This window comes from Mycobacterium sp. TKK-01-0059, assembly GCF_000709305.1.
Classification (GTDB): domain Bacteria; phylum Actinomycetota; class Actinomycetes; order Mycobacteriales; family Mycobacteriaceae; genus Mycobacterium; species Mycobacterium intracellulare.
Genome location: NZ_KL446993.1, coordinates 1,235,954 through 1,291,625 on the forward strand (window position 1 = coordinate 1,235,954; position 55,672 = coordinate 1,291,625).

Annotated in this window: 55 protein-coding genes, 1 pseudogene and 2 riboswitches (1 of these 58 only partly in view); of the genes and pseudogenes, 29 read left to right on the plus strand and 27 right to left on the minus strand. The window is 68.6% G+C overall.

Annotated features, from left to right (window positions below):
* The first annotated feature begins 17 nt into the window (after positions 1-17).
* Complete coding sequence (locus tag K883_RS06150) at positions 18-938, plus strand: SDR family NAD(P)-dependent oxidoreductase (protein ID WP_014943007.1); 921 nt, start codon at positions 18-20, stop codon at positions 936-938.
* Positions 939-943: 5 nt separating this feature from the next.
* On the opposite strand, the gene K883_RS06155 is transcribed toward K883_RS06150, so the two are convergent.
* From K883_RS06155 to K883_RS06185, 7 genes are read right to left on the minus strand one after another with little or no spacing between them, the layout of a single operon-like run.
* Complete coding sequence (locus K883_RS06155) at positions 944-1,762, minus strand: enoyl-CoA hydratase-related protein (RefSeq protein ID WP_036454038.1); 819 nt, start codon at positions 1,760-1,762, stop codon at positions 944-946.
* Positions 1,759-2,781: a TIGR03617 family F420-dependent LLM class oxidoreductase gene (locus tag K883_RS06160; protein ID WP_008261357.1), complete on the minus strand. Its 1,023-nt coding sequence runs from the start codon at positions 2,779-2,781 to the stop codon at positions 1,759-1,761. The genes K883_RS06155 and K883_RS06160 overlap by 4 nt, the downstream gene beginning before the upstream one ends.
* A gap of 22 nt (positions 2,782-2,803) precedes the next feature.
* Complete coding sequence (locus K883_RS06165) at positions 2,804-3,442, minus strand: LON peptidase substrate-binding domain-containing protein (RefSeq protein ID WP_008261358.1); 639 nt, start codon at positions 3,440-3,442, stop codon at positions 2,804-2,806.
* Complete coding sequence (locus tag K883_RS06170) at positions 3,442-4,572, minus strand: glutamate--cysteine ligase (protein ID WP_008261359.1); 1,131 nt, start codon at positions 4,570-4,572, stop codon at positions 3,442-3,444. Before K883_RS06170 ends, K883_RS06165 begins: the two co-directional genes overlap by 1 nt.
* On the minus strand, positions 4,562-5,245 hold the full coding sequence (locus K883_RS06175; RefSeq protein ID WP_008261360.1) for a superoxide dismutase[Cu-Zn]: 684 nt from the start codon (positions 5,243-5,245) through the stop codon (positions 4,562-4,564). The genes K883_RS06170 and K883_RS06175 overlap by 11 nt, the downstream gene beginning before the upstream one ends.
* A 21-nt stretch (positions 5,246-5,266) precedes the next feature.
* Positions 5,267-5,740, minus strand: coding sequence for a LytR C-terminal domain-containing protein (locus tag K883_RS06180; protein ID WP_050989397.1), 474 nt, complete (start codon positions 5,738-5,740; stop codon positions 5,267-5,269).
* A 19-nt stretch (positions 5,741-5,759) separates the two neighbouring features.
* On the minus strand, positions 5,760-6,068 hold the full coding sequence (locus K883_RS06185) for a DUF3263 domain-containing protein (RefSeq protein ID WP_008261362.1): 309 nt from the start codon (positions 6,066-6,068) through the stop codon (positions 5,760-5,762).
* 202 nt (positions 6,069-6,270) lie between these two features.
* Between K883_RS06185 and K883_RS06190 the strand changes: the two genes are divergently transcribed.
* From K883_RS06190 to K883_RS06210, 5 genes are all read left to right on the plus strand, one after another.
* The gene (locus tag K883_RS06190) at positions 6,271-6,864 is read left to right on the plus strand and encodes a peptide deformylase (protein ID WP_008261364.1); all 594 of its coding nucleotides are present in this window, start codon (positions 6,271-6,273) and stop codon (positions 6,862-6,864) included.
* Positions 6,864-7,757 (plus strand): N-acetylglutamate synthase, CG3035 family, encoded by an 894-nt coding sequence (locus tag K883_RS06195; protein WP_008261366.1) that lies wholly within the window; start codon positions 6,864-6,866, stop codon positions 7,755-7,757. Before K883_RS06190 ends, K883_RS06195 begins: the two co-directional genes overlap by 1 nt.
* Before the next feature lies 1 nt (position 7,758).
* Positions 7,759-8,565 (plus strand): exodeoxyribonuclease III, encoded by an 807-nt coding sequence (locus tag K883_RS06200; protein ID WP_008261368.1) that lies wholly within the window; start codon positions 7,759-7,761, stop codon positions 8,563-8,565.
* Between the two features lie 127 nt (positions 8,566-8,692).
* On the plus strand, positions 8,693-9,166 hold the full coding sequence (locus K883_RS06205) for a hypothetical protein (protein WP_008261371.1): 474 nt from the start codon (positions 8,693-8,695) through the stop codon (positions 9,164-9,166).
* 21 nt (positions 9,167-9,187) lie between these two features.
* A complete protein-coding gene (locus K883_RS06210; RefSeq protein WP_008261375.1) occupies positions 9,188-13,624 on the plus strand; it encodes a cation-translocating P-type ATPase in 4,437 nt (1,478 codons plus the stop codon).
* On the opposite strand, the pseudogene K883_RS28525 reads toward K883_RS06210, so the two are convergent.
* Positions 13,605-13,682: pseudogene (locus K883_RS28525) on the minus strand (hypothetical protein); the annotation flags it as partial. The gene K883_RS06210 and the pseudogene K883_RS28525 sit on opposite strands and share 20 nt — an antisense overlap.
* 63 nt (positions 13,683-13,745) lie before the next feature.
* Here K883_RS28525 and K883_RS06215 point away from each other — a divergent pair.
* Complete coding sequence (locus tag K883_RS06215; protein WP_008261377.1) at positions 13,746-14,021, plus strand: hypothetical protein; 276 nt, start codon at positions 13,746-13,748, stop codon at positions 14,019-14,021.
* 53 nt (positions 14,022-14,074) lie between these two features.
* Here K883_RS06215 and K883_RS06220 read toward each other — a convergent pair whose 3' ends face one another.
* Positions 14,075-14,758, minus strand: coding sequence for a PAS and ANTAR domain-containing protein (locus K883_RS06220; protein WP_008261379.1), 684 nt, complete (start codon positions 14,756-14,758; stop codon positions 14,075-14,077).
* Positions 14,759-14,862: 104 nt separating this feature from the next.
* Positions 14,863-14,973, plus strand: a riboswitch (TPP riboswitch).
* Between K883_RS06220 and thiC the strand changes: the two genes are divergently transcribed.
* The 5 genes from thiC to K883_RS06245 all read left to right on the plus strand — a co-directional run bounded on the left by thiC (position 14,965) and on the right by K883_RS06245 (position 19,480).
* Positions 14,965-16,605: a phosphomethylpyrimidine synthase ThiC gene (gene thiC / locus K883_RS06225; RefSeq protein ID WP_008261381.1), complete on the plus strand. Its 1,641-nt coding sequence runs from the start codon at positions 14,965-14,967 to the stop codon at positions 16,603-16,605. Its footprint overlaps the riboswitch before it by 9 nt.
* Before the next feature lie 37 nt (positions 16,606-16,642).
* Positions 16,643-17,470: a bifunctional hydroxymethylpyrimidine kinase/phosphomethylpyrimidine kinase gene (gene thiD, locus K883_RS06230; protein ID WP_008261386.1), complete on the plus strand. Its 828-nt coding sequence runs from the start codon at positions 16,643-16,645 to the stop codon at positions 17,468-17,470.
* Positions 17,470-18,105, plus strand: coding sequence for an alpha/beta hydrolase family protein (locus tag K883_RS06235; RefSeq protein WP_008261389.1), 636 nt, complete (start codon positions 17,470-17,472; stop codon positions 18,103-18,105). Before thiD ends, K883_RS06235 begins: the two co-directional genes overlap by 1 nt.
* Positions 18,106-18,151: 46 nt before the next feature.
* Positions 18,152-18,586 carry a MarR family winged helix-turn-helix transcriptional regulator gene (locus K883_RS06240; protein ID WP_008261391.1) on the plus strand — a complete coding sequence of 145 codons (435 nt, stop codon included), beginning with the start codon at positions 18,152-18,154 and terminating at the stop codon, positions 18,584-18,586.
* Positions 18,587-18,604: 18 nt separating this feature from the next.
* Entirely contained in the window at positions 18,605-19,480 is an 876-nt protein-coding gene (locus tag K883_RS06245; RefSeq protein ID WP_008261393.1) for an LLM class F420-dependent oxidoreductase, read from the plus strand.
* A gap of 16 nt (positions 19,481-19,496) precedes the next feature.
* On the opposite strand, the gene K883_RS06250 is transcribed toward K883_RS06245, so the two are convergent.
* Positions 19,497-20,945, minus strand: coding sequence for a neutral zinc metallopeptidase (locus K883_RS06250; protein ID WP_008261395.1), 1,449 nt, complete (start codon positions 20,943-20,945; stop codon positions 19,497-19,499).
* A gap of 263 nt (positions 20,946-21,208) precedes the next feature.
* On the opposite strand from K883_RS06250, the gene K883_RS06255 reads away from it, so the two are divergent.
* The 5 genes from K883_RS06255 (at position 21,209) to K883_RS06275 (ending at position 27,489) form a co-directional block, all read left to right on the plus strand.
* Entirely contained in the window at positions 21,209-22,651 is a 1,443-nt protein-coding gene (locus tag K883_RS06255; protein ID WP_231504905.1) for a serine hydrolase domain-containing protein, read from the plus strand.
* A 29-nt stretch (positions 22,652-22,680) separates the two neighbouring features.
* Positions 22,681-23,580 carry a class I SAM-dependent methyltransferase gene (locus K883_RS06260; RefSeq protein WP_036454040.1) on the plus strand — a complete coding sequence of 300 codons (900 nt, stop codon included), beginning with the start codon at positions 22,681-22,683 and terminating at the stop codon, positions 23,578-23,580.
* 62 nt (positions 23,581-23,642) lie between these two features.
* Positions 23,643-24,899, plus strand: a complete 1,257-nt coding sequence (locus tag K883_RS06265; RefSeq protein ID WP_036455286.1) for an HNH endonuclease signature motif containing protein — start codon at positions 23,643-23,645, stop codon at positions 24,897-24,899.
* Between the two features lie 420 nt (positions 24,900-25,319).
* Positions 25,320-26,243: a class I SAM-dependent methyltransferase gene (locus tag K883_RS06270; RefSeq protein ID WP_036455289.1), complete on the plus strand. Its 924-nt coding sequence runs from the start codon at positions 25,320-25,322 to the stop codon at positions 26,241-26,243.
* Positions 26,244-26,268: 25 nt separating this feature from the next.
* The gene (locus K883_RS06275; protein ID WP_036454042.1) at positions 26,269-27,489 is read left to right on the plus strand and encodes a peptidoglycan DD-metalloendopeptidase family protein; all 1,221 of its coding nucleotides are present in this window, start codon (positions 26,269-26,271) and stop codon (positions 27,487-27,489) included.
* On the opposite strand, the gene K883_RS06280 is transcribed toward K883_RS06275, so the two are convergent.
* From K883_RS06280 to K883_RS06305, 6 genes are all read right to left on the minus strand, one after another.
* Positions 27,473-28,507 carry a hypothetical protein gene (locus tag K883_RS06280; protein WP_231504906.1) on the minus strand — a complete coding sequence of 345 codons (1,035 nt, stop codon included), beginning with the start codon at positions 28,505-28,507 and terminating at the stop codon, positions 27,473-27,475. The two genes, K883_RS06275 and K883_RS06280, sit on opposite strands and share 17 nt — an antisense overlap.
* 145 nt (positions 28,508-28,652) lie before the next feature.
* Positions 28,653-29,636, minus strand: coding sequence for an NAD-dependent epimerase/dehydratase family protein (locus K883_RS06285; protein WP_008261409.1), 984 nt, complete (start codon positions 29,634-29,636; stop codon positions 28,653-28,655).
* Positions 29,637-29,848: 212 nt separating this feature from the next.
* Complete coding sequence (locus K883_RS06290; protein WP_008261415.1) at positions 29,849-31,321, minus strand: M28 family peptidase; 1,473 nt, start codon at positions 31,319-31,321, stop codon at positions 29,849-29,851.
* Positions 31,318-32,802 carry a M28 family metallopeptidase gene (locus tag K883_RS06295; protein ID WP_008261417.1) on the minus strand — a complete coding sequence of 495 codons (1,485 nt, stop codon included), beginning with the start codon at positions 32,800-32,802 and terminating at the stop codon, positions 31,318-31,320. Before K883_RS06295 ends, K883_RS06290 begins: the two co-directional genes overlap by 4 nt.
* Before the next feature lie 52 nt (positions 32,803-32,854).
* Positions 32,855-33,280, minus strand: coding sequence for a DUF2752 domain-containing protein (locus tag K883_RS06300; RefSeq protein WP_036429628.1), 426 nt, complete (start codon positions 33,278-33,280; stop codon positions 32,855-32,857).
* A gap of 15 nt (positions 33,281-33,295) precedes the next feature.
* The gene (locus tag K883_RS06305; RefSeq protein WP_008261422.1) at positions 33,296-33,628 is read right to left on the minus strand and encodes a CD225/dispanin family protein; all 333 of its coding nucleotides are present in this window, start codon (positions 33,626-33,628) and stop codon (positions 33,296-33,298) included.
* A gap of 336 nt (positions 33,629-33,964) precedes the next feature.
* On the opposite strand from K883_RS06305, the gene K883_RS06310 reads away from it, so the two are divergent.
* A complete protein-coding gene (locus tag K883_RS06310) occupies positions 33,965-34,495 on the plus strand; it encodes a hypothetical protein (protein ID WP_008261424.1) in 531 nt (176 codons plus the stop codon).
* Between the two features lie 60 nt (positions 34,496-34,555).
* Entirely contained in the window at positions 34,556-35,077 is a 522-nt protein-coding gene (locus K883_RS06315) for a hypothetical protein (RefSeq protein WP_008261427.1), read from the plus strand.
* 3 nt (positions 35,078-35,080) lie between these two features.
* Here the strand turns inward: K883_RS06315 and K883_RS06320 are convergent, their stop codons facing one another.
* Genes K883_RS06320 through thiO form a run of 4 tightly spaced genes read right to left on the minus strand, consistent with a single transcriptional unit; the run spans position 35,081 to position 37,883 of the window.
* Positions 35,081-35,848 (minus strand): SGNH/GDSL hydrolase family protein, encoded by a 768-nt coding sequence (locus K883_RS06320; RefSeq protein ID WP_008261430.1) that lies wholly within the window; start codon positions 35,846-35,848, stop codon positions 35,081-35,083.
* Positions 35,849-35,852: 4 nt separating this feature from the next.
* Positions 35,853-36,662, minus strand: a complete 810-nt coding sequence (locus tag K883_RS06325) for a thiazole synthase (RefSeq protein WP_008261431.1) — start codon at positions 36,660-36,662, stop codon at positions 35,853-35,855.
* The gene (gene thiS / locus K883_RS06330) at positions 36,655-36,864 is read right to left on the minus strand and encodes a sulfur carrier protein ThiS (RefSeq protein ID WP_008261432.1); all 210 of its coding nucleotides are present in this window, start codon (positions 36,862-36,864) and stop codon (positions 36,655-36,657) included. Before thiS ends, K883_RS06325 begins: the two co-directional genes overlap by 8 nt.
* The gene (thiO, locus tag K883_RS06335; RefSeq protein WP_008261433.1) at positions 36,861-37,883 is read right to left on the minus strand and encodes a glycine oxidase ThiO; all 1,023 of its coding nucleotides are present in this window, start codon (positions 37,881-37,883) and stop codon (positions 36,861-36,863) included. The genes thiS and thiO overlap by 4 nt, the downstream gene beginning before the upstream one ends.
* A gap of 1 nt (position 37,884) precedes the next feature.
* Positions 37,885-38,003, minus strand: a riboswitch (TPP riboswitch).
* A gap of 36 nt (positions 38,004-38,039) precedes the next feature.
* Here thiO and thiE point away from each other — a divergent pair.
* Complete coding sequence (gene thiE / locus K883_RS06340; protein WP_008261435.1) at positions 38,040-38,723, plus strand: thiamine phosphate synthase; 684 nt, start codon at positions 38,040-38,042, stop codon at positions 38,721-38,723.
* Here thiE and K883_RS06345 read toward each other — a convergent pair.
* Positions 38,695-39,327 carry an NUDIX hydrolase gene (locus K883_RS06345; protein WP_008261437.1) on the minus strand — a complete coding sequence of 211 codons (633 nt, stop codon included), beginning with the start codon at positions 39,325-39,327 and terminating at the stop codon, positions 38,695-38,697. The two genes, thiE and K883_RS06345, sit on opposite strands and share 29 nt — an antisense overlap.
* A gap of 153 nt (positions 39,328-39,480) precedes the next feature.
* Here K883_RS06345 and glnX point away from each other — a divergent pair, with 153 nt between their 5' ends.
* The 4 genes from glnX (at position 39,481) to K883_RS06365 (ending at position 45,284) form a co-directional block, all read left to right on the plus strand.
* Positions 39,481-40,800 (plus strand): protein kinase G-activating protein GlnX, encoded by a 1,320-nt coding sequence (gene glnX, locus K883_RS06350; protein WP_008261439.1) that lies wholly within the window; start codon positions 39,481-39,483, stop codon positions 40,798-40,800.
* A complete protein-coding gene (locus tag K883_RS06355) occupies positions 40,800-41,777 on the plus strand; it encodes a glutamate ABC transporter substrate-binding protein (RefSeq protein ID WP_008261441.1) in 978 nt (325 codons plus the stop codon). Before glnX ends, K883_RS06355 begins: the two co-directional genes overlap by 1 nt.
* On the plus strand, positions 41,777-44,065 hold the full coding sequence (locus K883_RS06360; protein ID WP_036454043.1) for a serine/threonine-protein kinase PknG: 2,289 nt from the start codon (positions 41,777-41,779) through the stop codon (positions 44,063-44,065). Before K883_RS06355 ends, K883_RS06360 begins: the two co-directional genes overlap by 1 nt.
* A gap of 355 nt (positions 44,066-44,420) precedes the next feature.
* Entirely contained in the window at positions 44,421-45,284 is an 864-nt protein-coding gene (locus K883_RS06365) for an endonuclease domain-containing protein (RefSeq protein WP_036389707.1), read from the plus strand.
* A gap of 75 nt (positions 45,285-45,359) precedes the next feature.
* On the opposite strand, the gene K883_RS06370 is transcribed toward K883_RS06365, so the two are convergent.
* The 3 genes from K883_RS06370 to fgd are packed head-to-tail and all read right to left on the minus strand — an operon-like array spanning position 45,360 to position 49,694.
* Complete coding sequence (locus tag K883_RS06370; protein ID WP_014383396.1) at positions 45,360-46,523, minus strand: acetate kinase; 1,164 nt, start codon at positions 46,521-46,523, stop codon at positions 45,360-45,362.
* Positions 46,513-48,672, minus strand: a complete 2,160-nt coding sequence (gene pta / locus K883_RS06375; RefSeq protein WP_008261450.1) for a phosphate acetyltransferase — start codon at positions 48,670-48,672, stop codon at positions 46,513-46,515. Before pta ends, K883_RS06370 begins: the two co-directional genes overlap by 11 nt.
* An 11-nt stretch (positions 48,673-48,683) precedes the next feature.
* A complete protein-coding gene (gene fgd / locus K883_RS06380) occupies positions 48,684-49,694 on the minus strand; it encodes a glucose-6-phosphate dehydrogenase (coenzyme-F420) (protein ID WP_008261452.1) in 1,011 nt (336 codons plus the stop codon).
* A gap of 133 nt (positions 49,695-49,827) precedes the next feature.
* Between fgd and K883_RS06385 the strand changes: the two genes are divergently transcribed.
* On the plus strand, positions 49,828-50,580 hold the full coding sequence (locus K883_RS06385; RefSeq protein ID WP_020823668.1) for an MBL fold metallo-hydrolase: 753 nt from the start codon (positions 49,828-49,830) through the stop codon (positions 50,578-50,580).
* A gap of 35 nt (positions 50,581-50,615) precedes the next feature.
* Here the strand turns inward: K883_RS06385 and K883_RS06390 are convergent, their stop codons facing one another.
* From K883_RS06390 to K883_RS06400, 3 genes are read right to left on the minus strand one after another with little or no spacing between them, the layout of a single operon-like run.
* Positions 50,616-51,119, minus strand: a complete 504-nt coding sequence (locus K883_RS06390) for a GNAT family N-acetyltransferase (protein WP_014712475.1) — start codon at positions 51,117-51,119, stop codon at positions 50,616-50,618.
* Positions 51,120-51,126: 7 nt separating this feature from the next.
* Positions 51,127-52,008, minus strand: coding sequence for an SAM-dependent methyltransferase (locus K883_RS06395; RefSeq protein WP_014712476.1), 882 nt, complete (start codon positions 52,006-52,008; stop codon positions 51,127-51,129).
* A 7-nt stretch (positions 52,009-52,015) separates the two neighbouring features.
* A complete protein-coding gene (locus K883_RS06400) occupies positions 52,016-52,387 on the minus strand; it encodes a DUF3054 domain-containing protein (RefSeq protein WP_008261460.1) in 372 nt (123 codons plus the stop codon).
* 70 nt (positions 52,388-52,457) lie between these two features.
* Here K883_RS06400 and K883_RS06405 point away from each other — a divergent pair, with 70 nt between their 5' ends.
* The 4 genes in view from K883_RS06405 to K883_RS06420 are tightly spaced (at most 16 nt apart) and all read left to right on the plus strand, a layout consistent with a single transcriptional unit that may run on beyond the window.
* Positions 52,458-53,204 carry an SDR family NAD(P)-dependent oxidoreductase gene (locus tag K883_RS06405; RefSeq protein ID WP_014383402.1) on the plus strand — a complete coding sequence of 249 codons (747 nt, stop codon included), beginning with the start codon at positions 52,458-52,460 and terminating at the stop codon, positions 53,202-53,204.
* A 16-nt stretch (positions 53,205-53,220) separates the two neighbouring features.
* Positions 53,221-54,405: an acyl-CoA dehydrogenase gene (locus tag K883_RS06410; RefSeq protein ID WP_036454046.1), complete on the plus strand. Its 1,185-nt coding sequence runs from the start codon at positions 53,221-53,223 to the stop codon at positions 54,403-54,405.
* Entirely contained in the window at positions 54,405-55,550 is a 1,146-nt protein-coding gene (locus K883_RS06415; RefSeq protein ID WP_020823673.1) for an acyl-CoA dehydrogenase family protein, read from the plus strand. Before K883_RS06410 ends, K883_RS06415 begins: the two co-directional genes overlap by 1 nt.
* Before the next feature lie 9 nt (positions 55,551-55,559).
* Positions 55,560-55,672 carry the beginning of a TetR/AcrR family transcriptional regulator gene (locus tag K883_RS06420; RefSeq protein ID WP_036454047.1) on the plus strand. Its footprint extends 559 nt past the window's final position, so only the first 113 of its 672 coding nucleotides appear in the window; its start codon is at positions 55,560-55,562; its stop codon lies beyond the right edge, outside the window.

Consider the following 55,672-nt stretch of genomic DNA (forward strand, 5'->3'; position numbering starts at 1 on the left):
TCGATAGGTTGGACCGCATGACCGAGCATCCAACGGCACTTCAGATCGTCGAGGGAATCGATTTGTCCGGCAAGACATGTGTGATCACCGGCGCGTCGTCGGGACTGGGCCGCGAGTCGGCCCGGGCGCTGGCCGCCGGGGGCGCGCACGTCATCCTGGCCGCACGCAACCCCGAAGCGCTGGCGGAGACGGCCCGGTGGATCGCGTCCGAGGTTCCGGCTGCCCGGACGTCGACGGTATCGCTCGACCTCACCGACCTGTCCAGCGTGCGCGCGGCGGCGAGCGCGGTCGCCGGCATCACGCCGGTCGTCGACGTGTTGATGAACAACGCCGGCGTGATGTTCACACCCTTTGGCCGGACCCGGGACGGCTTCGAACTGCAAATCGGGACAAACCATTTCGGGCATTTCGAGCTCACCCGGCTGCTGATCCCCCAGCTCACCGCCGCCGGCGCCGCCCGGGTGGTGATCCTGTCGTCCGGTGGCCACGTGATGGGTGACGTCGACGTCGACGACCCCAACTGGGAGCGTCGCGAATACGACAAGTTCGCCGCCTACGGCGCCTCCAAGACGGCGAACGTCCTGCATGCGATCGAAGCCGACCGGCGCCTGCGCGACGCGGGAATTCGCGCCTACGCCGTGCATCCGGGCACCGTGGCGACCGCGCTCGCGCGGTACATGTCGCGCTCGGACTTCTCCGCGCTGCGCAGCCTCGTCGCCGAAAACAGCCGCGAGCCCTCCGACGGCTTCCTCGATTTCGTCATGCCCGAACACGGTGCGGCAACGCAGGTATGGGCCGCGGTAAGCCCCGACCTCGCCGGCCGCGGCGGCCTCTACCTGCAGGACTGCGGGATCGGTGAGGCAGCGCCGCACGCTCGCGACGAGCGGCGCGCGGCGCAACTGTGGGAGCTCTCCGAAAGGCTTTGCGCCGCGCACTGATTCGGTCACGGCTCGGGAAGCGGTGTCCAATCTTGCGACAGCCGCGCGGTGAAATTCGGCGGGCGGCGGTCCAGGAAGGCGGCGACGCCCTCAGCGGCGTCGGCGCCGCCCATCACCCGCTCGTGCAACCGGGTCTCCAGCGCGGCGACCTGCCGTGGCGTGTAGTGATGGATCGCGCTGTCCCACAGCAGGCGTTTACACAGCGCGGCCGACATCGGCGCCACGTTGAGCGCGATGTCGCGGGCCACCGTCAGCGCGTCGTCGAGGACCCGCTCGCCGGGCAGGGCCCGGTTGGCGATCCCGAGCGTCACGGCCTCGGCCCCGCCGAACGTCCGGCCGGTGAGCAGGATGTCGGCGGCCACCCCCAGGGTGGTCAACTGGGCCAGCGTCCAATGCGCCATGCAGTCGGGGATCACGCCCCGCCGTACCTGCACCACACCGTATTTGGCGTCCTCGGCCAGGATCCGGATGTCTGCCTGTAACGCGATCGTGAGGCCGATTCCGATGGCGTGGCCGTTGACCGCGGCAATCACCGGTTTGCGCAATTCGAAGGCCGCCGGGGTGATCGGCGACGCCGAGAACGTGCCGTCAGCGGCGGGCGCATCGAAAGGGCTTGCGTCACCGGAGAAGTCGGCGCCGGCGCAAAAGGCGCGCCCCGCCCCGGTCACCACGATGGCCCGCACGTCGTCGTCCTCGTCGCACTCCCGGTACGCGCGGCTCAGCAGGGCGCCCATCTCGGCGGTGTAGGCGTTGAGCTGTTCGGGGCGGTTGAGCGTGAGTACCGCGACGCCCGAGTCGATTTCGACCGTCAGGTCATCGCTCATGGCAGGGCCGGCGCCCGGTGCAGGGCCCCGATCAGGTCGGCGATGTCGGCGTCGCGCGGCGTGTAGCCGGGGAAGTAACAGCACACCTCCCCCGCGTGCTCGCCGAACCGGCCGGCGATCTGCCGCGCGCATTCCTCGGGCGTTCCGACGATCCCGATCCGGGCCACCATCTCGTCGCTGACCAGCCGGCGCATCTCGGCGAAGCGGCCCTGCTTGGACAGGGCGTTGAGCTCGGGCTGGACATCGTCCCAGCCCTCGACCTGCAGCACCGGCAGGTAGGCCGGCGTCGAGCCGTAAAACGCGATGAGGGACGCCACCCCGTTGACCGCGGCCGCCAGATCCGCCTCGTCGCGGCCGACGGCAACCATGGCCTGGGCGATGACGGTGAACTCACCGAACGCCCGGCCCGAACGGCGCAGCCCCTCGGCAATCGCGGGCACGGTGCGTTCGGCGAAATGGCGGGCGCTGTTGAACGGCATCACCAACAATCCGTCGGCGACCTCGGCGGCGGTGCGGGTCATCACCGGGCCCAGCGCGCCCAGCAGCACCGGCGGCGGGCCGAACGGGTTGGGCCCGGGGTTGAAGTTGGGCGCCATCACGGTGTGCGTGTAGAACTCGCCGCGAAAGTCCAAGCGGCCCTGGTTTTCCCACGCGGCGAAGATCGCCTTGATCGCGGCGATGGCCTCGGCCATACGGGCCGCGGGCTTGTCCCATTTACTGCCATAACGCTTTTCGATGTGCACCTTGATCTGGGAGCCGAGGCCGAGGCGGAACCGCCCGCCGCTATAGCACTGCAGGTCGTAGGCCGAGTGCGCCAGGTGCAACGGGCTGCGCGGCGGCGCGATCGCCACGTTGGTCATGAGGTCCAGGCCGGTCGTGCCGGCGGCGAGGAGCAGCGGGAAGAAGACGTCGTGCTGGCCTTCGAACGTGAACAGGCCATCCGCGCCCGTCGCGGCTATGTCGGCGGCGCTGGCCGCCGCACCCGCCGGTGAACCGTCCACCTGCAGGTGAACCTTCATCGTAAGCTCCTGTCGCGCAGTTCTATTCGGAGAGCTGAAACTCGACCACCTCGGCGACCGCGTCCACGGCTTCGCTCAGCGCGGCGAGGCGCTCGGCGGCCGTTGGGGCCGCCAGCACCGTGTAGCGGTCGGCCGTGCCGATCGGGATGCGCGAGGCCAACGCGAACAGGCGCTCCCCCGCCGGGGCCTGGGGGTCGTGGCCCAACAGCACCTCGCGGCCGGGCAGGGTGATCCCGCGCGCCTGCGCGATCCGCTCGAACAGGGCCACCGCGCGGTCTTCGACGTCGAGCAACTGGGCCGGCGAGACCTCGGGTCCCGGCTCGTCGGGCCATAGCGTGATCCGCGCCCGCGGATAGGGATCGTCGGGCAGCCATTCGCGCACCCGGATCCGTTCGCCGGTCCGGCAGCGCAGCGCGTACAGGCCGGCGCCCTGGTCGACGCATTCGGTGATCCGCGACAGCACGCCGACGTCGCAACGCTCATCACCGCCGCCCACCTCGCGCCCCCGCGCGATCAGCACCACCCCGAACGGGTCGCCCGCGTCCACGCAATGCCGCACCAGCGCCCCGTAACGGGGCTCGAAGATCCGCAGCGGCAGGTCCTGGTCGGGCAGCAGCGCCGACTCGAGCGGAAACATCGCCAGCTCAAGGGATTCCATCATCAGATTTCCAGCTCGGACACCAGGGCGTCGACGACCGCGCGCAGGTCGCCGTCATGTTCCTCGGCCACCCGGCGCTGGCGCTGGTAGGAGGCGCCCTGCCGGGGTATCTCGGCCACCGCGGCGAGCTCGTCGACGCAGTTCAACTTCTTCGCGACCGGCTCCAGCCGGTTCAGCACGTCGTCGAGATCCTCGGTGACCAATCGCTCGTTGCTGTCGGCGTCCAGGATGATCACCGCGTCCAGGCCGTAGCGCGCCGCGCGCCATTTGTTCTCCTGGTTGTGCCACGGCGGCATGCTGGGCAACGACTCGTCGGCTTCGAGCCTGCGGTCCAAATCGACCACCAGGCAATGCGTGAGAGCGACCAGCGCGCCCAGCTCCCGCAGGTTGGACACGCCGTCGCAGATCCGCATCTCGAGCGTGCCCAGGTGCGGGGAAGGCCTGATGTCCCAACGGACTTCGTCGACGTGGTCGATGATGCCGGTCTTCTTCTGGTCGTAGACGAATCCCTCGAACTCCGACCAGGTCTGGAACTGAAACGGCAGCCCGGCGGTGGGCAGCTGCTGAAACATCATCGCCCGGTTGCTGGCGTACCCGGTGTCCACGCCGGTCCACCACGGTGAGGACGCCGACAGCGCCAACAGGTGCGGGTAGTAGTTCAGCAGCGACGTCATGATCGGCATCACCTTGTTCGGCGAGGAGATCCCGACGTGCACGTGCACACCCCAGATCAGCATCTGCCGTCCCCACCACTGGGTGCGCTTGATCAGCTCGGCGTAGCGCGCGCCGGCGGTGAGCTTCTGGGTGGTCCACTGCGCGAACGGATGTGCGCCGGCGCAGAAGAGCTCCATGCCCCGATCCCGCACGATGCGTCGCGCCGGGCCCAGGGTCTGCCGCAGGTCCTCCATCGCTTCGCCCGCGGTTTGGCAGATGCCGGTGACGACCTCGACGGTGTTGCGCAGCAATTCCTTGTGCACACGCGGGTTTTCGCCGATCTCGGCGATCACCGCGGTGGCTTCGTTGCTCAGGTCGCGGGTCTGCGCGTCGACGAGCGCGAACTCCCACTCCACCCCGATGGTCGGCCGTGACGAACGGGCGAAATCGATGCGCGCGTCACGCCTTTTAGCCGGCACCGATGACACCGCATGCCACCCGCTTGCCGGCGTCACCGGTGCTCTTCGTCGTCTCGTCGGGGCCCGGCGTGCCGTTGGTCTGGTTGTAGCGCTCGGCGGGGATGTTGGCGAAGTTGTCCGCGTCGGCGTGAATGATGATCGCGGTCTTCTGCCCGGTGAGCAGGTCCTCCATGGCGAAGGCATCGGTGGTGGTCACCAACGTCCCGGAACCGTCTTTGCGCACCTGCAGGGAGGTCAGGTCCCCGCTGGCGGGTTCGGTGGCGTGTCCGGGCACCTGGAAGTGCCCACCGGCGGACAGGAAGTCGCCGGGCGCACCGCCGTTCGGGGCGACCGAGTTGGGCTCGCACTTGCCCACCTTGTGGATGTGGACGCCGTGAAAGCCGGGCGCGAGTACGCCGTTGGCGGTCGTCTCGATGGTGACCGTCGCGTAGCCGTTGTTGAATTCGAACTTGGCGATCGCGACCTGGGTGCCGTCCGGTGCCTTCAGGTGCGTGGTGACGGTGGGCACCTCCGCCGGCCCCGCCTCTGCGGCCTTGGCGCCCGACGGCGACGGCGATCCCGTCCAGATCGCGGGCGTGGTGCCCGGGACGGACGACGCGTACTGCGGCGTCGAGCAGGCGCCCAGCAGCGCGGCGCAACCGGCCAGAACCAGGGAGGGGGGCAGCTTAGGCATAGCCAGCAGCCTATCGCTTATCTAGCCCGCGACGAGGACGATGACACCCGGCGGCTCCCCGCTCAGCGCGGGAATGCGCGGTTCGACGGGGGCGCCCAGCTTCTTGCCGATCGCGTCGGCGGTGGCGTGTTCGTCGTCGGCGTCGGTGTAGTAGACCGTGGTGGCCGAGACGTCGGGCACGGTCATGTTGTCGACCTTGGTGACCTTGAAGCCGGCGGACGTCAGCTGGTCTCCGGTGCGCGCGGCGACGCCCTCTTTGGTGGAGATGTTGTACACCTGCACCTCGGCCTGGGTGGCGGCCGGCTTGTTGCTCGTCGACGTGGCCGACGCGGTGGCGGTCGCGCTCGGTACCGGCGACGCCGAATCGTCGTCAGAGCTCCCGGAGGTGCCCAGCGCCTGCCAGCCGAGCAGCAGGAAGATGACGCCGAGGAACAACAGCACCATCACCATGGCCCGCAAGGGCAGCCCAGTGGAGTCGGGAACTCGTTCTTTCATCGAGCCCTACTGTAACGAGTCAGGTCACCTCGAAGCCGAGACGCCGCGCCGCCCGTGCCTTCTGCCTGCTGGCGCGCAGCCGGCGCAGCCGTTTCACCAGCATCGGATCGGCCGCCAGCGCCTCAGGCCGGTCAACGAGCGCGTTGAGCACCTGGTAGTACCGCGTCGCCGACATCGAGAACAACTCCTTGATGGCGTCTTCCTTCACACCGGCGAACTTCCACCACTGGCGTTCGAAGGCCAGGATGTCGTGTTCGCGGCGGGTAAGGCCATCGGCGACCTCAGAATCGTCCCCCGATCGATTTGCCCGCGCCATGGCGCTGTCCATATTGCTTCCCCTGGACCCTTTCGGCGAATTCCGAACTGCTCGAATGACTTGACTTAGCTAAGGGCGTGTTTCGGCGAATATTGAAACACGCCCCAAACCCTCAAGCCGTCATCCAGACCCGCGAGTCGGCCGATTGGCCTAATTGCCCACCCCGAAGATCGGCGGCTGAGCAGCCCACGGGCGTGCGGTAGCTTAGCCGACCATGGCAGTCGTTCCGATCCGCATTGTGGGAGATCCCGTCCTGCATACCCCGACGAAACCGGTGCCCGTCGCTGCCGACGGTTCGCTGCCCGCCGAGCTGCCGGCGTTGATCGCCGACCTGTACGACACCATGGACGCCGCGCACGGGGTCGGCCTGGCGGCCAACCAGATCGGGGTCGGCTTGCGGGTCTTCGTCTACGACTGCGCCGACGAACGCGGGCGCACCGAGCGCCGGCGCGGCGTCGTCGTCAATCCGGTCCTGGAAACCTCCGAGGTACCCGAGACCATGCCCGACCCGGACAACGACGACGAGGGCTGCCTGTCCGTCCCCGGCGAGTCGTTCCCCACCGGCCGGGCGAAGTGGGCGCGGGTCACCGGGCTGGACGCCGACGGCAACCCGGTCACCCTCGAGGGCAACGACCTGTTCGCCCGCATGCTGCAGCACGAGACCGGACACCTCGACGGCTTCCTGTATCTGGATCGCCTCGTCGGCCGGCATGCCCGCAGCGCGAAACGCGCCGTCAAATCCCACAACTGGGGCGTCCCCGGCCTCTCCTGGATGCCCGGCGAGGGACCGGACCCGTTCGGTCACTGATGATCTCGTGGCCGGCCCTGGGAACGCGGGTGATGGTTCGTTACCGGCTCGCCGAAGGATCGGTACCGCCGTTGACCGACGCGGTGGGACACCTGCTGGCGGTCGACCCGGTAGTGCGGCTGCAGACCAAAACGGGCGCGGTCGTCGAATGTTCGCCCGCCGATGTGGTGATGCTGCGGGTGCTGACCTTCGCCCCGGTGCGCACCTCCGACATCCGCGCGCTCGAGCACGCGGCGGCGATGGCCTGGCCCGGCGTCGAACACGCCTGGCTTGAGGGCTGGCTGCTGCGGGCCGGCTCCCCAACCGGCAAGGGCACCGAGCTGCCCGCGAATTCGGCGGTGCCGCTGGATCTTTCGGCTCGCCTGGGTACCGTACCGGCGATCGTGGACTGGTACGAGCGCCGCGGCCTGACACCGCGGCTGGCGATACCCGATCGGTTGTTGTCGGTGCCGACCGGTTCGACGGGCGAACAGCCCGAAAGCGTGCTGGTGCGCGACGTGTCGGAAACGGCCGCGCGCGAACCCGACCCGTCCGCCGGCCTCTCGGCGCGCCCCGACGATGCCTGGCTGTCGATTTTCGGGCCCGAGGTCGACGTCGACGTGCTCACCGCGGTGGGCAACGGCGAGCTCATGTTCGGGACACTGGGCGGCGCGGCGGTCGCGCGTGCCGCGGTGACCGACGCCCCCGACGGCGCGCGCTGGGTCGGGCTGTCGGCGATCCGCGGCGACGACCGGGCCGCGACGGCCTTGTGCGAAGCGTTGTTGGCGTGGGGCGCCGGTCGCGGCGCGGCGCGCGGCTACGTCGCCGTCCCCGACGCCGAGGCCGACACCGGGTGGCTGGGCTTCCGGCTGCACCACCACCGCCGCTACTTCCCGGTCCGGCAGGGCGCCTGAAATGCGGCTCGCCACCTGGAACGTCAATTCGATCCGCTCCCGGCTGCCGCGCGTCCTCGACTGGCTGGCCCGCACGGACGTCGACGTGCTGGCCATGCAGGAGACCAAGTGTTCCGACAGCCAGTTCCCGACCCTGCCGTTCTTCGAACTCGGCTACGAGGTCGCCCACGTCGGTTTCAACCAGTGGAACGGCGTGGCGATCGCGTCCCGCGTCGGCCTCGAGGACGTGCAGATCGGATTCGACGGCCAGCCGACCTGGAGCGGCAAGCCGGAGGTCGCCGCCGTCGCGGAGGCCCGCGCACTGGCCGCCACCTGCGGCGGCGTGCGGTTGTGGAGCCTCTACGTTCCCAACGGCCGCGCGCTGGGCGACCCGCACTACGCGTACAAGCTCGATTGGCTTGCCGCGCTGCGTGATTCGGCGGAAGGATGGTTGCGCGACGACCCCGGCGCCGCGATCGCGCTGGCCGGCGACTGGAATATCGCTCCGCAGGACGACGACGTGTGGAGCATGGAGTTCTATGCCGGCGCCACGCACGTCTCCGCACCGGAGCGCCGCGCGTTCAACGCGATCGTCGAGGCGCAATTCACCGACCTGGTACGGCCTTTCGCGCCGGGGCCCGGCGTCTACACGTACTGGGACTACACCCGGCTGCGGTTCCCGAAGCGGCAGGGCATGCGCATCGACTTCATCCTGGGCTCACCGGCATTGGCGAGTCGCGTGACCGACGCGCGGATCGACCGCGAGGAACGCAAAGGCAAGGCCGCCAGCGATCACGCGCCCGTGCTCGTCGATCTGCGCGTCGACTGACGCCGCGACCCGGCGTAGGCTAACTGGCAGCGCAATTCCGTAGATCCCCTCAACTGTGCGATCCACGGTATACATGAAAACAGCGAACGCGAATTGCATGAATACGAAATTGGGCCAGGGAGTCAACATGGGTGTCGTCGACGGAGCGGTTCGCAGCGTGGGGCGAACACTGAATCGTGCGGCATCGGTCACCACCTCCACTGCCGGCGCGGTCGGCGGAGCGGCGGTGAACGGTGTCGTCGGCGGCATCAAGGGCGCCGCGGACGGCATTCAGCAGGGCATCAGCAAGGGCAGCAAATCGACGACGGCCGCCGCGGTGGGCCTGGGAGCGCTCGGCGCCATCGGCCTGATCGAGTGGCCGGTGCTGCTCGCGGTCGGCGGCGGGGCGCTGGTGTTGCAGCGGATCGCCCGCCAGCAGAAGGAGTCGGCCCCGCCGTCCAGGGCAAAGCTGACGACGGTGCCGACCAAGCCCGAACCCGAGCCCCAGACGCGCAAATCGCCGCCGCAAAAGGCCCCCACCAAGCGGGCGGCCGCCAGTAAACCGGCCAAGAAGGCCACCGGCCGCCGCGCCGGCAGCGCCGCGCTGCGCAGCACCAACTGACACGGAATCCTTACTGAACCCTTGAGTATCACAACGTCTCTGCGACGGTCGCTGCCGTCGCGACTGATTTCTGCGGGCCTACAGGCGACAACCGAGCTGGCGCGAGCCGGGATCGAAACCGGTATCGACGTCGCGACGATCCCCCTGCGCGAGGGGGCCAAGGCGCTGTCCGGCGAACTCTCCCGCGCCACGTTGCGCCGGCATTGCTGGCGTGGCAACGGCCGCGCGTGGATCGAGGTACGCGGGCTGGCGGACGCGGCCGACGGCCCACTCGGTCCGACCGTGCTCGAGGCGATCCTGGCCCATCCCGGCGTGGCGTCAGCAAAGCTGAATCGTCCCCTGTCCCGGGTGGTCGTGGACCTCGACGACCCGGACACCTCGCTGAGCGACCTCTGCCGCGTCGTCGAGGAAGCCGAAAACCGTTGCCCGACAACGCAAGATGCCGGCCAGGCGTCGGCGAGCCTGCCGGGCGACGGCCTGGTGCTGGCGACCAGGGCGGTCACCGTGGCCGCCAATGCGGCCGGGCTGGGTGTCGCGCTCTTCGGCCGGGCCACGCGGCTACCCCGGCTGCCGGTCACCATCGCCGCGGGCATCACGTTCTTCGACTACCAGCCCTGGCTGCGCCGTCGGCTCGAAGACCGCATCGGCGGCCCCGCCACCGACACCGTGATGACGCTGGTGCAGGCGACCAGCCAGACGCTCTCCCAGTCGCCGACGTCGCTGTCGCTGGGGCTGACGATGCAGTCGCTGAAGGTCGCCGAGTGCCGCGCCGAGGCACGAGCCTGGGAACAGCATGAGCCCGAGCTGGCGCGCCACGCCGACCAACCGCTGTCCCCCCGCTCGCCGCGGCCGCAGCCGTCGAGGGGCATGGAGCGCGCGCCCGGTCGCTTCGCCCTCCTTCAGGCGCTCAGCGCCGGCGCGATCGGCGCCGGCACCCGCAACCTGAACATGGCCGCCACCGCGGTGCAGGTGACCACCCCCAAGGCCAACCGGACCACCCCCGAGGCGTTCGCCGCGACGCTGGGCCGCGGCCTGGCCGAGCGACATTCGGTGTTGCCGTTGCGGCCCGAAAGCCTGCGCCGGCTGAACAAGGTCGACACCATCGTCATCGACCCCCGCGTGTTGTGTACCGACACGTTGCGGGTGTCCCGCATCCGCGGCGCGGACGACAGCGAGCTACCCGCGGCCTGGAATCGCGCCCAGCTCATGCTGGAGAACAGCGGCCTGCGCGCCGGCTGGCGCAAGGTGCCCGGCATATCGAGCGGCCGGTCCGGTGCACAGGTCAAGGCGCTGTTCCTGCCGGCCCACGATCCGCTGGCCTCCGCCGTCGTCGGCGAGGCCAACCGCGCCGGGGCGCAACTGGTGACGGTCGACCACGAGTCGCTCGACGAGTTGCGGCCGGCGTTCGACGAGGTCCGGCCGCTGAAGAGCGGGACCGACAAGTCCATCGACGACGCGCTGGCCGCCGCGGTGGACGACCTGCAGGAGGCCGGCCGCACCGTGGCCGTGCTGTCGTCGACTGCCGCACAAGCCATTTCGTCGGCGCATCTGGCGCTCGGCGTGTTGCCGCAGGACGGCGTGGGTGCCCCGCTGTGGAACGCTGACCTGCTGTTGCCGGACCTTCAGGCCGCCTGGCGGGTGCTGCACGCGCTGCCCGCGGCCGCCGCGGCGACCCAGCGCGGCATCGGGATTTCGGCCGGTGCCACCGCGATGGGGTCGCTGTTCATGATCCCGGGCGTGCGGGGCAACCTCGGATCCGAAACGGTGAACGTCGGCGCGGCGGCCGGTCTGCTCTCGGGATACCTGCTCGCCCGCGGGGTCCTGGGCGCGGACACCCCACGCCCGGCGGCCACGCACGAATGGCACGCGATGTCGGTCGAGCAGGTCCGTAAGGCGTTGCCCGAGCAGGATTCCGCGGCGCCCGTCCCGACGGAGCGAGGCACCCCCGCGGCCCTGCGGCTGGCGGAGACGCCCGCGCAGGCGGTGTGGCAGCTCGCCAAGGCGGTGCGCGCCGAATTGTCCGACCCGCTGACCCCGGTGATGGCGCTCGGCTCGGCCGCCAGCGCCGTGCTCGGTTCGCCCGTCGACGCGATGTTGGTCGGCACCGTGCTCACCGGCAACTCGATCCTGGCCGCCGCGCAGCGGCTGCGCGCCGAGAAGCGGTTGAGTTATCTACTGGCCCAACAGACTCCGCCCGCCCGGAAGGTCATCGGCGGCCCGGACGGCGCGCGCACGTACACGCTCGTCGACGCCGCGCAACTGCGGCCGGGCGACGTCATCGAGGTGCGCACGCACGAGGTGGTGCCCGCCGACGCCCGCGTCATCGAAGAGGTCGACGTCGAGGTCGACGAATCGGCGCTCACGGGCGAATCGCTGTCGGTCGAGAAGCAGGTCGAGGCGACGCCCGGCGCGCCGCTCGCCGAGCGTCGCTGCATGGTGTTCGCCGGGACCACCGTGGTGGCCGGTACCGCCCTGGCCCTGGTGACCGCGGTCGGGCCCGACACCCAGCAGCGCCGCGCCGCCGACCTCATCTCCGGCGAGCTGTCCTCCGACATCGGTCTGCAGCACCAGCTCGGCCAGCTGACCACCAAGGCGCTTCCGGTGAGCATCACCGGCGGCGCGCTGGTCGGCGCGCTCGGGCTGTTGCGCCGCCTCCCCCTGCAGCACGCGGTCGGCAGCGCCATCGCCATCGCGGTCGCCGCCGTCCCCGAGGGAATGCCGCTGGTGGCCACGCTGGCCCAGGCGTCGTCGGCGCGACGGCTCACGAAGTTCGGTGCGCTGGTGCGGGTTCCGCGCTCGGTGGAGGCGCTCGGCCGCATCGAGGTGGTGTGCTTCGACAAGACCGGGACGCTCAGCGAAAACCGCCTGCGCGTCTCGCAGGTCCATCCCGCGCCCGGGTACTCGCGCGAGGAGGTGCTGCGCTGCGCCGTGCACGCCGCGCCGGTGACCAACGGCGGCACCCAGGTGCACGCCACCGATGTCGCCATCGTCGAGGCCGGTTCGGCCGTTGACGGCTCGGCGTCCGCACCGCCGACCGCGCACCTGCCGTTCCGCTCCGGCAGGTCCTTCTCCGCCTCGGTGACCGGCACCGAGCTGACCGTCAAGGGCGCGCCCGAAGTGGTCCTGGCCGCCAGCGGGGACACCGGCGCGATGGAAGGCACGGTCGCCGAACTCGCCGCCGGCGGCCTGCGCGTCATCGCGGTGGCGCGCCGCGAGCTGACCGCCCAACAGGCCCGGGCGATAGCGGAAAACCCCGATGACATCGCCGAGTACTGCACCAGCGGGTTGACGTTGACCGGCTTCCTCGGCCTGTCCGACACCCCGCGCGCCGAGGCCGCGAAATTGCTCGCCGACCTCGGCGGCCTCGGGGTGGGCGTGAAGCTGATCACCGGTGACCATCCGATCACCGCCAAGGCCATCGCCGCCGAGCTGGGGCTCAACGTGACCGCCGATCAGGTGATCAGCGGCGCCGAATGGGAGGCCTTGTCGCGCAAGGACCAGGAGCGCGTCGCGGCGGAGCGGGTGATCTTCGCCCGCATGACACCGGAGAACAAGGTCCAGGTTGTCCAGGCGCTGGAGAACGCGGACGTGCGGACGGCGATGGTGGGCGACGGCGCCAACGACGCCGCCGCCATCCGGTCCGCCACGGTCGGCATCGGCGTGGTCGCCCATGGCAGCGACCCGGCGCACCTGGTGGCCGACGTGGTGCTGGTCGACGGCAGGATCGACGCGCTCATGGAGGCCATCCGGGAAGGACACCAGCTGTGGCGGCGGGTGCAGTCGGCGGTGTCGGTGCTGCTCGGCGGCAACGCCGGCGAGGTGATCTTCGCGATCATCGGCAGCGCGATCACCGGCACGTCGCCCCTGAACACGCGCCAGCTGCTGCTGGTCAACACGATGACCGACGCCCTGCCGGCCGCCGCGCTCGCGGTCAGCAAGCCCAGCGGCCCGATCGACCCGCGGCTGCGCGGCGCGGATCAGGCCGCGCTGTGGCAGGCGGTCACCATCCGCGGCGTCACCACGGCGGCGGCGACGACGGCGGCGTGGGCGATGGCGGGCCTGTCCGGCCCGCTGAGTAGTCCGCAACGCGCCTCGACCGTCGCGCTGGTCGCGCTGGTGGGGACCGAACTGGGCCAGACGCTGGTGGAGTCTCAGGCCCCGCTGGTGGTGCTCACCGCGCTGGGTTCACTCGGCCTGGTGGGGGTCCTGATCAGCACGCCAGGCGTCAGCCAGCTGCTCGGCTGTACGCCACTCGGACCGTTCGGCTGGGCCCAGGGCCTGGGCGCCGCCGCGGCGGCGACGGTCGCGACCGGCGTGCTGTCACGTGCGCTGACGGGTCGGGACAAATCAAACCCGGAGCCGCCGCCGGATCCCGCCGAGCCTCCCGCTCCGAGTTCCGAATCTCGACCACCCCGGCGCGCCACAACAGCGCATAGAGTTCCAGTAACGGCACCCTGAGCACCGAAGCAATCGACGAAACTAGCGGATCGCCCCCGGTGCCTGTCATCGTCGACATAGGTCCGACGTTGTACGCGTGACCCAGCGAGGCGGGAAACCCTTCGTTACCGAAAGGCAAATGATGGCGGAAAAGAAGTCGCGGCGCCAGACGTCCCAGCGCGATGCGGTGGAGAAGATCCGCGAGGGCGAAACGTTTGTGGTGAACCTGCCGGCGATCGGCCAGGTGCAGATTCCCCGGCCCGAGCAGTTGGCCTACTTCGGGGGGTTGGCCGCCCTGGCGGCGTTCGAACTCATCGACTGGCCGGTGGCCGTCGTGATCGCCGCCGGACACCTGCTGGCGAGCAACCACCACAACAAGCTTCTCGAGGAACTCGGCGAGGCGATGGAGGAGGTCTGACCTCGTAACGCGCCGGCAGCGTCGGACCTGTCGCCACAGCCGACGTCGAGATCCTAGTCGGCGGGCCTGGGCGAAATCCGTTCGTGCACGGTCAGCAGCAAATGGTCGAACTGGCTTTGCACGGCGGTCGACGGCGCCGGCAGGCCGGCCATTTCGTCGAGCAGCTGCTTGGCCAGCGCACGCAGTTTCACGTTGGTCTCCTGCGAGCGCCACTGCAGCACGCGGAAGGCCTGTTGTGCGCTGACCCGGTAGACGGACATCAGCACGCCCTTGGCCTGTTCGATGGCCGCGCGGCTCTCGACGAGATCCGGCAGCGCCTCGTCGAGCACCTCCTGGCGGGTCTCGTCCAGGGTGTCGGTGAGGTCGATGTAATAGCCCTCGGTGCCCAGCACGGCGCCCGACTCGTCCAGCATGCGGTCAGCGACGACGATCGCGTCGTGCACCGTGCCCGCGGTGTCGAGGAATCGGTGCCGGCTCGAGAACGAGCCCTCCGACTGCAGCGCGTAGTCCAGCAACTCCTGGACGTGCGCGCGGTCGTCGGGATGCTTGTGCGACAACAGCAGTTGGGTCGTCGGCTCCACGTCGTTGGGTTCGTAGCCGTGCATCCTGGCGACCTCGTCGGACCATTCCCAGCGTTGTCCCCCGAACCAGAAGCGGAAGGTGCCGATGTTCAGGTATTCGGACGGCCCACGGGATCGCGCGTCATCGCCGTTCGTGGATGGGTCGCCAGCTTGCACGTTTGCATCTTTCCACTCGGGGGACGTCCTCGGCTACCGCCCCGGAAGATGGGCCGTCGCCCTGCCATGTGTTCCGGGGTGGGGGTAACGTCGCGTGCGGACCCATCCATCAACGCGGGAGCGCATGCCGAGTGCGCTGAGAGGACGGCTCGGGGCCGTCGACCGTACGAACCTGACCGGGTAATGCCGGCGTAGGGAGATGAAAAATGACCGAGACCCTATCGGGAACCGCTGCACCCTCCGTGACCACCGGCCCGATTGCGGGCAGCCACAAGATCTATCGCGATGTCGCCGGCGGGCGGGTTCCGTTCCGCCGGGTGGACCTGTCCAATGGCGATCACTTCGATCTCTATGACACTTCGGGCCCCTACACCGATCCGGACGCGACGATCGACCTGGCGGCCGGGCTGCCGGCGCGGCCGGGTGTGGTTCGCGACCGCGGCACTCAGTTGCAGCGCGCCCGCGCGGGCGAGATCACCGCGGAGATGGCGTTCATCGCCGCGCGCGAGGGCATGCCCGCCGAGCTGGTGCGCGACGAGGTCGCCCGGGGGCGCGCGGTGATCCCGGCCAATCACAACCACCCCGAGATCGAGCCGATGATCATCGGCAAGGCGTTTGCGACCAAGGTCAACGCGAACATCGGCAACTCGGCGGTGACGTCCTCGATCGCCGAGGAGGTCGACAAGATGGTGTGGGCCACCCGGTGGGGCGCGGACACCATCATGGACTTGTCCACCGGCAAGAACATCCACGAAACCCGCGAGTGGATCATGCGCAACTCGCCGGTGCCGGTGGGGACCGTGCCGATCTACCAGGCGCTGGAAAAGGTCAAGGGGGATCCGACCGAGCTGACGTGGGAGATCTACCGCGACACCGTGATCGAGCAGTGCGAGCAGGGCGTGGACTACATGACGGTGCACGCCGGTGTGCTGCTGCGCTACGTGCCGCTGACCGCCAAGCGCGTCACCGGCATCGTGTCGCGCGGTGGCTCGATCATGGCCGCCTGGTGCCTGGCGCATCACCGGGAGTCGTTCCTGTACACCAACTTCGAGGAATTGTGCGAGATCTTCGCCCGCTACGACGTCACCTTCTCCCTCGGTGACGGGCTGCGGCCGGGCTCGATCGCCGACGCCAACGACGCCGCGCAGTTCGCCGAGCTGCGCACCCTCGGTGAGCTGACCAAGATCGCGAAATCCCATGGCGTGCAGGTGATGATCGAGGGCCCGGGCCACGTCCCGATGCACAAGATCGTCGAGAACGTGCGGCTGGAAGAGGAGTGGTGCGAGGAGGCCCCGTTCTACACGCTGGGCCCGCTGGCCACCGATATCGCCCCGGCGTATGACCACATCACCTCGGCGATCGGCGCGGCGATCATCGCCCAGGCCGGCACCGCGATGCTGTGCTATGTGACGCCCAAGGAGCACCTGGGGCTGCCGGACCGCAAGGACGTCAAGGATGGGGTGATTGCCTACAAGATCGCCGCCCACGCCGGCGACCTGGCCAAGGGGCATCCGCACGCCCAGGAGCGCGACAACGCATTGAGCCAGGCGCGCTTCGAGTTTCGCTGGAACGACCAGTTCGCCCTGTCGCTGGATCCCGACACCGCGCGGGAGTACCACGACGAGACGCTGCCCGCCGAACCCGCCAAGACCGCGCACTTCTGCTCGATGTGCGGGCCGAAGTTCTGCTCGATGCGCATCACCGCAGATGTGCGGGCGTACGCGGCGGAACACGGCCTGGACAGCGAGGAAGCGATCGAGGCGGTCATGTCCGAGGGCATGGCGGAGAAGTCTCGCGAGTTCGCCGAGCACGGCAACCGGGTGTATCTGCCGCTGGCACAGCAGTGACCGCAAGGGCGGCCGCGGCGCGCCACCATCTGGCGCAGTGACGTTCCTTCCGGTTCCGCCGCCGGGCACGACGCCCCTGCGGGTGTTGTCGATCGCCGGGTCGGACTCCGGGGGCGGCGCGGGCATCCAAGCCGATATGCGCACCATGGCGCTGTTGGGTGTGCATGCTTGCGTCGCCGTGACCGCGGTGACCGTGCAGAACACCGTGGGAGTCAAGAGCTTTCACGAGATTCCCGACGACGTCGTCGCCGGCCAGATCGAGGCCGTGGTCGGCGACATCGGCATCCAGGCCGCCAAGACCGGGATGCTCGCGTCGCCACGCATCATCGACACCGTCGCCACCACGTGGCGCCGGCTCGGACTGACCGTCCCGCTCGTCGTCGACCCGGTGGCGGCCTCCATGCACGGCGACGCGCTCATGGCGCCGGCGGCCCTGGATTCGCTTCGGAATCAATTGTTTCCGTTGGCCACGCTGGTGACGCCGAACCTTGACGAAGTAAGGCTACTGGTGGACATCGACGTCGTGGACCCGGCGTCGCAGCGGGCGGCGGCCAAGGCCCTGCATGCGCTCGGCCCGCAGTGGGTGTTGGTCAAGGGCGGCCACCTGCGCTCGTCGGACCACAGCTGTGACCTGCTCTATGACGGCACCTCCTACCACGAGTTCGACGCGGAGCGGATCGCGACCGGCAACGACCACGGCGGCGGGGACACCCTCGCCAGCGCGGCGGCTTGCGCACTCGCGCACGGCCTCACCGTGCCGGAAGCGGTCGGTTTCGGGAAGCGGTGGGTCACTGAATCTCTGCGTGCCTCCTATCCCCTGGGCCACGGCCACGGCCCCGTCTCGCCGCTGTTTAGGCTGTCATGATGGCTCGCCCCCTCGATCAGATCGCGGGCATCGTGCACGAACCGGACGATGCAAGTCGCCCAGAAGGGGTCGTGGTTCTGACCCACGGCGCCGGTGGCAATCGGGATTCTCCACTGCTGCAACAGGTTTGCGACGAATGGGCCCAACGGGGCTGGCTGGCGGTGCGCTATAACCTGCCCTACCGCCGCCGGCGCCCCACCGGGCCGCCATCCGGGTCGGCCGCCACCGATCGCGCCGGCATCGTCGAGGCGATCACGGTGTGCCGCGACCTCGCCCCCGGGCCGCTGATCGCCGGCGGGCATTCCTACGGCGGCCGGCAGACATCCATGGTGGTTGCCGCCGGCGAGGCCCCGGTGGACGTGCTGACGCTGTTCTCCTACCCGCTGCACCCGCCGGGCAAGCCGGAGCGCCTGCGCACCGAGCATCTGCCCGACATCACGGTGCCGACGGTGTTCACCCACGGAACCTCGGATCCCTTCGGCACGCCCGACGAGCTGCGCACCGCGGCCGCGCTGATCGGCGGAACGACCGCCGTCGTCGAGATCGCCAGCGCCCGACACGATCTGCGGTCCAAGACGCTGAACGTCCCGGCCCTGGCCGTGGATGCCGCGCTACAGCTGCTCGGACGGGAATAGACAGTCCGAACTGGACAGTTTTGGCTGTCTAATTTAGAGTGGTGCCGTGGATGGCATCAGCGACTCCGCGGCAGCGGCGGCACGCGATATCCGGGTGGTGTTCAGCAGGCTGCGGCGCCGGTTGAAGGACATCGCGGTCGACGGTTTGACACCGTCGCAGACGGCGGTGCTCACGCGGCTTTGGAAGGAGGGGCCGTCGTCGGCCAGCGCATTGGCCGGCGCGGAACAGGTGCGTCCCCAGTCGATGGCCACCATCCTGGCCGGATTGGGGCAGCGGGGGCTCATCGAACGCTCCCCGGACCCGAATGATGGTCGGCGACAGGTGGTCTCGCTGACCCCGGCGGGGAGAAAGCGCGCCGAGAGCGACCGTCGGGCCCGGGAGGAATGGCTGGCCCGGACCATCCAGGAGCGCTACACCGAGGCGGAGCGGCGCGTCATCGTCGACGCGCTGTCGCTACTCGAGCGCTTGACCGAACACTGAGAAAGGGGCGTCATCGCAATGGAATTGGGATTGCATTTCATCGACTTTCTACCCGGAGACCCGGCGCGACTGGGCCCGACGCTGGCCGACGCGGCCAAGGCCGCCGAGCAGGGCGGCGCCACGTTGTTCACCCTGGCCGATCACTTCTTCCAGATGGAAGAGCTTGGCCCAGCGCAGGACCCGTTCCTCGAGGGCTACACGTCGCTGGGGTTCTTGGCCGCCCAGACCGCCACGATCGACCTGACCCTGCTGGTCACCGGGGTCACCTACCGCCACCCGGGCGTGTTGGCCAAAACGGTCACCACCCTGGACGTGTTGTCGCAGGGCCGATCGATGCTGGGGCTGGGTGCGGCCTGGTACGAGCGCGAGCACACCGCGCTGGGCATTCCGTATCCGCCGCTGAGCGCGCGCTTCGAAATGCTCGAGGAGACGTTGCAGATCTGCCGGCAGATGTGGAGTGACGACGACGGCCCGTATGAAGGCGCGCACTATCGGCTGGCCGAGACGATCTGTGTGCCGCAACCGATTCGGCGTCCCCCGATCCTGATCGGCGGGGATGGCGAGAAGAAGACGCTGCGCCTGGTCGCGCAGTATGCCAACATCTGGAACAGCATGTCGAATGACGTCGAGGAGCTCGAGCACAAAATCGACGTGTTGCACCGGCACTGCGACGCGGTGGGCAGGAACCCCGCCGACATTCGTAAGACGTCCGGCGGTCTCGCGACGACGGACCCGTTCGAGAACATCGACGAGTACCTGAAGACCGTGGAACGCTACGCCAGGCTCGGTGTGGACATGATCAATGTCGGCCCGCTGCCGGGCAACCCGGACCCGGTCGGGTTCGTCCGCCGCCTGGGTGACGAGGTGATTCCCCGGCTGGCCGAAATAGGCTGATCCGCGGGGTCTTTCGTTATCCCGGATAACGGGAATAACACGCGTCCGCGTTGCCGGTCACGCCGCCACGGAACGCGGCGATGCGGGTGAAGCCGGCGGGGACGCTGGTGCCGTCCGCGTCGCTGGCCACCAGGTGATTGGTGAGCAGCCCGGCGACCGCTTCGTCGAGATCGCCGGCGGTGAGCTGCAATTGGTTGTGCGAGGGCAGCTCGATGGGTTCGGCCATCTTGCGGTGCACCACGCCGGTCAGGCATGCGGTGCGCAGCGCGGTCCACGGGCTCTGCATCGGCAGGCCGCGTTCATGCTGCACCGCCAGTGCGTATCTCGACATCACGAGGGACAGGGCCGTGTCGTCGCCTTGCGGCAGGGACTGTTCGCTCTCGTCGGCGACCCTGCCCATGACGGCAAGCTTGGGCAGGTCGACCGCGATGGTGTTGGTGCCCGGACAGTAGGACGCCGGTGGGGTGGGTTTGGCGTCCGGGCAATTGGCGGGCTGGTAGGACAGCACCGGCGGATTGGCCGGGGCGAAGATCTTGCCCAGCAGTTCCATCAGGGTCGACAGGGTGTCCTGGTTGATCGGGACCTCGCCGGTCTCCGGCGTTCCGGTGCTGAAGTCGACCCGCAGGGCGTTCGGCAGATCGCCGCGGCGCTGCTCGATCTCCCTGCGGTCGATCGCCGCGCACGCCGAGGCGCCGGTGAGGAAACCCATTTGGAAGGCGCTGATCCGGTCCAGGGCCGAGCCGTGTGCGTCGTCGTTTTCGGCCTCGCTGTCCATCACCGGGTCACGCGTGGTGATGATTCCGGCCAGCACGTGGTCGAGGCCGTCGGCGGTGCTCAGCGTGAAGCGCGGCGATTTGCCGTCGGCGACCCAGAACAGATAGACGCCGGCGAAGCAGTCGGCCTGCTGTTCGTGGACGATGGTCGGGTCCCGTCTGGTCACCAGCTTCGCCATCTGCTGCAACGCGTGCCCGAATTCGTGGGCGAGCACGCCGGTAACGGACATGTCGCCGAAGTACTTTTGCGCGACGGGCATGAACACGCCGCGGTCCCAGGCGATCAGGTTGCAGCGCGACGTGTAGAAGGCGTTGACGAGCTTGTAGGTGTCGTTGTGGCACACGATCGGGCTGCTCGGGTCGTTGGAGTCGTAGGACACCATCTTGCTGACGGGAGCGAAGGTGCCCTTGAGCGATCGGCTGTACGCCGACTGCCAGTAGTCCTCGATGTCGTTGACCGAGAGCAACGCCAACCTGTCGATGGGGCCGTTGTCGGTGTTGAGCACCTTGCCGGTGGGGCTAGGCGCGTTCGAGCGGATCCCGCTGGGCCCGTTGGTCGCGGGCAGCCCGCCCACCAGGAAGGGGTCGTTGAGCATCGACAGCGCGCGCCCGTCGACGAATGTCGTGCAGCCGGCCACCACCAGCACCGCCGCCGCCCAGACCAGTGCCGACCTGAGCGCATGGCTATTCATGACCAACCTCATCCCGACCGGCGACACGGCAGCACCAAGGGGACTCATTCTAGAGGTGCCGACCGTCCGCGGCGGGCGAAATCGAGAGACCCAGCAAACCCCGGCCGGACGCGGCCGCGCTAGAAAGGCGGCGGCTCGCCGTCGCCTTGGCTGACGGCTCGGCGTGTGAAGGCCTCGCGATGGTTACGTAAGCCCGGCTATATTGACGGTCATGTGGACGGTGCCACTGAAGGCCAAAGACACCACAAAGCCATTCGGATCGACTGCCACGCGAAATCGCCGCTGCAGTGGTTGAAACCGCTCAGCGCGCGGATCTTGGCGTGGCGTTCGACGAACTCGATGCCAAGATCAACGCCGGCATGGACGCCTACGCGATTCCGGGCGTCGCGGTTGCTATCTGGGTCGACGGCCAAGAATTCGTCAAGGGCTACGGGGTTACCAATGTCGACCATCCGTTGCCTGTCGACGGTGACACGGTCTTCCGAATCGGTTCCACCACAAAGACTTTCACAGGAACCGCGATGATGCGCCTGGTCGAGCAGGGCAAGGTAGACCTGGATTCACCCGTGCGCAGCTACATCCACGACTTCGCGGTGGCCGACGAGTCGGTCGGCGCCACGGTGACCGTCCGTCAGCTTCTCAATCACACCGCGGGCTGGGATGGCCGCAACGGCCAGGACTTTGGGCGTGGCGATGACGCGGTGGCGCGCTACGTCGACGCGATGACACACTTACCGCAGCTGACGGCTCCGGGAACCGCGTTCGCGTACAACAATTCGGGTCTCGTGGTGGCGGGGCGCATCATCGAGCTTGTCACGGGAACAACCTACGAGTCCGCCGTGCAGAAGCTGGTACTTGATCCGCTGCAGCTTGCCCACACCCACTACTTCTCCGACCAGATCATCGGTCTGAATGTGGCGGCGCCGCACGCCGTGGTCGGCGGAAGACCCATTGTCGAAAGCGAGTTTTGGGCGTTTCCACGCAGCTGTAATCCCACCGGTGGGTTGATGTCCACGGCGCGAGATCAGCTGCGCTACGCGCGGTTCCACCTCGGCGACGGCAGCGCGCCGACCGGCGAGCAGATTCTGAGCCGACGGTCGCTGGAGGCGATGCGCTCGAACCCGGGCGCGGGCGGCACGCTTTGGGTCGAGCTGACCGGGATGGGGGTGACCTGGATGCTGCGGCCGTCCGCGGAGAATGTGACCATCGTCGAGCACGGCGGTACCTGGAAGGGGCAACGTTCCGGTTTTTTCATGGTGCCCGATCGCGACTTCGCCATGACCGTACTCACCAACTCTGACGGCGGATTTCATCTGATCAACGACCTTTTCGCCCGCGACTGGGCGTTGCGAAGATTCGCCGGAATCAGCAACCTGCCCGCCGCACCGCAACGCCTCGGCCCCGCCGACCTGGCGCCCTACGAGGGCCGGTACGTCGCCGGGCAAGTCTCGCAAAATGGCAATTTCGAGCAAACGGTCATCGAATTCCGGGCGAGGGACGGCCAGCTCGCTGGAACCCTGACTGATGCCAACCCGGACGGCCCGGATGCCGCCGAATTGGGGCTCGCCTTTTACCGGCCCGATTACGGGATCGACATCGGACCCGACGGCAAACCCACCGGCAGTCGGTCCAACTTCGTCCGCGGGCCGGACGGCAACATCGCCTGGTTCTGCACCCTCCATGGGCGCCTGTTCCGACGCCAATAGCACAACGAGGACACGGCTAAGGTGGCCTGATGCCGCGCACCGACGACGACAGCTGGGATCTGGCGTCGAGCGTCGGCGTCACCGCGACCATTGTCGCAGCCGGGCGCGCGATGGCCACCAAGGATCCGCGCGGTTTGATCAACGATCCGTTCGCCGAACTTCTGGTCCGTGCGGTGGGATTGGATCTGTTCACCAAGATGATGGACGGCGAACTCGACATGTCGGCGATCGCAGACGTCTCACCGGCCGTGGCCCGGGCGATGGTCGACGGAAACGCGGTCCGCACGAAGTACTTTGATGACTACGCCCTCAGCGCCACCGGCCGCGGGATTCGACAGGTGGTGATCGTCGCGTCCGGGTTGGACACCCGGGCCTACCGTCTGCCGTGGCCGACCGGGACGGTGGTGTACGAGATCGACCTACCACAAGTGATGGAGTTCAAGGCGACGACCTTGGCCGAGCTGGGCGCCCGCCCCTCGACCACCCTGCGCGCCGTGTCCGTCGACTTGCGCGCGGATTGGCCGACGGCGTTGCGCGCCGCCGGCCTTGACTCGGCGGCACCGACGGCGTGGCTGGCCGAGGGGTTACTGATGTATCTGAGGCCAGAAGACCAGGACCGGCTGTTCGACAACATCACGGCACTCAGCGCATCAGGAAGCAGGGTAGCCACCGAATTCGTCACCAGCATCGTGGATTTCGACGCCGAGCGAGCGCGGACCGTCTCCAACCCGTTCCGCGACCATGGCGTCGACATCGACCTGGCTTCCTTGGTCTACACCGGCCAGCGCAACCACGCCCTCGACTACCTCGGCGCCAAGGGCTGGCAGCTCGAAGGTGTGCCGCTGGCAGAACTGTTCCGGCGCAGTGGCCTCGACGCGCCCGCTCCAGACGACGACGACACCCTCTTCATCAGCGGCGCTCTGGCCTGACTTGGCTCACGTATCGGGATTGGCGGCCCGGTGTTGTCGGTGGTCGCTGTGATGATGTGGTCATGTCGTCGATCGGGTCCGCTGAGCCCGTGGTGGTCACTGCGAGTGACCGCCTGGAGGTGCTGTTCGGGGAGTTGGCGGAGTTGGCGGGTCAGCGCAATGCGATTGATGGGCGCATTGTGGAGATCGTGGCCGAGATTGATCGTGACGGGTTGTGGGGTGTGACCGGGGCGCGCTCGGTGCCGGCGTTGGTGGCCTGGAAGCTGGGCTGTTCCTCGGGCAACGCCCACACGATCGCCACCATCGCTGGCCGGCTGACCGAGTTTCCCCGCTGCGCCGCCGGCATGCGGGAGGGTCGGTTGTCGGCCGATCAGGTTGGGGTGATCGCCGCCCACGCAGGCGAGGGATCTGATGAGCATTACGCGCAGCTGGCCGCGGTCGCCACGGTCAACCAGTTGCGCACCGCGGTCAAACTCGAACCGCGACCCCAACCCCAACCGCGGCCGTGGTCGGGGCCCGAGCGTTCGATCACCACGACCACCGACGAGGCGGGCAGCTGTTACCGGATCAAACTTCCGCACCACGACGCGGCGAAGTTCGACGCGGCGTTGGCGTCTCATCGTGATGCGCTGATCGCCGAGTGGAAGCGCGATCACGACAATGGCGAGCACGCCGGTGCTCAGCGGCCGCCGTTGCCGACCACCGTCGATGCGTTCATGCGCTTGGTCGAGGCGGGTTGGGACGCCGAGGCCACCCGCCGCCCGCATGGGCAGCACACCACCGTGGTGGCCCACCTCGACATCGAACGGCGCGCTGCGGCGCTGCATCTGGGTCCGCTGCTCTCAGATGCCGAGCGCCGCTTGTTGACCTGTGATGCCACCTGTGAGGTGTGGTTCGAACGCCACGGGCAGCCCATCGGGGCGGGCCGGACCACCCGGGTGATCAACCGGCGGCTGCGCCGCGCCCTGGAGTACCGCGACCGCGCGTGTGTGGTGCCCGGTTGTGGGGCCACCCGTGGTCTGCATGCCCATCACCTGTGGCATTGGGAAGACGGTGGCCCCACCGAGTTGGCCAACCTGGTGCTGGTCTGCCCCTATCACCACCGGGCACACCACCGCGGCGACATCACCCTCACCGGACCCGCCCACGACCTCACCGTCACCGACGACACCGGCCGACCACTGAGCCCGGGATCACTGGCACGCCCACCCAGCCTTCCCCCGCCCGCGGTGCCGCCGTGTCCCGGTCCTACCGGGGAACGCGCCGACTGGTGGTGGTATGACCCCTTCCAACCCCAACCACCACCGACAAACAACTAGCCCGGCCACCGGGCGCCACCGGCACAGTGATGGCGATCAAACACGCTGGGGCATAACGGGATTAGTTCACACCACCCGGCCGCCTAGCTCGTCGTGCACCTCATCAGCATCCACGGTCAGCGCGCGCGCCAATGTGGCGGTTGTCGACCTGCGTTTGTTGGCGCCGGTTCGCGTTGGCGCGATTGCAGACTCCCGATATCCGGGTTCCCACATACCCCGGAGGTTCGCGAGCAGGGCAGCGCCCCTTGCCAATCGGTCCAGTCGCCCTCGGCTCATTGGGTTTCGGGCGAATAGCGCCACCCAACACCTCGTTTGTATGCGATTCTTTGGCCAGAGTGGTGCGGAATGGCGGAGGAAAAGGTTCGGATTGGTCGACGAATTCCCGGGGGCGGCGGCGCGAGCGAAAAGGGAGGATTGGCGGTGCGGAGAGACGACGATAGCTGGGATCTGACCAGCCATGTCGGCGCAACCGCAACGCTGGTGGCCGCGGGCCGTGCCAGAGCCACCAATTCGGCCGAGCCGTTGATCGAGGACCCGTTCGCCGAACCGTTGGTCCGCGCGGTGGGTATCGAATTCCTCATCAGATGGGCCACCGGAGAGCTCCACGCGTCCGACGTCGACGATCCCGAAGCGGCCTGGGGCCTACAGCGAATGACCACCGAGTTGGTGGCCCGCACCCGCTACTTCGATCAGTTCCTTAAGGACGCCACAGCCACCGGGATCCGCCAGGCGGTGATCCTGGCGTCCGGCCTCGACGCGCGCGGCTACCGACTGTCGTGGCCGCCCGGGATGACGGTGTATGAGATCGATCAACCGGATGTGCTGCAATTCAAGGCCGAAACGTTGGCGCAGCTGGGTGCCGAGCCGACGGCGCGTCTGCGGATGGTACCGGCCGACCTGCGCCACGACTGGCCGGCCGCGCTGCTGCGTAGCGGATTCGACCCGGCGCAACCGACCGCCTGGATCGCCGAAGGACTGTTCGGTTATCTGCCCCCGGAAGCCCAGGATCGCCTGCTGGACAATGTCACCCATCTCAGCGCGCCGGGAAGCCAGATGGCCATGGAGACGTTCGTGGGATCGTCGGAACTGGACTCCCAGCGGGTCGAAGAGATCATCCGCGGTGCGACTCGCAGCTGGCGCGACCATGGATTCCATCTCGACATCTGGTCGCTGAACTATTCCGGGGCCCGCAGCGACGTTTCCGACTACCTCGACAACCACGGTTGGCGCTCGGTGGGGACCACGGCCGCGCAGCTGCTGGCCGATCACGGCCTGCCCGCGATGCCCGGCAATCACCGCCCGCCTTCCGACAAGCCCAGCTACTACATTTCGGTTCTCGCGTGATAGACGCGACGTAGAGGACAGCAGGATGCGGATTCTGGCGGTAACGCGCGCCCACAATGCCGGGGAAACCTTGGCCGATACCTTGGACTCGCTGGCCGCCTTCAGCGACGAGATCTACGCGATCGACGACCGCAGCACCGACGAGACCGCCGCGATTCTCGCGAACCATCCCGCGGTCACCAATGTTGTTCGCGCCCGGGCGGATCTACCGTCCACGCCATGGTTGATCCCCGAGTCCACCGGCCTGGATCTGCTCTACCGGATGGCCGATTTCTGTCGCCCGGACTGGATGGTGATGGTCGACGCCGACTGGGTTTTCCAGATCGACGTCGACATCCGTGAAGTGCTTGCCCGGACACCGGAGGACGTGGCGGCGCTGATGTGTCCGATGGTTTCCCGCTGGGATGACCCCGACTACCCGGACATGGTGCCCGTGATGGGCACCGCCGAGGCGCTGCGCGGGCCGTTTTGGCGTTGGTACCCGGGCCTGTATGCGGGCTCCAAGTTGATGCACAATTCGCACTGGCCGGCCAACATCACCGACCACGGCCGGATAGGGCGGCTGGACGGAATCCGCTTGACGCACAACGGCTGGTCGACGCTGGAGGAACGGATCGCACGCGTCAGGCACTACATGCGGCTGGATCCCGATTTTCGGCACAACTTCGGTGTCGCCTATGACCGATCCCTGCTGTTCGGCTACGCACTCGACGAGGTCGACGTCCTCAAAGCGGACTACCGGCGGCGGGTGCGTGGCGACTTCGACCGGACCGAACCGGGGGCGCGCCTGCCGATCGAGGCGGAGCCACGCGCGATCGGGCGCGGATACGGACCCCGCGCGGACGGTTTCCATCCCGGGGTCGACTTCGCCGCTGACCCCGGCAGCCCGATCTACGCCGTCATATCCGGAACTGTTTGCCGCACAGGCGAAGTCGATCACCTTTGCTCGGTGATCATCTCGGACGGCGACTCCGAAATCCGCTACGTGTTTCGGCCAGGTGGCGCCACGCACATCGCGGTCGGTGATCGAATCAATGCGGGAACCCAAATCGGCAGCATCGGCGCGGAAGGTCAATCAGCGGACGGCTACCTGCATTTCGAGACGCGGGTTCGGGGCGCACACGTCAATCCGCTGCGCTTTCTGGGCAACATGGGCCTGCGGCCCTGGCCGCCGCCGGGGCGGCTGCGCGCGGTATCGGGCAACTACCCGCCCGCCACACCGTGCACAATCACCGCCGACGGGTAGCGGTGAGTTGGGCGGCCTCGACGCGTTCCAGCAGGCTGCGGCCGGCCCGGATCGTCGAGCGGACCTCCTGCAGCAGTTTGGCGGGATGCTGCAGGTCCATGTCGTGCAGTCCTTCGTAGCGGTCGATGCCGAAGCCCACCGTCTCGATGCCAATTCCGAACGGCAGGGTCAGAGTCCGCAGCGCGTCAAAGTTCTGATAGGGGACGAACGGCTGACCGGTCACCAGTAGGCAACTCGATCGCTGCATATCCAGGCTCCGCGCGGTAAAGGTGAAGGTATCCGCGGAGGTGGCGCGGCGGTTGTTGGGGTCCGGCGACGGCGCCTCGAGCAGTGTGATGGGCAGCCCGACGTCGTTGCTGTCTTCGCTGAAGCGCCAGACCATCTGGCCCCGATGCGGGTCGCCGACTCGCTGCCGCCCATGCCGTACCGCTTCGCGGGTATCCACCCCGAACGCGTCGGTCGCGGCGGCCGCCAACAACTCGAACTCGGTACGCGCGCCCGGCGCGCAGGACGCGGCCGCGTCGTGTTCGGACGGCAATAGCTGCCGAGAAGCGGCGGCCAGCACGATATGACCGACGCGATTCTCGGCGGCCAGATCCCGCGCCCACCGGGCCCGAAGCATGTTCGAGTAGCGTCCGGTGCCGATCACCAGCATGTAGTCGAACGTTGCGTCAGTGCGCCGTGATTCGTCGGTAAGGCCAAGCTGTCGCGCCAGCGTCGTGATCGTGTCGAGTTGCCGGTCCGGCAGGTCCAGGCGCGGGATCATCCACCGCGCCCCGCCGTCGGCGTCTTGGCACCGCACCTGCTGTCCGCCCCGACGCGCCCTCGCCCGGCCCCGGTAATCCCATACCTCACTGAACTCGTCCAGGGCGGCCAACCGGGCTGCCAGGTTGGCGTGCCGCGGGAAAACTCCGCCGAACATCGCAACCAGCTGCGCCAGCGCGTCATGCGCACTCCACGCGTCGACCTCCTGGCGCAGCGACGTCAAAAACTCACCATCAAACTCGCCGCCACGCATCGACACTTCAGCCGGACTGTTCACTTCAAGGTCCTTGCTCCGCGAACACGTAACACCGAGCCATTTGTGGGATGGAAGCTTTCACCAGCCTAACGGCGATGTGCTGGGCAAGATGCACTTTTTGAAAGATCGGTAATCGCCGGACTCATAGGGGCGACAAGACGCCGCTGACCCCGTCTTGTTGGTAGGAGTATTGTGGCTGATCCTTGGCCCATTGGATGTAGCGGTCGATGCCTTCCCAGATACCGACTTCGGGCTTGAATCCGAGGCTTTTCGCGAAGTCGATGTTGGCGGGGAAACGAGCGACTTCGCCGGCGCGTGCTTCGCGACGTTCGATTTTGGCGTCGAACTTTCCGGCGACATATTCGACGATGTCTTTCACCCGCGTGTTTATGCCGCTCGCGAAATTGATCGCCCGTCCACGAAGCGCGCTGTTTTCCAATACCAGGTTGTATGCGCGCACGATATCGCTGACGTACAGGTAGTCGCGCGTTGCCGAACCGTCGCCGAAGATCGTCAGGTTTTCGCCGTTGATGGCCTGCCGGACGAGTCGTGGAATCAGCGCACCGAAGCGCCCGGTTTTCTGGCGCACCCCGAAGATGTTGAATGGCCGAACGATCGTGACGTCAAGCCCATAGGAGCGGTAGTAGGAGTAGCACAACCGATCCGCCGCCGCCTTGGAGGCGCCGTAGGGGCTGTTCGGTTTGAGCTCAGCTGTCTCGTCGAGAAGCTCGCCGTCCCGCAGATTGTGTCCGTCGCCGTACACTTCGCAGGTTGACACGTAGATCAACCGGTTCTTGTAGCGCCTTACCGCCTCGAGCACGCGGTAGGTACCCATGACGTTGGTTTCGAGAAAGCTCTCTGGATCACCCAAAGACTGGTCCACGTTGATATTGGCGGCCAGATGAAAAACGACGTGGTGCTCCCGGACCGCGCGATGGACAGTTTCGCCGTCGGTCACCGAGCCCGAGATAAAGGCCGCTCGCGGGTGCGAACGAAAGTCATTGGTGTTTCGGTTCGCGCTCTTCGACGACGTATTCAGGACGGTGACCCAATGCCCGTCGGCCAGTAGCGACTCGCATAGATGGCTTCCCTGAAAGCCTGCGCCCCCCGTGACAAGTATTTCCATCTGGTTCGTCCCTCGCCTGCTACTGGTAGGGCGAGAGCTTAATCGATACGCGCGGGCCCGGTGGGCAATCCGGCTTGATAGTGGAAGCTCTTATGTTCTCAGGAAAGGAGTTCGATGATTCTGCTGCTGGGATCGCGGACGCCTGCTAAACTCCCGCGAGCGATATAGCGCTTGGCGCAGCGCATTATTTTGCAGTGTCCGACAAAACGCCCCTACGGCATTCGGGTGCGATGCCTCTTGTCGTGTGCCGGCACGCCGTTGACCCCGCCGATGGACTCGGCGTAGCTGCCGACCGCGAAACCGACGCCAGAACCCATGATCCCCAAGGCTTCCCGGTTGATGTTGTCGACGGTGTCGCGCGGGCTCTGGAAGTTCGGATCGAACGGCACGCCGGCCTGGCCGCCCCACAAGCGCGCCTGCACGGTGGTCTTCGTCTGGGAGGAACCGGTCGTCAGCCCGCCGATCGGCACGCCCGCGACCATGAAGGGGTGGTAGTCGGCCCGGGAATTCAGCGGCATGTCCGCGGGACGCTTGCCGGCCAGGTTCAGATAGCCGGCCAGCGTGCGCTCGATGCCCGCCGAGCCTTCGGGGACGTCCGCGGCGAAGACTCCGGGTCCGGGCGGGCCGGATTGATCGCCGTCGTCGGTGAAGAAGCCCGCGTTGGGCGAGCCCAGCATGGTGAAGTTCAGATAGAGCGCGATGTCGTTGAGCTGATCACGGTCCATGCCGAACACGTAATCCATGACCCCGTTCGGCCCCTCGGCTTCGGCGCCCCAGAACACGAACCGCACCGCGTTGTTCACCGGGGCCAGCGGTCCCAGCTGACGCGCCGTCTCGAGCACCGCGGCGACCCCGGAGCCGTCGTCGTTGATGCCGGGTCCGGCGCGTGAACCGTCGAGCTGCGCACCCACCACGACGACGTCGTGCGGAGAACCGGTCTTGGTCTGTGCCACGACATTTCGGGAGGTGATCTTGGTGTTGACGGCGTCGAGCACCAGGCGGATCGGTGCGGTCACACCGGTCAGCGCGGAGGCGCCGTACGGGTTGACGACGGCAACCGGCACGGTCAGCTGCTTGAAATAACCGGGACTGAACAACGTGGGCGGCGCCCCTCGCCCGGTGGGGGCGCTCAGCACGATCAGCCCGCTCGCCCCGTTGGCCAGCGCGGCGTTCTGCTTGTCGACGACCGAGCAGCGGGTGTCGTCGACGACGGCGATCGCGCCCTTGGGCATCGCGGCCGGGTAGTCGTGGGCGGCGCAACCCGATGGCTGTGCCGGCCGGATCGGTTGCCCCGTCAGGCCGCCCGGGGGCGTTTGGACCAGCAGCGACGCCTGGTCGACGGGATAGGTGCGGCCCGCGACGGTCAGCGACGGCTTACCCATCGACACGGTGTACAACCGGTCGAACTGCGGCGTCTGCACGTCAAACCCCTTGTCGCGCAGCGCTTTGGCGACGTAGTCCACGCTAGCGTTGAAGCCCGGCGTGCCGTCCGCGCGGTTGCCGCCGTTGGCGTTGGCGATGTCCTGCAGGGCGCGCAGATGGGTGAGGATGCCCTCGACGGTGATCTTTTTGGCGAGGCCGTGCCCGAGGTCGGGTGTCGCGGCGTGCGGGGCGGGCCGCGTCGACGAACACCCGGCCACGAGCGCCGCGATCAGCAACAGCGTTGCACCCCAGCGGGGATTCATGACTTGGCGAGGACGTGCCGGACGCGGTCTTCCATCGCCGGGACCCCGTTGTGTCCGCTGAGGTCCTGTGCGTAGAACCCGAGCGCGTAGGCCACCCCGCCGCCGTTGATTCCCAGCGCGGTGCGGTCGATGTGGTCGAGGGTGTCGCCTTTTTGGTGGTAGTTGGGGTCGAACGGTTGGTCGGCCGTCCCGCCCCACAGCTTGGCCTGGTCCGCGGACATCTTCCCCTCGGCGCCGGAGAACAGGCCGCCGGCGGGGATGCCCGCCAGGGTGAATCCGTCGTAGTCGGACCGGCCGTCGAAGGAGGTGTCCTGCGCGGTCTTGCCGGCCGACTTCAGGTAAGCGACCAGCGTGCGCTCGATGCCGGCCGAGCCTTCGGGGACCACCGGCTTGCCGCGGGCGTCCATGGGCAGCGATTGGTCCCCGTCGTAGGTGAAATAGCCGGGGTTCGGCGATGCCAGCATGTCGAAGTTGAGGTAGAGCGCAATGTTTTTGAGCGCGGCCAGGTCCAGCGACTCGACGTAGTTCCGCGACCCGATGAGCCCGAGTTCCTCCGCACCCCAGAAGCCGAATCGCAGCTTGTTGTGCACCGGCGGCGAACTGCCCAGCCGCACAGCGGTTTCGAGCACCGCCGCCACTCCCGATCCGTTGTCGTTGATCCCGGGCCCCTCGGGCACGCTGTCCAGGTGCGCCCCCGCCATCACCACGTTGGCGTCCGAACCGGTCTTGGTCTGTGCGATCACGTTGCGGGCCTTGAAGCTTTGCGCGCTGGCATCGAGCTTGATCGTGGTGGGCCCCGGCTGGCCGCGCAGCTGCACCCCGGTGGATTTCGTCACGCTGAGCACCGGGATCTTCACCTCGGTGGTCGGCCCGAGCGTGCCGCCCATCTGTTCTTCGTCGACGTTGTCGGCGATGATCATCGCCACGGCTCCGCGCTGCGCCGCGGCGTCTTCCTTCTGAGCGAACGGGCAGGTGCCGCGATCGACGAGCACCACCGCGCCCCGCACCGGGAGATCGCCGTAGTCGGCGGCCGCGCAGCCCAAGCTGTTCGCCGGCGCGGCAACCAGCGGCCCGCTCACCCCGCCCGGTGGGGTTCCCAGGCTGAAGTCCAGCGCGCGCGCCTCCACCGGCCTGCCGTCGACGGTCAGCTCCGGCTTCTCGGCATGGAACACTCGCGCCGAGAACTCGGGCGTCTGCACATCAAAACCGCTGTCGCGCAAGGTATTAACCACATAGTCGACACTGGCTTCGTAGCCGGGGGTCCCCACCGCCCTGGTGCCGTTGTTGGCGTTGGCGATGTCTTGCAGCTTGGACAGGTGGGCCATCATGGCGTCGATCGTCACCTTGCCCTTCAGCGCGGACGCGAACTCGGCCGCACCCGTCGTTTGCTCCGAGCCGGACCGGTGGGAGCAACCGGTCGAGAATGCGGTCAGGGCGATCACGGCGAGCGCCGCCGGCAACGTCGCGAGTTTGTTCACCATCGCGCCCAGGTTAGACCGCGGTCCGAGCGGGCGGGATCAGGACACGTCGGGATCAGACATACAGCGCAGTGAAGGGGGCGAAGGGAATGTTGCGCACCACGAACCACGCCAGCACCAATGACAGTGTCACCGCGGCGGCCCAGCGGCGGTGTTGCCAACTGCGGACCCGCCGGCCCACCAGGTGTCCGTAGGTCCAGGCCAGGTACGCCCACACCAGCAGCACGACCGCCGCCAGGCCCAGAGCGTTGAACCTGGCGGCCGCCAACACATTGCCGTGCATGAGGGAATACAGCATGCGCAGGCTGCCGCAACCGGGACAGTCGATCCCCAACAACGCCTTGGTGGGGCATACCGGCAGCGGGCCGTTCGGGGTGGTCGGGTCACCCGCCCAGATGGCGGCGCACATCAACGTCGTGGATGCGGCCACCACCAGTGGTGCACCCAGGCCCGCGTGCGCCGCCCCCCGGCGGGTCACCAGCATCGAGATCCGGGCTTAGAACATCGCGGCGAGCGCCGCGTTCGTGTTCGTGTTCAGCGCGCCGACCGACATCAAGATGACGTAGATGATGCCGACGACGACGCCGATGGCCGCCGACCAGATCGCCCATTTCTTGGCGCTCTCGGCCGATGCCTGCGCCTCGGCGTAGCGGCCCTGCGCCCACAACCCGTTGACCTGGCTGGATTTGACGATCGCCACGATCCCGAACGGAAGGCAGCAGAATAGGGTCACCAGAATCGACCACACCAGATAGTTGTTCGGCGCTTGGGCGGCCGGCTGCTGCGGCGGGTAACCGGGAGGCGGCGGCGGGGGCGGCGGTTGTGTCATGGATTCTCCACTCAGAGAAGTTAGCTGGCGTAAAGCGGTGCTAACCATACCCGCTCGGCGTCGCGTCGGCACTAGCAATGAAAAAATCTGATCCGCGCAACGACGGCCGCGGTGCGTCGGCGGCGTCGGCGCATCGGCCCGAAGTCCCGATTGTCGCCCGGCCTCAACGTCATTCGATATTCGACGCATCGAAATGCCCGTGCGGTCCGTTGCCCTGGGGCTTTGCGGGCGACGCCCCGAACTAATGCCCACACAGACAATTGCCGCCGGAACGTGTTGCATTACCACGACATAGCCCTACTATCCGTGTTAGCAACGGCCGTTAAGGAGCCATTCATGTCTGATTTCAGCAACGCGCTGAAGACGGCGATGGCAATGGCGCTCACGGCCGGTTTCGCGTTAGCGGGCGGCGTCACGGCGGCCGCCGACCCCGCCGGCACCGGCAACTCGTCGGACATCAACACGCTCGCGGCCACGCTCTCGAAGGGCTACGGCTTGAACAACTGCACCGCCCAGAACATCGACCGCGGCAGGCAACTGGCCGTACTCACGTGCGGACAAAGCCCCGATCCGAAAGGACCGGCACAGGCCAAGTACGTCCTGTTCACCAGCGCCGAGAACCTGGCCACCGCGTTTCGGGCCACCATCAAGGAGGACGTCCTGACGCCGTGCGGGGACGCCAACCAGTCGCCGTCCAGTTGGCACAAGGACGGTTCGGCCGCCAACGCCGGGCAGGCGGCGTGCGGCACGTACCAAAACGCCGCCGAGATCATCTGGACGACGGACGCGAAAAACACGCTGAGCTACCTGCGTGCGTCCAACACCGACGTCAACGCGCTCTACCAATGGTGGCGCGCCAACGGTTGACAATCTTCTTGGGGGGCAAGGGGTTTCTGCATTAACCACCCACAACCGCAGGGAGTCAAAATGTCACATCTGATCACCGCGCTGCGCGTCGTATCGGCCGCAGCTGTCACGGGCGGTTTGGTTCTCGCGGGCAGCGCCACCGCGGTCGCCGAACCCAACACCGGTAGCGCCACGGACATGAACACGCTGGCGGCTTCGCTGTCGAAGGGCTACGGCCTGAACAACTGCAAGCCGCAGGAGCTGACCGAAACCGGCGAACTGGCCGAACTGCTGTGCGGGCAGAGCCCCGACTCCGGCGGACCCGGCTCCGGCGTCTACGCGCTCTTCTCCAACAGCACGAACCTGGGCTCCGCCTTCAGTTCCACCATCAAGGATGTGTCGCTGGCCGCGTGCGGGGACGCCGGGCAGTCACCGGGAACGTGGAAGCAGAACGGCCAGACCGGCGGCCAGATCGCCTGCGGCACCTACAAGAACTACGCGACGTTGACCTGGACCACCGACGCCAAGAACGTGCTGGGTCACCTGACCGCGGCCAACGCCGACGTCAACGCGCTCTACCAGTGGTGGCGCACGAACGGCTGACGTTTACAGCTGAGCCGCAATCAAATCCGCTACCGCGCGCATCCCGGCGGGGTTCGGGTGCAACGGTGCGGGGCGACCCGGTAGCGGAACACCGTAGCGCGCCGGCAGCGTCGTCCACGGCTCCGCCGACCAGGCGTGGTGCTCGCGGCTGGCCGCGGCGGCGTGGACGATTCCGCAGCCGGTCGCCGCGGCAGCGTCGGCCGTCATCCTTTCCAGCGTGGCGGCCACGTGCCGGCCCAGGTCGGCGTCAGCGGGCGACAGCGGTGGGGCCGGCGTGCCCGCGGGCGGCAGCATCGTCAGGTAGTCGACGAAGAAAATCCGCGCCCCTGCGGATCGTTGACGCACCGCGCGGCCCACCGCGCACAGCGATTCGAACACCGCGTCGAGGGCCCGATCTCGCGCGTCGGGATCGAGCAGTTCGCGGATGCGGTCGCCCAACAGTGGCACGCGCCGCAGCGGGCGCGGCAGTGCGGCCGCCATCAACAGCGGTACGTAGCCGACGTCGTTGCCGCCGATGGTGATGGTGACCAGACCCTCCGAACCGTCCAGGGCGTCGACTTGCGCCCGCGCGCCGCGTTGACGCTCGGCGAGCACGTTCGCGGTGGTCGCACCGGAAAAGGTGACGTCGACAAGGTCGTAGCCGTATCGCCGGGCGATCAGGTGGGCATAGTTGCGGGCGGACCGGCCCGACCAGCGCGGGGCACCCGCGGCGCGCGGCCGGATACCGGGACCGGCGGCCATCGAACTGCCCAGCGCGACATAGCGTTTCATCGGCTCAGGCTCGATTGCCCGGCTCCTCGGTGGCCCGCTGCGCGGCCCGCATCGTCGCCGCGCCAGGGCTCGAGGCCTGCGCCCAGAACCGCTTCGGGATCCGCCCGGCGCGCCGGGCCAGATAGCCGGCGGTGACGGCGGCCGACATCGCGGCGGCCATCGCGGCGGGATCGGCGGCCCGGGTCACCGCGGAGGCCAACAGCACGGCGTCGCAACCCAATTCCATGGCCAGCGCGGCGTCGCTGGCGGTGCCGATGCCGGCGTCGAGCACCACCGGGACATGGGCCCCGGCGACGATCATCTCGATGTTGTGCGGATTGGTGATGCCCAGCCCGGTCCCGATCGGCGATCCCAGCGGCATGACGGCCGCGCATCCGGCGTCCTCCAGCCGGCGCGCAAGCACGGGATCATCGTTGGTGTAGGGCAGCACGACGAACCCGTCGTCGACCAATTGCTCTGCCGCGCGCACCAATTCGACCGCGTCGGGCAGCAGCGTGCGCTCGTCGGCGATCACCTCGAGCTTGATCCAGTTGGTGTTCAACGCCTCGCGCGCCAGCTGAGCGGTGAGCACCGCCTCGGCGGCGCCGCGGCATCCCGCGGTGTTGGGCAGCGGCGTGATTCCGAGCCGGCCCAGCAGATCGAGCAACCCGGTGCCGCCCTCGGCGTCGACCCGGCGGATCGCGACGGTGGTCAGTTCCGTGCCCGACGCGACGAGCGCCTCTTCCAGCACCGCCAGGTTGCTCGCTCCCCCGGTCCCCATGATGAGCCGCGAGGCGAAGCTGCGGTCCGCGATGGTCAGTTTCGAGTCAGCCACCTTGCACCGCCGTCACCACCTCGAGACGCACGGGAGCGCCGGGAAGCTCCGAAAGCTCCGTCGCCCATCGTGATCGCGGCAGCACCGCGTCGTCCATCGCCACGGCGACGCCGCGGTCCGGGAAGCCCAGGGAATCGAGCAGCGCCGACACCGTGGTGTGCGCGTCGACGTCGACCTCTTTCTCGTTGACCAGGATGATCATTGCGCGGCTCCCACCGGTGCGAGTTCGGAAACGATCTGTTCTGCCGTCCAGGGCGCCAGCAGGAACCCCGACCGGCCGTGACCGGCGGCGACCAGCGTGCGCGCGTCCAGGCGATGCACCAACGGCAGATTGTCGGGTGTCATCGGGCGCAGCCCGGCGCCGCACTCGGCCAGCTCGTATTCACCGAGCGCCGGCAGCACCGCGCAGGCGTCGTCGAGGAGGTCACGCACCCCCGAGACGACCGGGGCGGTGTCGCGCCCGTGCTCGTATTGGGTCGCGCCGACCACCACGCCGTCCGCGCGCGGCACCAGGTAGACCTGCCGGCCGTGCACCCGGGCGCGAATCACCCGCCGCGGCAACGGCATACAGCCTTTGCGCCACCGCAGTCGCAGCACCTCGCCCTTGACCGGGCGCACCGGCAGCCCGGGCCACAACGCCGGCGCGTCGATGCCGTTGGCGATCACCACCGCGTCGGCCTCGACCGCCGACAGGTCGTGCACCGGCGGCGCCCACCGCACCAAAAGACGTTCGCACTCCGCCTCGAGCGCGTCGAGCACCGCCCGGTTGTCCACGGCCAGCTCGGTGGGCGCCCGAAAGCCGTGCCGGATGCCCTGCGCGAGTAGGGGTTCCACGTCGCGGGCGGCCGACTCCCAGACCACGGGGTGTCCCTGTGCGGACAGCCAGTCCGCCACGGTGCGTAGGTCGGCGGCGTCGGCGCGGTCGACGGCCACCACCAGCGACTCGCAGGCGGTGACCACCCCCGCCGGCAGGCCGTCGAGGAAACCGCCGTCGCGCCACAGCCGCAGGGATTCCAGGCCCAGCCGCAGCAATCGCTCTTCGCCCGGCCAGCCCTCGCTGTGCGGGGCGAGCATGCCGCCGGCGACCCAGGATGCGCCCCGCTCCCCGCTGCGGTGCACCCGCACCGACCAGCCGGCCTGCGCGGCGCGGCGCGCCACCGCCAGCCCGATGACGCCGCCGCCGATGACGGCCAGCGACCCCAGCGGTGGGCCCGAGGGCATCCCGGTCATTGTCGAGCCTCCCTTCGCCGGCATGATCCGGATCAGGTGTGACGGTAAGGGCAGGTCCTCGCGGCTGTGCCCACTCTCAGCCCCGCTCCCGGGACTCCCGTGTCTGGTAATTCTCTGCGCTCCACGCTAGCGCGCTAGCGTCTCGGTGTGCAGCGTCCCTGGGATAGACGACCCTCCGTCCTGGCCACCGCGCGGCTGTACCTGTGCACCGACGCGCGCCGCGAGCGCGGCGACCTGGCCGAGTTCGCCGACGCCGCCCTGGCCGGCGGCGTGGACATCATCCAGCTGCGCGACAAGGGGTCGGCCGGCGAGCAGCGGTTCGGGCCGCTGGAGGCGCGCGAGGAGCTGGCCGCCTGCGAGATCCTGGCCGACGCCGCCCGCCGGCACGGCGCCCTGTTCGCGGTCAACGACCGCGCCGACATCGCCCGCGCGGCGGGCGCCGACGTGCTGCACCTCGGGCAGGGGGACCTGCCGCTGGACGTCGCGCGCGACATCGTCGGTCCGGACGTGCTGCTCGGGCTCTCCAGCCACAGCGCCGACCAGGCCGGCGCCGCGGCCGTCAGCGAAGCGGACTACTTCTGCGTCGGCCCCTGCTGGCCGACGCCCACCAAGCCGGACCGCGCGGCGCCGGGCCTGGGGCTCGTCCGCGCCGCCGCCGGGCTGGGGACCGACAAACCGTGGTTCGCGATCGGCGGCATCGACGCCCAGCGGCTGCCCGAGGTGCTCGATTCCGGCGCCCGCCGTGTGGTGGTGGTGCGCGCGATCACCGCGGCGTCCGACCCGCGGGCGGCCGCCCGGCGGCTCAGTTCGGCGCTGGCAGCAGCGAGCTGATCCGTCGGCTCAGCTGCGACGGGACCTCGTCGGCGTCACCCGGCATGCACCACACGAAGACGCCGGCCTCGACCTCGATCGTGCGGGGCAGATACTGCCGGCGTTCGTCGCCGTCGCCCAGCGGCACCAGCGCCGTCGCGGTGCGCAGCCGTTGCCAGCTGGCCGCGAAACCCGGATGCAGCGGCAGGTCGGCCACCTCGTCCTCGGCCACCCACCGCATTTCCGCGCTTTCCCGGTTCGGGACGGTGTGCAGCAACTCGTCGGCGTCGGCGACGACGGTCGTGTAGCTCCACCGCGTGCCGCCGATCCCGGCGACCTCGGCGGTGACCAGCGTCGCGCGCACGGCGAGCCGGTCGACGAGCAGCCCGGCCTCCTCGTTCGCCTCGCGGACCGCCGTCTGCTCGGGCGTCTCGTGGCTGTCCCGGGCCCCACCCGGCAGCCCCCAGGTCCCGCCCTGATGGCTCCACACCGCCCGATGCTGCAGCAGCACCGCGGGCGTGCCGTCGTCCCGCGGGGCGCGCAGCAAAAGACCGGCGGCGCCGTACCGACCCCAGTAATGGGCGCCGCGCTCCGAGATCACCCAACCGTCGCCGTCGCCCTGCACGGATCAAGGATAGGCAGACTTGGTTCTTGGCGGTCTTCGGCGCGTCGGCAATTGCGTCGGCCTCCACCCATCCACCCGAACATGCTCTTAGACTTCGCTTATAGAGGTCCGTGCAGCGAAATCCAGTGGCCAAGAGATGAGGGCTGATCAGACGTGACGGTTGAGCTGGCGCACCCGTCGACCGAGCCGCAGGGATCGCGGTCACCGGCCGAACCAGCCCATCCCCGCTGGTGGTTCATCTCCACGACGCCGGGCCGCATCCTGACCATCGGCATCGTGCTGGCGGCCCTCGGCGGGATCAGCGCCTTCGCCACCTCGACCACCATCAACCACCGGCAACAGGTGCTCACCACGGTGCTCAACCACACCGAGCCGCTGTCGTTCGCGGCCGGGCGGCTCTACACCACGCTGTCGGTGGCCGACGCCGCCGCGGCCACGGCGTTCATCGCCGAAGCCGAACCGCCGCCCGTGCGGCAGCGCTACGAGCAGGCCATCACCGACGCGGCCGTGGCCGTGACCAGGGCCTCCAGCGGGCTCACCGACGAACCGCAGGTGCAGCTACTGGGCCGGATCAACGCCCAGCTGGCCGTCTATACCGGCCTGATCGAGATCGCCCGGACCAACAACCGGGCGGGCAACCCGGTCGGTTCGTCGTACCTGTCGGAGGCATCGGGGCTGATGCAGTCGACGATCCTGCCCGACGCGGCGCGGCTGTACCGGGCCACCTCGGAGCGGGTGGACGTGGAAACCACGGCGTCGACCCAGATTCCGGCGCCGGTCATCATGGTCGTCGGCACCACCGTCGTCTTCGGCGCCTTCTCGCATCGCTGGCTGGCCCGGCGCACCCGGCGCCGCATCAACCCGGGCCTGGTCGTGGGCGCTCTCGCTATCCTCGTCATGGTGGTGTGGGTCGGGACTGCGCTAACCATCTCTACGACGGCAAGTCGTAGCGCGAAGGACACCGCCGCGGAGTCCCTCAAGACCGTCACCAACGTCGCGATCACCGCCCAGCAGGCGCGCGCCGACGAGACGCTGTCGCTGATCCGCCGCGGGGACGAGGAGAAGCGCAAGCAGTCGTTCTATCAGCGGATCGACTCGATGCACCGCCAGCTCGACCAGTACATGTCCCGCAGCGACGCCGTGGACAAACCGGACCTCGAGGGCGCCGACCAGCTGCTGCTGCGCTGGCGTCAGGCCAATGACCGGATCAGCTCGTACATCTCGGTGGGGAACTACCGCGCCGCCACCCAGGTCGCGCTGGGCAGCAGCGAGGAGGATTCCACCCCGGCGTTCGACAAGCTGGAAGACGAGCTGGTCAAGGCCATGGACCAGGGCCGCATCCACCTGCGCAACGACGTCATCAACGCGCGCAGCGGGCTCTCCGGCGCCCAGGTGGGCGGCGTGGTGCTCAGCCTCGGGGCGGCCATCGCGGTGGCGCTGGGCCTGTGGCCGCGGCTGAAAGAGTATCGATAATGATCCGCCTGCCCCTGCTGCGCCGGGCGTGCACCGTGGCCGCCACGGTTTGCGTGCTGGCGGGTTGCGGGCACACGGAATCGCTGCACGTCGCCAGCGTCCCGACGTTGCCGCCGCCCACCCCGGTCGGCATGGAACAGCTGCCGCCGCAGCCGCCGCTACCGCCCGACGGCCCCAATCAGGACTGCGACCTGACGGCCAGCCTGCGGCCCTTCCCCACCAAGGCCGAGGCCGACGCCGCGGTCGCCGACATCCGCGCGCGCGGCAGGCTGATCGTCGGGCTCGACATCGGCAGCAACCTGTTCAGCTTCCGCGACCCGATCACCGGCGAGATCACCGGGTTCGACGTCGACCTCGCCGGCGAGATCGCCCGCGACATCTTCGGCGCGCCGTCCCACGTCGAGTACCGGATCCTGTCGTCGGACGAGCGGGTCACCGCGCTGCAACGCGGCGAGGTCGACATCGTGGTCAAGACCATGACCATCACCTGCGACCGGCGCAAGCTGGTGAACTTCTCCACCGTCTACCTCGACGCCAACCAGCGCATCCTCGCCCCGCGCGACTCGTCGATCGTCAAGGTGAGCGACCTGTCGGGCAAACGCGTGTGCGTGGCCAAGGGCACCACCTCGCTGCACCGCATCCGGCAGATCGACCCGCCGCCGGTCATCGTGTCGGTGGTCAACTGGGCCGACTGCCTGGTCGCGATGCAGCAGCGCGAGATCGACGCCGTGAGCACCGACGACTCGATCCTGGCCGGGCTGGTCGAAGAGGACCCCTACCTGCACATCGTCGGCCCCAACATGGCCACCCAGCCCTACGGCATCGGCATCAACCTGAACAACACTGCACTGGTGCGGTTCGTCAACGGGACCCTGGAAAGGATCCGCCGCGACGGCACGTGGAACACGTTGTACCGCAAGTGGTTGACCGTGCTGGGCCCCGCGCCGGCCCCGCCCACACCGAGGTATCTGGACTGATGGCCGAGCCGGACAAGCACTCCGAGAAGCCGGAATCGGGCCCGGAAACGGTGGAGGACGCGAACCCCGGCACCCAGCCGGCGGAGGTCCAGACCGGCGCCTCGACGGGGCGGCTGCAGGCCACGCAGGCGCTGTTTCGGCCCGACTTCGACGATGACGACGACGACTTTCCGCACATCGCGCTGGGCGCCCTGGACACCGACACCGGCGACCGCATGACGGTGGCGACGCGGGCGCTGCCCGCGGTCCGACAGCTCGGCGGTGGACTCGTCGAGATCCCGCGGGGACGCGACATCGACCCCCGCGAAGCGCTGATGACCAACCCGGTGGTCCCCGAGTCCAAGCGCTTCTGCTGGAACTGCGGGAAGCCGGTGGGCCGGTCCAGCAAGAAGAGCAAGGGCACGTCGGAGGGCTGGTGCCCGGCCTGCGGCAGCCCGTATTCGTTTCTGCCGCAACTCAATCCCGGCGACATCGTTGCCGGCCAGTACGAGGTCAAGGGGTGCATCGCGCACGGCGGGCTGGGCTGGGTGTATCTGGCCGTCGACAAAAACGTCAACGACCGGCCGGTCGTGCTCAAAGGCCTGGTCCACTCCGGCGACGCGGAGGCGCAGGCGATCGCGATGGCCGAACGGCAGTTCCTGGCCGAGGTGGTCCACCCGCAGATCGTGCAGATCTTCAACTTCGTCGAACACAAGGACCAGCACGGCAATCCGGTTGGCTACATCGTCATGGAGTACGTCGGCGGGCAGTCGCTCAAGCACGGGAAGGGCGAGAAACTTCCGGTCGCCGAGGCCATCGCCTACCTGCTGGAAATCCTGCCCGCGCTGAGCTATCTGCACTCCATCGGCCTGGTCTACAACGACCTGAAGCCGGAGAACATCATGCTCACCGAGGAGCAGCTCAAGCTCATCGACCTGGGCGCGGTGTCGCGGATCAATTCGTTCGGATACCTTTACGGCACACCGGGTTTCCAGGCGCCCGAGATTGTGCGCACCGGCCCGACGGTCGCCACCGACATCTACACGGTGGGCCGCACGCTGGCGGCGCTCACGCTCAACCTGCGCACCCGCAACGGCCGTTACGTCGACGGCCTGCCCGAGCACGACTCGGTGCTGAGCACCTACGACTCGTTCCACCGGTTGCTGCGCCGCGCCACCGATCCCGACCCGCGTCGCCGGTTCGCCAGCACCGAGGAGATGTCGGCACAGTTGATCGGCGTGCTGCGTGAGGTGGTCGCCCACGACACCGGGGTGCCGCGGCCCGGCCTGTCGACGATCTTCTCCCCCAGCCGCTCCACGTTCGGAGTGGATCTGCTGGTCGCGCACACCGACGTGTACCTGGACGGGCAGGTCCATTCGGAGAAGCTGACCGCCCGCGAAATCGTCACCGCACTGCAAGTGCCGCTGGTCAATCCGGCCGACGTCGCCGCGTCGGTGCTGCAGGCGACGGTGTTGTCGCAGCCGGTGCAGACGCTGGACTCGTTGCGAGCGGCCCGGCACGGGACGCTGGACGCCGACGGCGCCGAGCTGTCCGAGTCGGTCGAGCTACCGCTGATGGAGGTGCGCGCGCTGCTGGATCTCGGCGACGTCGCCAAGGCCACCCGCAAGCTCGAGGACCTGGCCCAGCGGGTGGGTTGGCAGTGGCGGCTGGTCTGGTACAAGGCGGTGGCCGACCTGCTCACCGGTGATTACGATTCGGCCACAACACATTTCACCGAGGTGCTGGACACGTTCCCGGGTGAGCTCGCACCGAAGCTGGCGCTGGCCGCCACCGCCGAGCTGGCCGGCGACGTCGACGAGCACAAGCATTACGAGACGGTGTGGAAGACCAACGACGGCGTGATCTCGGCGGCCTTCGGGTTGGCCAGATCGCTGTCCGCGGAAGGTGATCGGGCCGCCGCGGTGCGCACGCTGGACGAGGTGCCGGCCACCTCGCGGCACTTCACCACCGCGCGCCTGACGAGCGCGGTGACGCTGCTGTCCGGCCGGACCAAGAGCGAGATCACCGAGGAGGACATCCGGGACGCGGCGCGACGGGTGGAGGCGCTGCCGCCCACCGAACCCCGCGTGTTGCAGATCCGCGCGCTGGTGCTGGGCTGCGCGATGGACTGGTTGGAGGACAACAAGGCCAGCACGAATCACATCCTGGGCTTCCCGTTCACCGAGCACGGGCTGCGGCTGGGCGTCGAGGCGGCGCTGCGCAATCTGGCCCGCGTCGCCCCCACGCAGCGGCATCGCTACGAGCTGGTGGACATGGCCAACCGGGTGCGGCCCACGAGCACGTTCTGAGGTCTTTGCGGGTTTGCCGGTTTGCGCCGCCTGGCGGTTTTCCCGTGTCGGCCCTTCGCGCGTCGGCCTTTCGCGCGTCGGTCTTTCCCGCGTCGGCCTTTCCCGCGTCGGCCCTTCGCCGTCGAGTGTGAATCCTGGGCGTTCAGTGTGAACCCTGGGCGGCGACACGCCGACAAACCCCGACGTGGGTTCACACTGAAAGCCGTGAGTTCACACTCAAAGTCGGTGATTCACAGTCGATTTAGCCGGGGCCTCGCGGACCCGGCGTCAGCCCGTCCGGCGGCTTGCCGTCGCGTGGCCCGCCCTGTGCACAGACGCACTCGCCGACCGTGGTTGACGTGCAATCGTTCGCGGCATGAGACGAGTGCCGTTCATCGGCAGCGAGGAGTTGGCGTCGGGAAGTCTCAGCCGCCACCAGCTGCGGATGTCCTACCGAGCGGTGTTTCCGAACGTCTACGTGCCGACGCATGCCGAGGTGCCGCTCGAATTGCGCATTCGGGCGGCCTGGCTGTGGTCGGGGCGGAGGGCGGTCATCGGCGGAGCCGCCGCGGCCGCGCTGCATGGCGCCCAGTGGATCCCCGACAACGTCCCGGTCGAGCTGATACACACCAACACTCATCCTCCCCGCGGCGTGCTGACACGCCGGGAAACGCTGTGCGCCGGCGAGACCCAGATCCGCGACGGGCTCGCCGTCACCACTCCGGAGCGGACCGCTTTCGACATCGGACGGCGCGGCGCGGTGCGCTCGGCCGTGGTGAGGCTGGACGCGCTCGCCCGGGCAACGGGTTTCAAGGTCGACGACGTGCTGGATGTTGCGGCGGCGCATCCTCGCGCACCCGGCGTGCGGCGATTGGAGGTCGCGCTCGACCTGGTCGACCCCGGCGCTCAGTCCCCCAGGGAGAGCTATCTGCGACTGCTCCTCATCGACGCCGGCCTGGCCCGGCCGCAGACGCAGATCCCGGTGCTGGGCGCCGACGGCCTACCGTTCGCCTACCTGGATCTGGGCTGGGAGGAATCGCTGGTGGCTGTCGAGTACGACGGCGATCACCACCGCACCGACCGGCGCCAATTCGTCAAAGACCTCCGGCGCATGGAGATGCTCGAGGAGATGGGCTGGACCATAGTCCGGGTGGTCGCCGAGGATCGCCCGGCCAGCATCCTGCGCCGGGTGCGCGAGGCGCTCGCGAAATCGAGTGTGAACCTGGGGCTTTCGGTGTGAACCTACGGCGTCGATTATCGGCGTGTCGCCGCCGACGGTTCACGATCAAAGCCCAGGATGCACACTCGACGCCCGCTAGGAGCCCGCCAGCACGTTTACGCAGTCGCGGGCGATGGCGAGCTCTTCGTTGGTCGGGATCACCAGGACGGCGATCGGCGAATCGTCGGCGGAGATCTGCCGCGCACCCTTGCCGCCACCGAGGTTGCGGCGCTCGTCGAGCACGATGCCCAGCTCCTCCATGCCCGCGACCGCGTCGCGGCGCACCGCCGCGTCGTTCTCGCCGATCCCCGCGGTAAAGCTGATGACGTCGGTGTGCCCCAGCACCGCCAGGTAGGCGCCGACGTACTTGCGCAGCCGATGCGTGAACACGCTATAGGCCAATTGCGCTGACTCGTCACCGGATTCGATCATCCTTCGCAGCCGGCGGAAGTCGCGCTCACCGGACAGGCCCAGCACCCCGGATCGCTTGTTGAGCATGGTCTCGACGTCGTCGACGCCCATCCCGGCGGTGTGGGACAGGTAGCTGACGACGCTGGGATCGATGTCCCCGCTGCGGGTGCCCATCACCAGCCCCTCCAGCGGTGTGAGGCCCATCGAGGTGTCGATCGGCCGGGTGCCGGCGATCGCCGAGGCCGAGCAGCCGTTACCCAGGTGCAGCACAATCTGTTTCAGGTCGCCGGGCGGCCTGTCCAGGAAGGCGGCGGCCTGCTCGCTGACGTAGCGGTGCGAGGTGCCGTGAAACCCGTACCGGCGGATCTGATGCCGCTGCGCCAGGTCGCGGTCGATGGCGTAGGTCGCGGCGGCGGGCGGCAGGTCGTGGAAGAACCCGGTGTCGAAGACCGCGATGTGCGGAATGTCGGGCAGCAGCCGCCGGGCGACCTCGATTCCCTTGAGCGAGGGAGGGTTGTGCAGCGGCGCCAGGTCCGACAGTTCGCCGAGCCGGGCGATCACCGCGTCGTCCAGCGGGGTGGGCTCGTAGAAGGCGTTGCCGCCGTGCACCACTCGATGGCCGACCGCGACGACGCCGCATGTCTTGAGGTCGATGCCGTCGTCGGCCAGCGTGTCGAACGCGCGGCGCAGCGCGGCGTCATGGTCGGGGACGGGAGACCCCTCTTCGCCGATGCGTTCCACGAGGCCGGTCGAGAGCGCCGTGCCCGAATCGGGATCGACCAGCTGAAACTTCACCGACGACGAGCCGGAGTTGATCACCAGCACCAGGCGCGCGCTGCTACTTCCCATCGGGGCCGCCCTGCGCCTGAATCGCGGTGATGGCAACGGTGTTCACGATGTCCTCGACCAGCGCGCCCCGCGACAGGTCGTTCACCGGCTTGCGCAGACCCTGCAGCACGGGTCCGATGGCGAGGGCTCCGGCGCTGCGCTGGACCGCCTTGTAGGTGTTGTTGCCGGTGTTGAGGTCGGGGAAGATCAGCACCGTGGCGCGCCCGGCCACCGGCGAGTCGCGCAGCTTGGTGGCCGCGACCGACGGTTCGATCGCCGCGTCGTACTGGATGGGGCCCTCCACCGGCAGGTCGGGGTTGCGCTCTCGCACCAATTGCGTTGCCGTTCTGACCTTGTCGACGTCGGCACCGGCGCCGGAGTCGCCGGTCGAGTAGGACAGCATCGCGACCCGCGGTTCGATGCCGAATTGTGCGGCGGTGCGCGCCGAGGAGATTGCGATGTCGGCCAGCTGCTCCGGTGTCGGATTGGGGATGATCGCGCAATCGCCGTAGGCCAGGACACGATCGGGCAGGCACATCAGGAAGATGCTGGACACGGTGGACACGTCCGGGACGGTCTTGATGATCTCGAACGCGGGCCGCACGGTGTGCGCGGTGGTGTGGGCAGCGCCGGACACCATGCCGTCGACCATCCCGTTGTGCACCATCATGGTGCCGAAGTACGTTGTGTCGCGCATGATCTCGCGAGCCTGCTCGACGGTGACCCCCTTCGCCTTGCGCAACTGCGCATACTGGTCGGCGAACTCGTCGCGCAACCGGCTGGCGCGCGGATCGATCACCGTCACATCAGCCAGGTCCACCCCGAGTTCGCCCGCGCGCTGGCGGATTTGGGCCTCGTCGCCCAGGATGGTCAGGTCGGCGACGCGGCGTTGCAGCACCCGCCCGGCCGAGCGCAGGATGCGGTCGTCGTCGCCCTCGGGCAGCACGATGTGCCTGCGATCCGAACGCGCCTGCAGCGTCAGCTGATGGATGAACATCTGCGGCGTGGTCACGGTGGGGATCGGAATGGCAAGCTGCGCCAGCAGATCGGTGATGTCGACGTGGCCGTCCATCAGCTCGACCGCGGTGTCGATCTTGCGTTGCGACGCCGCCGTGACGCTGCCCCGGGCGGAGGCCGCCGCGCTGGCGGTGTCGTAGGTGCCCAGCGCGGTGGCGACGATCGGCAGCCGCAGCCGCAGCCCGGCGACCAGGGCCGCGATGGACGGGTGCAGCTCGAAGCCGCCGTTGAGGACGATGCACGACAGGGACGGAAACCCTTCCGCGGCATGGGCGCTCGCGACGGCGAGCACCACGTCCGAGCGGTCGCCGGGGGTGATGACCGCCATTCCGTCGCGCAGCCGTTCCAGGACGTGGTCGGCGGTCATCCCGGCCACCATCACACCGGTGACCTCGCGTTCGCGCAGCGACTCTTCGCCGCTGACCGGCGTCCCGCGCACCGCGCTCTGAAGCTCGGCCACCGTCGGCGCCGACAACAGCGGTTCGTCGGGCAGGACGTAGCTGCGCAGGGACGATGGCCGCAGCGCCTCGTCCAACTTCTTCCGGATGGCGTCCAGCTCGGCCGGTTCGCAGCGGTTGGCCACCACCGCCGCGGTGTGGGCGTGCTGAGCGTCCAGCTCGGCCAGGCACACCTTGACGACGTCGGCCACCTCACCGGCGGTGCGGCCCTTGCCGCTGACCGTCAGCAGCAGCGGCGCGCCGAGGTTGACCGCGATGCGCGCGTTGGTGGAAAGCTCCGCGGGTCGAATCGCCTGTCCGAGTTCGGAATAATCGCTGCCGACGATCACCACGACGTCGCACTTCTCGGCGACGGCGTGGTAGGCGTCGACGATGGCGGCGATCGCCGCGTCGCCGTCCGCGTGCAGCTGCTGGTAGGTGACGCCGACGCATTGCTCGTACGACAGGCCCGCCGTGGTGCGCGACAGCAGCAGTTCCAGGATGTAGTCGCGATTTTCCAGGTCCTGCGGCGACCCGCTGCGCCCGGCTTCGCCGCGTTGGCGATCGCCGCCATCTGAACGCGTAATGGGCCGGAACACACCGACTTTCGCGACCGTCGCGGTCAGCCGGTGCAGCAGGCCCAGCGCGATCGTCGACTTTCCGGTCTCCGGCTCGGGCGCGGCGATGTAGATTGCCGTTGCGGCGCCCGAGACCACTCGTCCGCCCCTCAGGCCAGCCGCCGCAGCCGCGGCGCCAGGTCCTTCTCGAAGAGGTCCAGGAACCGGCGCTGGTCGTGACCGGGCGCGTGGAACACCAGGTGGTTGAGGCCCCACTTCACGTACTGGCCGACCTTTTCGACCGCCTCGTCGGGATCGGATGCCACGATCCAGCGCTTGGCGACCTGCTCGATCGGCAGCGCGTCGGCGGCCTTCTCCATCTCGATCGGGTCGTCGATGCTGTGCTTCTGTTCGGCGGTCAGCGACAGGGGCGCCCAGAACCGGGTGTTCTCCAGCGCCAGTTTGGGATCGGGGTCATAGGAGATCTTGATCTCGATCATCTTGTCGATGTCGTCGACGTTGCGGTCGTTGATCGCGGCGCCCTCCTTGACGGCGGGGATCAGCTTGTCCTTGTAGAGCTCCTCGCCCTTGCCGGAGGTGCAGATGAAGCCGTCGCCGGCGCGCCCCGCGTACTTGGCGACCGCGGGGCCCCCGGCCGCGACGTAGATCGGGACCCCGCCCTCGGGCACGTCGTAGATCGAGGCGCCCTTGAGCCGGTAGTACTCGCCGTCGAAGTCGACGCGGTCGCCGCGCCACAGCTCGCGCATCAACCGCACCGACTCGCGCAGCCTGGCGAACCGCTCCTTGAACTCTGGCCAGTCGCCCTCGTATCCCGTGGCGATCTCGTTCAGCGCCTCGCCGGTACCGACCCCGAGGAAGATGCGGTCCGGGTACAGGCAGGCCATGGTGGCGAAGGCCTGCGCGATGACGGCGGGGTTGTAGCGGAAGGTCGGGGTGAGCACGGAGGTGCCCAGCGTGATCCGCTTCGTGCGTTCGCCGACCGCGGTCATCCAGGCCAGCGAGAACGGCGCGTGCCCGCCCTCGTGCCGCCACGGCTGGAAATGGTCACTGACCGTTGCGCTGTCCATGCCGTGACCTTCGGCGGCGACGGCAAGCTCGACGAGCTCGCGCGGTGCAAATTGTTCGGCGGACGCTTTGTATCCGAGTTTCAGTTCAGCCACGAGTTCTTTCTACTCCTGTGCCGATGGTCGCGACCCGCCGCGCCCGGCTACGCCGCGCTTGCGATCGCTCCGTGCCGATGGTCGCGACCCGCCGCGCCCGGCTACGCCGCGCGTCAGACCTACACTCGCGGGCATGGGACCGGCGCCAACTCTTGTTCAAGCCACCGACACGGTGCACCTCGCCCGGGGCGACGCCGTCAACTGGACGATCGTCGCCGACGACACCGGCGTGATGCTGATCGACGCCGGCTATCCCGGGGACCGCCCCGACGTGCTGGCATCGCTGCGCGAGCTGGGCTTCGACGCCGGCGACGTGCGTGCCATCCTGCTTACCCACGCCCACATCGACCACCTGGGCTCGGCGATCTGGTTCGCCAACGAGCACGGCACCGACGTGTATTGCCACGCCGACGAGGTGGGGCACGCCAAGCGCGAATACCTGGAGCAGGCCTCGGTTTTCGATGTCGCCCTTCGCATTTGGCGGCCGCGGTGGGCGGCGTGGGGGTTGCACGTGGTGCGCAGCGGCGGCCTGATCCGCGACGGCATCCCGTCGACGCGGCCGCTGACCGCCGACGTGGCCGCCGGCCTGCCCGGGCATCCGATGGCCGTTTTCACCCCGGGGCACACCAGCGGGCACTGCTCGTATGTGGTCGACGGGGTCCTGGTCAGCGGCGACGCCCTGATCACCGGCCACCCCCTGCTCAAGCACGACGGGCCACAGCTGCTGCCGGAGGTGTTCAGCCACAGCCAGCAGAATTCGCTGCGCAGCCTGGACGCGTTGGCCCTGCTCGACACCGAGGTGTTGCTGCCGGGGCACGGCGACGTGTGGCGCGGCCCGATCCGCGAGGCGACGGCTCGGGCCATCTCGGTGGCCGGCGGTGGGTAGGTGCCGTTAGGCGGTGAAACCCGTTGCGGCGCCGGCTATGCCAGCCACTTCTCGAAGGCGATCGGGATGAACGGCCCCCAGGACGGCAGCGGGTCCGGCGCCACCCGGGTATAGCCCGTCGCGTCGTAGAGCGCCTCGGCCTCGGGCTGCCGGTTGCCGGTGATCAAGTAGAGCCGCCGGTACCCGCGCGCCAGGGTCTCGGCCTCGAGCGCGGCCAGCAACGCCCGCGCATAGCCGCGGCGCCGATGGGCGGCGTCGGTCCAGATCCGCTTGAGTTCGGCGGTGTGGGCGTCGTAGCGGCGAAACGCGCCGCCGGTCACCGGCACGCCGCCCACCACGCCGATCAACAACCCGCCGTCCGGCGGTGCCAGTTCGGCCTCCGGCACGGGCAGCCAGGACAGATGCGTGCTCGGCGTGCCGCCGTAGCGCTCCGCATACTCGACGGCCAACTCGGCCAACAGCGGTTGGGCCAGCGGATCGTCGTGGGGCGCCGAGACGAACCGCAACCGGCCGTCTGGCGGAATGGATTCCGGCATCATCGAAAACTCAAACGCGTGTCGCGGTGACGTATTCTGGGATGAACTCCGCGTCGCCTCGCCCGGTGCGCCGCCGCTTGCCGAGCCCCATGGTGCGCAGCAAGTCGGCGATGTCACGCCCGCGCGTTTCCCAGCCGTGGGCCGCCAAATACTCAGGGACATAGTGGTATTCGCCCGGATAGGTCAGGCTGGCCAGATCGACGTCGAGGCCGCGCCGCCGCCAACCGTCGACGAAGGCGCGTTCGGCCCCCAGCTGCAACGGATTCCAGGTGGGCATGTGATCGGCGGCCAACCGGCTGCCGAGGGCGCTCGCCGCGGTGACGCCGCGCAGCAACCGGCTCTGCTCCTGGGGCGGCAGATACCCGACGAACAACTGCTCGGCGACCCACACCGTGGGCTGGGCGGCGTCAAAACCCACCCGTCGCAACGCCGCCGGCCAATCGTCGCGCAGGTCGATGCCGACCGCGCATCGGTTGGTGGCCAGGGTGGCGTCCAGCCCCCGAAGCACGTCGGACTTGAAGTCGAGGACCTGCGGCCGATCGATCTCGTAGACGGTCGTCCCCCGCGGCCACCACAGCCGGTAGGCCCGGCTGTCCAGGCCCGACGCCAGGATCACCACCTGGCGAATGCCCGCCCGGCCCGCGTCGGCCAAAAATTCGTCGACGAAGCGGGTGTGCGCCGCCAGCGCGTCCATCAGCGCCGTCATCGCCGCGTCGTCGCCGTCGTCGGCCGCGAACGCGTGGTCCTTGATCGCCCGGGTGAGGTAGTCGATCCCGACCGCGCACAACAACGGTTCGGCGAACGGGTCGTTCAGCAGGCCCTTGTCGGTGGCCACAGCCCGCGCGGCGGCCCCGAACGTCGCGGTCACCTCCACATCGGCCGTCGGTGCCATCGCGCGCTCAGACGTCGGAGCGTCGCCGCAGGGTAAGCCCCACGGCCACTCGCCAGCCCAGCAACAACAACGCGGTGACCGCCGTCGCCACCACGACGAAACTGGCGGCCACGCCCGCAGACGTCGCCTTGCGCAGCACCATGCCGACGACGACGGTGGACAACCAGACGACGACCCCGGTGGGCGCCACGGCGGTGGGCCGCCGCCAGCCGCGTGCGGCCAGCCAACCGACGGCGGTGCCGGTGAGAAACGGCCACGCCGTCGTGGCGATGCCGGTGAGGTTGAGCCCTTCGTCATGGCTGCGGCGCCCCAGGGCGCAGAACACCAGCACGCCGACGACGTCCACGGCCAGCCAGCCCAGCCACCGGAGCCTAAGCATGCAGCGAGACTACCGGGGCAGGGCCTCGATCCTTGACCCGGCGGCCGCGGTGAACCTAGATTCGTCAGCAATGAATACCCATTCACCTGATGGCCTCGCGGTGGTGACCGGCGCCGGTTCCGGCATCGGCAGGGCGATCGCGCTCGGACTCGCCGCCCGCGGCGACCGCGTGGTGGCCGCGGACCTCGACGAGGCGGCGGCCTCGGCCACCGCCGGGGAACACCCCGACAAGATCACCGCGCTGCCGGTGGACGTGGCCGACCCGGATCAAGTCAACGCGCTGCGGGATCGCATCAACGCCGACCTCGGGGTGCCCAACATCGTCGTCAACGCCGCCGGATGGGACCGCACTGACCAATTCCTCAATGCCACGGCGGAATTCGCGCAGAAGGTGGTCGCGATCAACTACCTAGGGCCGGTGCATGTCTGCTCGGCGTTCCTGCCGGGGATGATCGAGACGCACGGCGGCGGGCGCGTGGTCAACCTGGCCAGTGACGCCGGCCGGGTGGGCAGCGCGGGCGAGAGCATCTACGCCGGCGCTAAGGGCGGGGTGATCGCCCTGACCAAGTCGCTGGCCCGCGAGATGGCGCGTCACCAGATCACGGTGAACTGCGTGTGCCCCGGACCGACCGACACGCCGCTGTTTCACGCGCAGCCCGAGAAGCTGAAGGAGGCACTGGTCAAGGCAATCCCGTTCCGCCGCCTGGCCCGGCCCGACGAGGTCGCCGCGCCGGTGTTGTTCTTCGCGTCGGAGGCCGCCTCGTTCATCACCGGACAGGTGATCAGCGTCAGCGGCGGTTTGACGATGGCCGGCTAGTGGCAGGCTGACGTCTATGAGCACCAAGACGCCGCCCGCCTTCGACCGCTACGACCCGCTCGGCCTGGACGCCTCCCTGTCCGACGACGAACGCGCCGTGCGCGAGACCGTCCGGGAATTCTGCGCCGAGCACGTCCTGCCCCACGTCGCGGAGTGGTTCGAGATCGGCGACCTCCCGGTCCGCGAACTCGCCAAGGGGTTCGGCCAGCTGGGTCTGCTGGGCATGCACCTGGACGGGTACGGCTGCGGCGGGGCCTCCGCCGTGCACTACGGCCTGGCCTGCGTCGAGCTCGAGGCCGCCGACTCCGGCATTCGATCGATGGTCTCGGTGCAGGGCTCGCTGGCGATGTTCGCGATCTGGAATTTCGGATCCGAGGAGCAGAAGCAGGAATGGCTCCCGGGCATGGCCACCGGCGAGCTGATCGGCTGCTTCGGGCTGACCGAGCCCGACGTCGGATCCGACCCCGCCGCGATGAAAACCCGTGCGCGACGGGATGGTTCGGACTGGGTGCTCACCGGCCGCAAGTTGTGGATCACCAACGGCTCGGTGGCCGACGTCGCGGTCGTGTGGGCCAACACCGATGACGGGGTCCGCGGTTTCATCGTGCCCACCAAGACGGCGGGCTTCAGCGCCAACACCATTCACCACAAGCTGTCGTTGCGGGCCTCGATCACCAGCGAGCTGGTGCTCGACGACGTGCGGCTGCCCGCCGAGGCGATGCTGGCCGAGGCCAAGGGGTTGCGCGGGCCGCTGTCGTGCCTGTCCGAGGCCCGGTACGGAATCATCTGGGGCTCCATGGGAGCCGCGCGCTCGGCCTGGCAGGCGGCCCTCGACTACGCCACGCAGCGCACCCAGTTCGGCCGCCCGATCGCCGGATTCCAGTTGACCCAGGCCAAACTCGTCGACATGGCCGTCGAACTGCACAAGGGCCAGCTGCTGTCGCTGCACCTCGGCCGCCTCAAGGACAGCGTGGGCCTGCGTCCCGAGCAGGTGAGCTTCGGCAAGCTGAACAACACCAGGGAGGCGATCGAGATCTGCCGGACCGCCCGAACGATCCTGGGCGGCAACGGGATATCGCTGGAGTATCCCGTGATCCGGCACATGGTCAACCTGGAATCGGTGCTGACCTACGAGGGCACACCGGAGATGCATCAGCTGGTCCTCGGCCAGGCGTTCACCGGCAGCGACGCCTTCCGCTGATGAGCCGACTGACCTACACGCACGAGCATCACCAGTTCCGGGAACTGGTACGGGATTTCGTGCGGCAGACGGTCGCGCCCAACCACGAGAGCTGGGAGCGCGACGGCCAGTGGGACCGCTCGCTGTTCATCGAGGCGGGCAAGCTTGGGCTGCTGGGCTTTTCGGTGCCCGAGCATCTCGGCGGCCCGGGGGTGGACGACTTCCGCTACAACGCGATCGTGATCGACGAGTTGCAACGGGCCGGGGCGGCCGCGGAGGCCATCGCCTTCACGCTGCAAAACGACGTGGTGCTGCCCTATCTCACCGACTTGACGACCCCGGAGCAGCAACAGCGCTGGCTGCCCGGCGTGGTCACCGGCGAGACCGTGCTCGGCATCGGGATGACCGAGCCTGGCACCGGCAGCGATCTGGCCGGGATCCGCACGACCGCGGTGCGAGACGGCGACGACTACGTCGTCAACGGCGCCAAGACGTTCATTTCCAACGGTCAGGTCGGGGACCTGTTCGTCATCGCCGCGCGCACCTCGCCGGATCGCCATCAGGGACTGTCGCTTCTGGTGGTCGACGCCGACACCCCGGGCTTTTCCCGCGGCCGCAACCTGGAGAAGATCGGCCTGCACGCCCAGGACACCAGCGAGCTCACCTTCACCGATATGCGGGTGCCGAAGGACAACCTGCTCGAATCAGAGGGCCGCGGCTTCTATCAGTTGATGAAGAACCTGCCCCAGGAGCGGCTCGCACTGGGTGTGGGGGCGGTGGCCGCCGCGGAAGCGATCCTGGCCGCAACCCTCGACTACGTCCGCGATCGCACGGCCTTCGGATCACCGATCGCCAGCTTCCAGCACAGCCAATTCGTGCTCGCCGAGTTGGCCACCGAAATCGACGTCGCGCGAACGTATCTCGACGACTGCCTCGCCGAGCACCTCGAGGGCGAGCTGACGGCAGCCCGGGCCGCCCGGCTGAAATGGTGGACGACCGACCTGCAGGTGCGCACCGCCGACCGCTGCCTGCAGTTGCACGGCGGGTACGGCTACATGCGCGAGTACAGCGTGGCGCGCGCGTTCGTCGACGCCCGCATACAAACCATCTACGGCGGCACCAACGAGATCATGAAGACGATCATCGCCAAGGACCTGGGCCTGTAGGGACAGCCGATGGCCACCGACGTCGCCGACTACAGCGCCCTTCCCGCCGAGGAGGCGGTGCGCGCCGCCCGCGTCAGCTCGCGGCGTCGCCAGGTGCTCGATGCCGCGGTCAAAGTCATGGG

What these genes read in the sequence shown, in the direction of transcription:
- K883_RS06280 (WP_231504906.1), bottom strand. Translation starts at nt 28,507, where the DNA reads ATGCGTGGCGGCGAGTTTGATGGTGAGTTTTTGACGTCGCTGCGCCAG.
- thiO (WP_008261433.1), bottom strand. Translation starts at nt 37,883, where the DNA reads ATGCCCTCGGGCCCACCGCTGGGGTCGCTGGCCGTCATCGGCGGCGGC.
- K883_RS06295 (WP_008261417.1), bottom strand. Translation starts at nt 32,802, where the DNA reads ATGGTGAACAAACTCGCGACGTTGCCGGCGGCGCTCGCCGTGATCGCC.
- K883_RS06305 (WP_008261422.1), bottom strand. Translation starts at nt 33,628, where the DNA reads ATGACACAACCGCCGCCCCCGCCGCCGCCTCCCGGTTACCCGCCGCAG.
- thiC (WP_008261381.1), top strand. Translation starts at nt 14,965, where the DNA reads ATGACCGAGACCCTATCGGGAACCGCTGCACCCTCCGTGACCACCGGC.
- K883_RS06390 (WP_014712475.1), bottom strand. Translation starts at nt 51,119, where the DNA reads ATGATGCCGGAATCCATTCCGCCAGACGGCCGGTTGCGGTTCGTCTCG.
- K883_RS06250 (WP_008261395.1), bottom strand. Translation starts at nt 20,945, where the DNA reads ATGAATAGCCATGCGCTCAGGTCGGCACTGGTCTGGGCGGCGGCGGTG.
- K883_RS06355 (WP_008261441.1), top strand. Translation starts at nt 40,800, where the DNA reads ATGATCCGCCTGCCCCTGCTGCGCCGGGCGTGCACCGTGGCCGCCACG.
- K883_RS06395 (WP_014712476.1), bottom strand. Translation starts at nt 52,008, where the DNA reads ATGGCACCGACGGCCGATGTGGAGGTGACCGCGACGTTCGGGGCCGCC.
- K883_RS06160 (WP_008261357.1), bottom strand. Translation starts at nt 2,781, where the DNA reads ATGAAGGTTCACCTGCAGGTGGACGGTTCACCGGCGGGTGCGGCGGCC.
- K883_RS06200 (WP_008261368.1), top strand. Translation starts at nt 7,759, where the DNA reads ATGCGGCTCGCCACCTGGAACGTCAATTCGATCCGCTCCCGGCTGCCG.
- K883_RS06190 (WP_008261364.1), top strand. Translation starts at nt 6,271, where the DNA reads ATGGCAGTCGTTCCGATCCGCATTGTGGGAGATCCCGTCCTGCATACC.
- K883_RS06290 (WP_008261415.1), bottom strand. Translation starts at nt 31,321, where the DNA reads ATGAATCCCCGCTGGGGTGCAACGCTGTTGCTGATCGCGGCGCTCGTG.
- K883_RS06365 (WP_036389707.1), top strand. Translation starts at nt 44,421, where the DNA reads ATGAGACGAGTGCCGTTCATCGGCAGCGAGGAGTTGGCGTCGGGAAGT.
- K883_RS06245 (WP_008261393.1), top strand. Translation starts at nt 18,605, where the DNA reads ATGGAATTGGGATTGCATTTCATCGACTTTCTACCCGGAGACCCGGCG.
- K883_RS06405 (WP_014383402.1), top strand. Translation starts at nt 52,458, where the DNA reads ATGAATACCCATTCACCTGATGGCCTCGCGGTGGTGACCGGCGCCGGT.
- K883_RS06385 (WP_020823668.1), top strand. Translation starts at nt 49,828, where the DNA reads ATGGGACCGGCGCCAACTCTTGTTCAAGCCACCGACACGGTGCACCTC.
- K883_RS06360 (WP_036454043.1), top strand. Translation starts at nt 41,777, where the DNA reads ATGGCCGAGCCGGACAAGCACTCCGAGAAGCCGGAATCGGGCCCGGAA.
- K883_RS06310 (WP_008261424.1), top strand. Translation starts at nt 33,965, where the DNA reads ATGTCTGATTTCAGCAACGCGCTGAAGACGGCGATGGCAATGGCGCTC.
- K883_RS06235 (WP_008261389.1), top strand. Translation starts at nt 17,470, where the DNA reads ATGGCTCGCCCCCTCGATCAGATCGCGGGCATCGTGCACGAACCGGAC.
- K883_RS06415 (WP_020823673.1), top strand. Translation starts at nt 54,405, where the DNA reads ATGAGCCGACTGACCTACACGCACGAGCATCACCAGTTCCGGGAACTG.
- K883_RS06320 (WP_008261430.1), bottom strand. Translation starts at nt 35,848, where the DNA reads ATGAAACGCTATGTCGCGCTGGGCAGTTCGATGGCCGCCGGTCCCGGT.
- K883_RS06185 (WP_008261362.1), bottom strand. Translation starts at nt 6,068, where the DNA reads ATGGACAGCGCCATGGCGCGGGCAAATCGATCGGGGGACGATTCTGAG.
- K883_RS06165 (WP_008261358.1), bottom strand. Translation starts at nt 3,442, where the DNA reads ATGATGGAATCCCTTGAGCTGGCGATGTTTCCGCTCGAGTCGGCGCTG.
- thiS (WP_008261432.1), bottom strand. Translation starts at nt 36,864, where the DNA reads ATGATCATCCTGGTCAACGAGAAAGAGGTCGACGTCGACGCGCACACC.
- K883_RS06195 (WP_008261366.1), top strand. Translation starts at nt 6,864, where the DNA reads ATGATCTCGTGGCCGGCCCTGGGAACGCGGGTGATGGTTCGTTACCGG.
- K883_RS06180 (WP_050989397.1), bottom strand. Translation starts at nt 5,740, where the DNA reads ATGAAAGAACGAGTTCCCGACTCCACTGGGCTGCCCTTGCGGGCCATG.
- K883_RS06175 (WP_008261360.1), bottom strand. Translation starts at nt 5,245, where the DNA reads ATGCCTAAGCTGCCCCCCTCCCTGGTTCTGGCCGGTTGCGCCGCGCTG.
- K883_RS06275 (WP_036454042.1), top strand. Translation starts at nt 26,269, where the DNA reads ATGCGGATTCTGGCGGTAACGCGCGCCCACAATGCCGGGGAAACCTTG.
- K883_RS06155 (WP_036454038.1), bottom strand. Translation starts at nt 1,762, where the DNA reads ATGAGCGATGACCTGACGGTCGAAATCGACTCGGGCGTCGCGGTACTC.
- K883_RS06315 (WP_008261427.1), top strand. Translation starts at nt 34,556, where the DNA reads ATGTCACATCTGATCACCGCGCTGCGCGTCGTATCGGCCGCAGCTGTC.
- K883_RS06265 (WP_036455286.1), top strand. Translation starts at nt 23,643, where the DNA reads ATGTCGTCGATCGGGTCCGCTGAGCCCGTGGTGGTCACTGCGAGTGAC.
- K883_RS06285 (WP_008261409.1), bottom strand. Translation starts at nt 29,636, where the DNA reads ATGGAAATACTTGTCACGGGGGGCGCAGGCTTTCAGGGAAGCCATCTA.
- K883_RS06260 (WP_036454040.1), top strand. Translation starts at nt 22,681, where the DNA reads ATGCCGCGCACCGACGACGACAGCTGGGATCTGGCGTCGAGCGTCGGC.
- K883_RS06370 (WP_014383396.1), bottom strand. Translation starts at nt 46,523, where the DNA reads ATGGGAAGTAGCAGCGCGCGCCTGGTGCTGGTGATCAACTCCGGCTCG.
- K883_RS06410 (WP_036454046.1), top strand. Translation starts at nt 53,221, where the DNA reads ATGAGCACCAAGACGCCGCCCGCCTTCGACCGCTACGACCCGCTCGGC.
- K883_RS06215 (WP_008261377.1), top strand. Translation starts at nt 13,746, where the DNA reads ATGGCGGAAAAGAAGTCGCGGCGCCAGACGTCCCAGCGCGATGCGGTG.
- K883_RS06150 (WP_014943007.1), top strand. Translation starts at nt 18, where the DNA reads ATGACCGAGCATCCAACGGCACTTCAGATCGTCGAGGGAATCGATTTG.
- K883_RS06205 (WP_008261371.1), top strand. Translation starts at nt 8,693, where the DNA reads ATGGGTGTCGTCGACGGAGCGGTTCGCAGCGTGGGGCGAACACTGAAT.
- K883_RS06400 (WP_008261460.1), bottom strand. Translation starts at nt 52,387, where the DNA reads ATGCTTAGGCTCCGGTGGCTGGGCTGGCTGGCCGTGGACGTCGTCGGC.